The sequence below is a fragment of the Catenulispora pinisilvae genome, assembly GCF_015356865.1.
In the GTDB taxonomy this organism is placed as follows: domain Bacteria; phylum Actinomycetota; class Actinomycetes; order Streptomycetales; family Catenulisporaceae; genus Catenulispora; species Catenulispora pinisilvae.
On sequence record NZ_JAAFZA010000023.1, the window covers coordinates 1 to 57,184 of the forward strand.

The 57,184-nt window shown below is 70.4% G+C and carries 50 protein-coding genes and 1 pseudogene; 21 read left to right on the top strand and 30 right to left on the bottom strand.

Annotated features, from left to right (window positions below):
* Positions 1–479 precede the first annotated feature (479 nt).
* Positions 480–956: a MarR family winged helix-turn-helix transcriptional regulator gene (locus IZR01_RS08960; protein WP_194923571.1), complete on the bottom strand. Its 477-nt coding sequence runs from the start codon at positions 954–956 to the stop codon at positions 480–482.
* Positions 957–1,083: 127 nt separating this feature from the next.
* Between IZR01_RS08960 and IZR01_RS08965 the strand changes: the two genes are divergently transcribed.
* The 3 genes from IZR01_RS08965 (at position 1,084) to IZR01_RS08975 (ending at position 4,467) form a co-directional block, all read left to right on the top strand.
* Positions 1,084–1,980 (top strand): SDR family oxidoreductase, encoded by an 897-nt coding sequence (locus tag IZR01_RS08965; protein ID WP_194923572.1) that lies wholly within the window; start codon positions 1,084–1,086, stop codon positions 1,978–1,980.
* Between the two features lie 129 nt (positions 1,981–2,109).
* Complete coding sequence (locus IZR01_RS08970) at positions 2,110–3,396, top strand: MFS transporter (RefSeq protein ID WP_194894209.1); 1,287 nt, start codon at positions 2,110–2,112, stop codon at positions 3,394–3,396.
* Positions 3,397–3,465: 69 nt separating this feature from the next.
* Positions 3,466–4,467 carry a GlxA family transcriptional regulator gene (locus IZR01_RS08975; protein ID WP_194923573.1) on the top strand — a complete coding sequence of 334 codons (1,002 nt, stop codon included), beginning with the start codon at positions 3,466–3,468 and terminating at the stop codon, positions 4,465–4,467.
* 90 nt (positions 4,468–4,557) lie between these two features.
* On the opposite strand, the gene IZR01_RS08980 is transcribed toward IZR01_RS08975, so the two are convergent.
* Both IZR01_RS08980 and IZR01_RS08985 read right to left on the bottom strand, forming a co-directional pair.
* Complete coding sequence (locus tag IZR01_RS08980; protein WP_323746957.1) at positions 4,558–5,823, bottom strand: sensor histidine kinase; 1,266 nt, start codon at positions 5,821–5,823, stop codon at positions 4,558–4,560.
* Positions 5,814–6,476 (bottom strand): response regulator transcription factor, encoded by a 663-nt coding sequence (locus IZR01_RS08985; RefSeq protein ID WP_194894211.1) that lies wholly within the window; start codon positions 6,474–6,476, stop codon positions 5,814–5,816. Before IZR01_RS08985 ends, IZR01_RS08980 begins: the two co-directional genes overlap by 10 nt.
* 146 nt (positions 6,477–6,622) lie before the next feature.
* Between IZR01_RS08985 and IZR01_RS08990 the strand changes: the two genes are divergently transcribed.
* The 3 genes from IZR01_RS08990 to IZR01_RS09000 are packed head-to-tail and all read left to right on the top strand — an operon-like array spanning position 6,623 to position 10,185.
* Entirely contained in the window at positions 6,623–7,933 is a 1,311-nt protein-coding gene (locus tag IZR01_RS08990) for an ABC transporter permease (RefSeq protein ID WP_194923574.1), read from the top strand.
* A 23-nt stretch (positions 7,934–7,956) separates the two neighbouring features.
* Positions 7,957–9,348: an FtsX-like permease family protein gene (locus tag IZR01_RS08995; protein ID WP_194923575.1), complete on the top strand. Its 1,392-nt coding sequence runs from the start codon at positions 7,957–7,959 to the stop codon at positions 9,346–9,348.
* A 6-nt stretch (positions 9,349–9,354) separates the two neighbouring features.
* On the top strand, positions 9,355–10,185 hold the full coding sequence (locus IZR01_RS09000; RefSeq protein WP_194923576.1) for an ABC transporter ATP-binding protein: 831 nt from the start codon (positions 9,355–9,357) through the stop codon (positions 10,183–10,185).
* 74 nt (positions 10,186–10,259) lie between these two features.
* On the opposite strand, the gene IZR01_RS09005 is transcribed toward IZR01_RS09000, so the two are convergent.
* The 3 genes from IZR01_RS09005 to IZR01_RS09015 all read right to left on the bottom strand — a co-directional run bounded on the left by IZR01_RS09005 (position 10,260) and on the right by IZR01_RS09015 (position 11,917).
* Positions 10,260–10,631, bottom strand: a complete 372-nt coding sequence (locus IZR01_RS09005) for a VOC family protein (RefSeq protein ID WP_194923577.1) — start codon at positions 10,629–10,631, stop codon at positions 10,260–10,262.
* Between the two features lie 75 nt (positions 10,632–10,706).
* A complete protein-coding gene (locus tag IZR01_RS09010; protein WP_194894216.1) occupies positions 10,707–11,063 on the bottom strand; it encodes a VOC family protein in 357 nt (118 codons plus the stop codon).
* Positions 11,060–11,917, bottom strand: coding sequence for a MerR family transcriptional regulator (locus tag IZR01_RS09015; RefSeq protein ID WP_194923578.1), 858 nt, complete (start codon positions 11,915–11,917; stop codon positions 11,060–11,062). Before IZR01_RS09015 ends, IZR01_RS09010 begins: the two co-directional genes overlap by 4 nt.
* Positions 11,918–12,199: 282 nt before the next feature.
* On the opposite strand from IZR01_RS09015, the gene IZR01_RS09020 reads away from it, so the two are divergent.
* Positions 12,200–13,018, top strand: coding sequence for an NAD-dependent epimerase/dehydratase family protein (locus IZR01_RS09020; RefSeq protein ID WP_194923579.1), 819 nt, complete (start codon positions 12,200–12,202; stop codon positions 13,016–13,018).
* A gap of 10 nt (positions 13,019–13,028) precedes the next feature.
* Positions 13,029–13,901, top strand: a complete 873-nt coding sequence (locus IZR01_RS09025) for an alpha/beta fold hydrolase (RefSeq protein WP_194923580.1) — start codon at positions 13,029–13,031, stop codon at positions 13,899–13,901.
* Between the two features lie 224 nt (positions 13,902–14,125).
* Here IZR01_RS09025 and IZR01_RS09030 read toward each other — a convergent pair whose 3' ends face one another.
* Positions 14,126–15,397: a nucleotide disphospho-sugar-binding domain-containing protein gene (locus IZR01_RS09030; RefSeq protein WP_194923581.1), complete on the bottom strand. Its 1,272-nt coding sequence runs from the start codon at positions 15,395–15,397 to the stop codon at positions 14,126–14,128.
* 146 nt (positions 15,398–15,543) lie between these two features.
* Positions 15,544–16,290: an HU family DNA-binding protein gene (locus IZR01_RS52200; protein ID WP_267254784.1), complete on the bottom strand. Its 747-nt coding sequence runs from the start codon at positions 16,288–16,290 to the stop codon at positions 15,544–15,546.
* 337 nt (positions 16,291–16,627) lie between these two features.
* Between IZR01_RS52200 and IZR01_RS09040 the strand changes: the two genes are divergently transcribed.
* Complete coding sequence (locus IZR01_RS09040) at positions 16,628–18,556, top strand: S53 family peptidase (RefSeq protein ID WP_194923582.1); 1,929 nt, start codon at positions 16,628–16,630, stop codon at positions 18,554–18,556.
* Positions 18,557–18,668: 112 nt separating this feature from the next.
* Here the strand turns inward: IZR01_RS09040 and IZR01_RS09045 are convergent, their stop codons facing one another.
* From IZR01_RS09045 to IZR01_RS52210, 5 genes are all read right to left on the bottom strand, one after another.
* Positions 18,669–21,092 (bottom strand): Hint domain-containing protein, encoded by a 2,424-nt coding sequence (locus tag IZR01_RS09045; protein WP_194923583.1) that lies wholly within the window; start codon positions 21,090–21,092, stop codon positions 18,669–18,671.
* 11 nt (positions 21,093–21,103) lie between these two features.
* Positions 21,104–22,108 (bottom strand): sensor domain-containing protein, encoded by a 1,005-nt coding sequence (locus tag IZR01_RS52205; RefSeq protein ID WP_194923584.1) that lies wholly within the window; start codon positions 22,106–22,108, stop codon positions 21,104–21,106.
* 245 nt (positions 22,109–22,353) lie between these two features.
* Complete coding sequence (locus tag IZR01_RS09055) at positions 22,354–23,805, bottom strand: UDP-N-acetylmuramoyl-tripeptide--D-alanyl-D-alanine ligase (protein ID WP_194923585.1); 1,452 nt, start codon at positions 23,803–23,805, stop codon at positions 22,354–22,356.
* Positions 23,802–24,956 carry a D-alanine--D-alanine ligase family protein gene (locus IZR01_RS09060; protein WP_228559082.1) on the bottom strand — a complete coding sequence of 385 codons (1,155 nt, stop codon included), beginning with the start codon at positions 24,954–24,956 and terminating at the stop codon, positions 23,802–23,804. The genes IZR01_RS09055 and IZR01_RS09060 overlap by 4 nt, the downstream gene beginning before the upstream one ends.
* Positions 24,957–25,363: 407 nt before the next feature.
* Positions 25,364–25,492 carry a hypothetical protein gene (locus tag IZR01_RS52210; RefSeq protein ID WP_267254785.1) on the bottom strand — a complete coding sequence of 43 codons (129 nt, stop codon included), beginning with the start codon at positions 25,490–25,492 and terminating at the stop codon, positions 25,364–25,366.
* Positions 25,493–25,660: 168 nt separating this feature from the next.
* Here IZR01_RS52210 and IZR01_RS52215 point away from each other — a divergent pair, with 168 nt between their 5' ends.
* The 4 genes from IZR01_RS52215 to IZR01_RS09075 all read left to right on the top strand — a co-directional run bounded on the left by IZR01_RS52215 (position 25,661) and on the right by IZR01_RS09075 (position 28,798).
* Positions 25,661–25,786 carry a hypothetical protein gene (locus tag IZR01_RS52215; protein ID WP_267254786.1) on the top strand — a complete coding sequence of 42 codons (126 nt, stop codon included), beginning with the start codon at positions 25,661–25,663 and terminating at the stop codon, positions 25,784–25,786.
* Complete coding sequence (locus tag IZR01_RS09065; protein WP_194923587.1) at positions 25,783–25,947, top strand: hypothetical protein; 165 nt, start codon at positions 25,783–25,785, stop codon at positions 25,945–25,947. Before IZR01_RS52215 ends, IZR01_RS09065 begins: the two co-directional genes overlap by 4 nt.
* Positions 25,948–25,954: 7 nt before the next feature.
* The gene (locus IZR01_RS09070; protein ID WP_194923588.1) at positions 25,955–27,685 is read left to right on the top strand and encodes a protein kinase domain-containing protein; all 1,731 of its coding nucleotides are present in this window, start codon (positions 25,955–25,957) and stop codon (positions 27,683–27,685) included.
* Between the two features lie 165 nt (positions 27,686–27,850).
* Positions 27,851–28,798 carry a hypothetical protein gene (locus IZR01_RS09075; protein ID WP_228554549.1) on the top strand — a complete coding sequence of 316 codons (948 nt, stop codon included), beginning with the start codon at positions 27,851–27,853 and terminating at the stop codon, positions 28,796–28,798.
* Positions 28,799–28,875: 77 nt separating this feature from the next.
* On the opposite strand, the gene IZR01_RS09080 is transcribed toward IZR01_RS09075, so the two are convergent.
* The 8 genes and pseudogenes from IZR01_RS09080 to IZR01_RS09110 form a co-directional block, all read right to left on the bottom strand.
* Positions 28,876–30,654 carry a S53 family peptidase gene (locus IZR01_RS09080; RefSeq protein ID WP_194923589.1) on the bottom strand — a complete coding sequence of 593 codons (1,779 nt, stop codon included), beginning with the start codon at positions 30,652–30,654 and terminating at the stop codon, positions 28,876–28,878.
* Positions 30,655–30,777: 123 nt separating this feature from the next.
* Positions 30,778–31,147: pseudogene (locus IZR01_RS54115) on the bottom strand (hypothetical protein); the annotation flags it as partial.
* Between the two features lie 285 nt (positions 31,148–31,432).
* Positions 31,433–31,666 carry a ferredoxin gene (locus IZR01_RS09090; RefSeq protein ID WP_194923590.1) on the bottom strand — a complete coding sequence of 78 codons (234 nt, stop codon included), beginning with the start codon at positions 31,664–31,666 and terminating at the stop codon, positions 31,433–31,435.
* A 25-nt stretch (positions 31,667–31,691) separates the two neighbouring features.
* Entirely contained in the window at positions 31,692–33,089 is a 1,398-nt protein-coding gene (locus IZR01_RS09095; protein ID WP_194923591.1) for an NADH-ubiquinone oxidoreductase-F iron-sulfur binding region domain-containing protein, read from the bottom strand.
* Positions 33,086–33,727, bottom strand: a complete 642-nt coding sequence (locus IZR01_RS09100; protein ID WP_194923592.1) for a ferric reductase-like transmembrane domain-containing protein — start codon at positions 33,725–33,727, stop codon at positions 33,086–33,088. The genes IZR01_RS09095 and IZR01_RS09100 overlap by 4 nt, the downstream gene beginning before the upstream one ends.
* Positions 33,712–34,737 carry an FAD:protein FMN transferase gene (locus IZR01_RS09105; protein ID WP_194923593.1) on the bottom strand — a complete coding sequence of 342 codons (1,026 nt, stop codon included), beginning with the start codon at positions 34,735–34,737 and terminating at the stop codon, positions 33,712–33,714. The genes IZR01_RS09100 and IZR01_RS09105 overlap by 16 nt, the downstream gene beginning before the upstream one ends.
* Positions 34,734–35,102, bottom strand: coding sequence for a hypothetical protein (locus tag IZR01_RS50210; protein ID WP_228559084.1), 369 nt, complete (start codon positions 35,100–35,102; stop codon positions 34,734–34,736). The genes IZR01_RS09105 and IZR01_RS50210 overlap by 4 nt, the downstream gene beginning before the upstream one ends.
* 101 nt (positions 35,103–35,203) lie before the next feature.
* On the bottom strand, positions 35,204–35,635 hold the full coding sequence (locus IZR01_RS09110) for a winged helix-turn-helix transcriptional regulator (protein WP_194894236.1): 432 nt from the start codon (positions 35,633–35,635) through the stop codon (positions 35,204–35,206).
* A 127-nt stretch (positions 35,636–35,762) separates the two neighbouring features.
* On the opposite strand from IZR01_RS09110, the gene IZR01_RS09115 reads away from it, so the two are divergent.
* Together IZR01_RS09115 and IZR01_RS09120 are read left to right on the top strand one after the other, a co-directional pair.
* Complete coding sequence (locus IZR01_RS09115; protein WP_194894237.1) at positions 35,763–36,623, top strand: SDR family oxidoreductase; 861 nt, start codon at positions 35,763–35,765, stop codon at positions 36,621–36,623.
* Entirely contained in the window at positions 36,623–37,609 is a 987-nt protein-coding gene (locus IZR01_RS09120) for an SMP-30/gluconolactonase/LRE family protein (RefSeq protein WP_194923594.1), read from the top strand. Before IZR01_RS09115 ends, IZR01_RS09120 begins: the two co-directional genes overlap by 1 nt.
* Positions 37,610–37,678: 69 nt before the next feature.
* Here the strand turns inward: IZR01_RS09120 and IZR01_RS09125 are convergent, their stop codons facing one another.
* Together IZR01_RS09125 and IZR01_RS09130 are read right to left on the bottom strand one after the other, a co-directional pair.
* Entirely contained in the window at positions 37,679–38,383 is a 705-nt protein-coding gene (locus tag IZR01_RS09125; RefSeq protein ID WP_194897345.1) for an ABC transporter ATP-binding protein, read from the bottom strand.
* Positions 38,384–38,393: 10 nt separating this feature from the next.
* Positions 38,394–39,827, bottom strand: a complete 1,434-nt coding sequence (locus IZR01_RS09130; protein WP_194923595.1) for an ABC transporter permease — start codon at positions 39,825–39,827, stop codon at positions 38,394–38,396.
* A gap of 142 nt (positions 39,828–39,969) precedes the next feature.
* Here IZR01_RS09130 and IZR01_RS09135 point away from each other — a divergent pair, with 142 nt between their 5' ends.
* Entirely contained in the window at positions 39,970–40,632 is a 663-nt protein-coding gene (locus IZR01_RS09135) for a response regulator transcription factor (RefSeq protein WP_194923596.1), read from the top strand.
* A complete protein-coding gene (locus IZR01_RS09140; protein ID WP_194923597.1) occupies positions 40,629–41,915 on the top strand; it encodes a sensor histidine kinase in 1,287 nt (428 codons plus the stop codon). The genes IZR01_RS09135 and IZR01_RS09140 overlap by 4 nt, the downstream gene beginning before the upstream one ends.
* 6 nt (positions 41,916–41,921) lie before the next feature.
* Here IZR01_RS09140 and IZR01_RS09145 read toward each other — a convergent pair whose 3' ends face one another.
* The 4 genes from IZR01_RS09145 to IZR01_RS09160 all read right to left on the bottom strand — a co-directional run bounded on the left by IZR01_RS09145 (position 41,922) and on the right by IZR01_RS09160 (position 46,104).
* Complete coding sequence (locus IZR01_RS09145) at positions 41,922–42,830, bottom strand: hypothetical protein (RefSeq protein WP_194923598.1); 909 nt, start codon at positions 42,828–42,830, stop codon at positions 41,922–41,924.
* 177 nt (positions 42,831–43,007) lie between these two features.
* On the bottom strand, positions 43,008–43,655 hold the full coding sequence (locus IZR01_RS09150; protein WP_194923608.1) for a response regulator transcription factor: 648 nt from the start codon (positions 43,653–43,655) through the stop codon (positions 43,008–43,010).
* Positions 43,656–43,741: 86 nt separating this feature from the next.
* Positions 43,742–45,142 carry a sensor histidine kinase gene (locus tag IZR01_RS09155; RefSeq protein ID WP_194923599.1) on the bottom strand — a complete coding sequence of 467 codons (1,401 nt, stop codon included), beginning with the start codon at positions 45,140–45,142 and terminating at the stop codon, positions 43,742–43,744.
* A gap of 86 nt (positions 45,143–45,228) precedes the next feature.
* Positions 45,229–46,104: an RICIN domain-containing protein gene (locus IZR01_RS09160; RefSeq protein ID WP_194923600.1), complete on the bottom strand. Its 876-nt coding sequence runs from the start codon at positions 46,102–46,104 to the stop codon at positions 45,229–45,231.
* A 353-nt stretch (positions 46,105–46,457) separates the two neighbouring features.
* Here IZR01_RS09160 and IZR01_RS09165 point away from each other — a divergent pair, with 353 nt between their 5' ends.
* The 4 genes from IZR01_RS09165 to IZR01_RS09180 all read left to right on the top strand — a co-directional run bounded on the left by IZR01_RS09165 (position 46,458) and on the right by IZR01_RS09180 (position 53,697).
* Complete coding sequence (locus tag IZR01_RS09165; protein ID WP_323746958.1) at positions 46,458–47,009, top strand: sigma-70 family RNA polymerase sigma factor; 552 nt, start codon at positions 46,458–46,460, stop codon at positions 47,007–47,009.
* 35 nt (positions 47,010–47,044) lie between these two features.
* Positions 47,045–48,115, top strand: coding sequence for a hypothetical protein (locus IZR01_RS09170; RefSeq protein ID WP_194923602.1), 1,071 nt, complete (start codon positions 47,045–47,047; stop codon positions 48,113–48,115).
* Positions 48,116–48,123: 8 nt separating this feature from the next.
* Positions 48,124–52,731, top strand: a complete 4,608-nt coding sequence (locus IZR01_RS09175; RefSeq protein WP_194923603.1) for an FtsK/SpoIIIE domain-containing protein — start codon at positions 48,124–48,126, stop codon at positions 52,729–52,731.
* A gap of 81 nt (positions 52,732–52,812) precedes the next feature.
* Positions 52,813–53,697 (top strand): carbohydrate-binding protein, encoded by an 885-nt coding sequence (locus IZR01_RS09180; protein ID WP_228559085.1) that lies wholly within the window; start codon positions 52,813–52,815, stop codon positions 53,695–53,697.
* Positions 53,698–55,292: 1,595 nt separating this feature from the next.
* Here IZR01_RS09180 and IZR01_RS09185 read toward each other — a convergent pair.
* Genes IZR01_RS09185 through IZR01_RS09195 form a run of 3 tightly spaced genes read right to left on the bottom strand, consistent with a single transcriptional unit; the run spans position 55,293 to position 57,123 of the window.
* Positions 55,293–55,610, bottom strand: coding sequence for a hypothetical protein (locus IZR01_RS09185; protein WP_194895286.1), 318 nt, complete (start codon positions 55,608–55,610; stop codon positions 55,293–55,295).
* Positions 55,611–55,656: 46 nt separating this feature from the next.
* Positions 55,657–55,968: a WXG100 family type VII secretion target gene (locus IZR01_RS09190; RefSeq protein ID WP_194895287.1), complete on the bottom strand. Its 312-nt coding sequence runs from the start codon at positions 55,966–55,968 to the stop codon at positions 55,657–55,659.
* A gap of 57 nt (positions 55,969–56,025) precedes the next feature.
* Entirely contained in the window at positions 56,026–57,123 is a 1,098-nt protein-coding gene (locus IZR01_RS09195; RefSeq protein WP_194895288.1) for a WXG100 family type VII secretion target, read from the bottom strand.
* Positions 57,124–57,184 lie beyond the last annotated feature (61 nt).

Sequence of the window (57,184 nt, forward strand, 5' to 3'; positions counted from 1 at the left end):
CCCCGAGCCCGAGCCCCGCCCCCACCGTCAGCCCGGTGCCGGCCTTGAGAAGCGAGCGCCGGCTGAAGTCGCGGCCGCTCCGTGAAAGTTCAGACATTCTCAACCCTCTTGTTCCTCGGGGTCAGGATGCGACGGCTGTCACGGAGGGCAGTATTGAGATGTCGGTTCACAATCGGCGCATAGCGATTGCACAGTCCGCGGCGGGATGCGCGAGGACTGATTCGGGACGCGCGAGGGCTGATTCGGGACGTGCGGTGCGATGCGCTGGCGCCGCCGCGATCTACAGCGCGTTGTCGCCGAACACGGACAGGGCCTGGCCCGCGAGGTATAGGCGCGCGTTGCGAAGCCTCAGCAGCTCACGCATCGTCGGCGGCTACAGGGCGCCAATAGCGTCAGCCCTCGATCAATGCTTCGCGAGCAGGCGCGAGCAGCGCCATAGCAGCTCACGCATCGTCGGCGGCCACAGTGCGGTAAAAGCGTCAGCCCTCGATCAATGCTTCCCGAGCGCGGGCGAGCAGCGCCATCAGTTCGTCGAACCGCTCGGCGCCCAGCGCCTGCCGGGTCCGCTCCTCGGCCGCGAGTTCGCGGCGGACGCCGTCGGCGGAGGCGGTCCGGCCCGCTGCGGTGGCGTGCAGGCCGACCGTGCGGCCGGTGCCGACGTGGCGCTCGATGAACCCGAGCGCGGTCAGGCGCGCGGCGGCCTGGCTCATCGCCTGCTGGCTCTTGCCCAGCCGCTGCGCGATCTCGGTGACGGTCACCCCGGGCTCGGCCACGACCGCGTCGAGCATGTGGTTCAGCGGCAGGGACAGGGAGGTGCCGGACAGGGCGGCCTCGCCGCGTTGCTCGATGAGCGTGCTGACCTCGCGCAGGCGGCCCCGGAGCAGCCCCGAGAGCGCGGCTCCCTTCCCGGCGTCGGCCCCCGGCCCGGATGCGGCTCCGGTCGCTGTCGTGTCCATGCCTGCATGATACGCGGCGATCACTACTGGCTGTGAAAACAAGTGGCTGTGTACCTGTAAGCCTTGTGTACACAAGCACTTGTGATAGCCTGAGCTCAGTGGTTCGGCGGAAGGTAAGGAACTCACCATGAAGGTATTCGTGACCGGCGCCACCGGGTTCGTCGGATCGTTCATCGTCGCGGAGCTGATCAGCGGTGGTCATGAGGTGGCCGGGCTCAGCCGCTCGGAGGGCGGTGCCGAGGCGCTGATCCGGGCCGGGGCGAAGGTCGTGCGGGGCGACGTGAACGACCTGGACGGGCTGCGCGAAGCGGCCGGGGCGGCGGACGCCGTCATCCACACCGCCTTCGACCACAGTGCCGCCGACCAGAAGCTGCACAGCGAGAACGACCGGAAGGTCATCGCGGCGCTCGGCGCGGCGCTGGCCGGTACCGACCGGCCGCTGATCGTCACCTCCGGCACCGGCCTGGTCCGGTCCGCGGCCGGCGGCCCGGTGGGCGAGACCGATCCGCACGCCACCTCGGCGGTGGTCCCCCGCGCCGCGTCCGAGGAAGCGGCCGAGGCGCTGATCGCCGCGGGCGCGAACGTCATCGTGATGCGGCTGCCGCAGGCGCACGACACCCGCCGGCAAGGCCGCATCAGGTGGCACATCCAGGTCGCGAAGGAACAAGGCCGCGTCGCCTACGTCGGCGAGGGCCGGAACCGGGTGCCTGCCGTCCACGTCACCGACGCGGCCCGGCTGTACCGGCTGGCGCTGGAACGCGGCGAGGCGGGCGCTCGCTACCACGCCGTGGCCGAGGAAGGCGTGGCGCTGCGCGAGATCGCTGAGGCGATCGGGGCGGGACTGGACCTGCCGGTCGAGTCGATCACCGCCGAGCAGGCGCCGGAGTACTTCGGGTGGTTGGCGGAGCTTGCCCAGCTGGATCTGCCGGCTTCCGGCGCTTCCACCCGGCAGCGACTGGACTGGGTGCCCGGCGGCCCGGATCTGCTGACTGATCTGCGGGCGGCGGAGTTCGACGTGGCTTGAGGCGACGGCGCGTGGCGACGCGACTTGGTGCGACGCGACGTGGCTCGGGTCGGCCCGCCACGGCAGGTTGGCAGATATCGTCCCCCGTGTGTCATTGCTGCCAACGGCACCCGGCCCGACCATAGAACCATGACTACCATCGAGACGGCCGAGGCCGACCCCGGCCCGGACCTCGACCGTCGTTCCAGCTTCAGTCGTTCCAGCCTCATCCGCCGACCGCTCGCCCCGCGCTCGGCCTATCTGCTGGCGGCCGGGATCGTCGGGCTGGCGATGTTCGCCTCCGGGATCCCCTCGCCGCTCTACGACACCTACAGCAAGCTGTGGGGCTTCTCCGCCGTGGTGCTGACCATCGTCTACGCGACCTACGCCTTCGGGGTGCTCGTGGCACTGCTGCTGGCCGGACGGGTGTCGGACGAGATCGGCCGCCGCCCGGTGTTGCTCGTCGCGCTGTGCGGGATCCTGGTCTCCACGATCCTGTACATGCCGGCCCAGTCGGTCGCGTGGCTGTACGTCGCGCGCGGGTTGCAGGGCCTGGCGACCGGGCTGGCCCTGAGCGCGGCCAGCGCGTCGCTGCTGGACCTGCATCCCCGCCGCGATCCGATCTCGGTCGGGCTGGCCAACGGCGTGGCGTCGGCCGGCGGGATCGGGCTCGGCATCTTCGCCTCCTCGGTCCTCGTGCAGTACCTGCCGGCGCCCCGGGTGCTGCCCTATGTGCTGCTCGCGGTCCTGCTCCTCATCGCCACGATCGCCACGCTGCGCCTCCAGGACCCGGTGACGCCGCGCCCCGGCGCCGGGATCCGGCTCACGCCGCAACGCCCGAGCGTGCCGCCGTCGGGCCGGCGGGCGTTCCTGCTGGCCTCGCTCGCGGTGCTCTCGTCCTGGTCGCTCAACGGCCTGTACCTGTCCCTCGGCCCCGAGCTGAGCGCGAATCTGCTGCACAGCAACTCGGTAGTGTTGTCAGGGCTCGTCGTCTCCAGCCTGCCGGCCGCCGCCGCGCTGTCCCAACTGGTCTTCGGACGCGGCGCGCCGTGGGCCGGCGCCAGCTACGGCTCGCTCGCCCTGGCCGCGGGCATGGGGTTGCTCGTCGTCGCTGTGGCAACCGGCTCCGGTGCGTTGTTCGTCGTCGCCAGCGTGATCGCCGGGTTCGGGTTCGGCGCGGCGTTCCTCGGCGGACTGCGTTCGCTGTCCGCGGCCGTGCCGCCCGAGCACCGGGCCGCGGTGATGTCAGCGTTCTACATCGTCGCCTACGGCGCGCTCTCGCTGCCCGCGATCGCCGCCGGACTCCTGAGCACCCCGCTGGGCCTGAACCGGACCTTCGAGATCTTCGGGGCGGCGATCGCGGCGCTGGCGCTCGTCGTCGCCGGCGAGGCGTGGCGGACTCGGCCCGCCTCGGCTGTGATCGCCAGTCGGCAGTAATCGCTGATCGGCAGTAATCGTCTCCTGCAGGCGATTGCAGCCAGCGGCCTGCCGCTTCATCATGGAGGAATGAGCAGCAACGTGCGCGCCCCATCGCCCCATCGCGTGGTCATCGTGGCCTTCGACGGCGTCCAGGCGCTGGACGTCACCGGCCCGTCGGACGTCTTCGAGTTCGCCGGGCGCGGCCGGACCGGCTACGAGATCGAGGTGGTCGCGCCGGCCCCGGTCGTGACCACGTCCAGCGGTCTGCGGATCGTGCCGCACGCGACCGTCGACCGGTTCCGCGGCCGGATCGACACGCTGATCGTCGCCGGCGCCATCGGCGAGCGGCGGGACGCGGTGGACGAGGAGCTGATCGCCTGGCTGCGCCGGGCCAGCCGGCGCGCGCGGCGCACCGCGTCCGTGTGCACCGGCGCGTTCCTGTTGGCCCGCGCGGGCATTCTCGACGGCCGGAAGGCGACGACCCACTGGGCCGCGTGCGCCGATCTGGCCCGCGAGTACCCCGCCGTCACCGTGCTGCCCGATCCGATCTATGTGCGCGACGGCGACGTCTACACCTCGGCCGGGGTCTCCGCGGGTATCGACCTGGCGCTGGCGTTGGTCGAGGAGGACCTGGGACCGCAGGTCGCGCTCCAGGTCGCCCGGCAACTCGTCCTGTTCATCCGGCGCCCCGGCGGCCAGACCCAGTTCAGCCGCGGGCTCGCCGGGCAGGCCGCCTCCCGGCCGAGTATCAGGGAACTACAGGACTGGATCGCGGACCACCTGGACCACGACCTGTCCGTGACCGCCCTGGCCGACCGGGCGCTGATGAGCCCGCGCAACTTCGCCCGCGTCTTCGCGACCGAGACCGGCTCCACGCCGGCCGCCTACGTTGAGGCGGTCCGGTTGGAGCGGGCCCGGATGCTGCTGGAGAGCAGCCAGGAGCGGATCGAGGAGATCGCCCGGCAGTGCGGGTTCGGCACGGTCGAGACGCTGCGCCGGTCGTTCAGCAGGCACCTCCACGTGAGCCCGCACGGCTATCGGCAGCGGTTTGCGACCGCCGTGCCGTTCAGCACGGCGGCTGCCGGCTGACGCAAACCGCCGGAACCGCCGGAACCGCCGGAACCGCCAGAACCGCCAGAACCGCCAGAACTGCCGGAGCCACCGAAGCCGTTGAACCGCTCACGGTCTGAAGCACAACGTGAGCACGAGCCCGCCCTCGGCCCGCGGGTGCGCGGTCAGCTCCGCGCCGTGGGCCTCGGCGATCGAGCGGGCGATCGACAGGCCCAGGCCGTGCCCGCTCTGCGCGGTGCGGTCCGGACCGTGGCGGCGGAACGGTTCGAACAGGTCGAGGACCTTCTCCGGCGATACGTGCGGGCCGGTGTTGCTGACGGTCAGCGTCGCGGCGGCGGCGTCGAGGCGGACGTCCACAAAGCCCCCGCGCCGGTTGTATTGGACCGCGTTCCTCGTGAGGTTCGTCAGCAGGTGCCGTAACAGGATCGGGTCGCCGTGCACGACCATCGGCCCGGCCGCCTTGAAAACCTCCACGCCCACCTCGTTCGTCGCCGCCAACGGCGCCAGATCGGCGGCCGCCAGCCGGGCCACGCCGCCGAGCTCCACCGGCTCGGTGGCCTCCACCCCCCGATCGCTGCGCGCCAGCAGCAACAGGGCATTGATGAGCTGCTCGGCCTCGTGGTTGGCGGCGAGCATGTCCTCGCGCACCTCGGCGAGCCCGTCGGGTAGCGGATCGGCGAACCCGACCTGGAGACAGGTGCGCTGGACGGCCAGTGGCGTCTTCAACTCGTGGGAGGCGTTCGCGACGAACCGGCGCTGGCTCTCGAAGGACTTCTCCAGCCGGTCGAGCATGGTGTCGAAGGTGTCGGCGAGGCGGTGCAACTCGTCGTCGGGGCCGGTCAGGGACAGCCGCTGGTGCAGGCTCTCCTCGCTGATCTGGCGCGCCGCCCCGGTGATCGCGGCGACCGGGCGCAGCGCCCGTCCGGCCAGTCGCCAGCCCAGCACCCCGGCGACCAACGCCAGCACCACGAGACCGATCGCGGACCAGAGCACCATCTCGCGCAGGGCGGTGTCCTGGACCGCCCGCACCGTCTGGTCGATCTTCTGGACCAGCGCTATGTGCGCGGCCGTCGCCATGCCCTGGGCCGGCGCCGTGCCCGCTAGGCGGGGCGATCCGTCGGCCGCGGCGGTCCCGGAGGGAGCGGTGGCAGAGAACTGCGACGGATCGAAGTCCGGCGCGTTGACCAACCTGACATCCATCCCCTGGACGTGCTGCACCGTGCCGTGCCGGGCGAGCACCACCACGAAGGCCAGCAGCGCGGCGCCGACCACCAGGAAGAGCCCGGCGAAGGAGGTGGCCAGACGGGCCCGGAAGGGCAGGCGGCCAGTCAGGGTTCGAGGATCGAGGCGCGTGCCGAGGGGACTCAGTCGCACAGCCGGTAGCCGCCCTGTCGGTCGGCGACGATCACACCCGGATCGCCGAGCTTGCCCCGCAGCCGGCTGACCGTGGCGCGGACCGCGCCGGTGCGCCGGTCCTGGTATTCGTCCCAAACACTGCGGACGAGTTCGTCGTGCTGGACGGCGCCCCCGCGGGCGGCCAGCAGCAGGCGCAGGACGGCGAACTCCTTCGGCGTCAGCTCCAGCCGGCGGCCGTCCACCGACGCCTCGTGCCGCGTCTCGTCCAAGGCGATGCTCCCGGAGCGCAGCACCGTGGCCGGCGGCCGATGCGCGCGCCGGCTCAACGCCCGCACCCGAGCGACCAACTCGCCGAAATCGAAGGGCTTGGGCAGATAGTCATCGGCGCCGAGCGTGGTCAGACCGTAGACCCGGTCGGCGAGCGCGCCGGCCGCGGTCAGCATCAGGATCTGCGGCGGGTCGGTCAGCTCGCGCAGCCGCCGGCACACTTCGTCGCCGCTGAGCACCGGCAGGTCGCGGTCCAGGATCAGCACGTCGTAGGCGGTCAGCAGGCACATCCGCTCGGCCTCGGCGCCGGTGAACGCCAGATCCACGGCCATCGCCTCACGGCGCAGCCCGGTGGCGACGGTGCGCGCCAGCACGCGGTGGTCCTCGGCCACCAGGACTCTCATGGCTTTATCAAACCATGATCATGATTACAGCCGGATAAGAATCGCTACGCGCGTTTCGGCTGGTCGGGGTGTTGGCAGTGGCGGTCCTTATGCCGCTGTAACGGGTTTATCCAGCCGAGCGCGGCGCGCTGCTTCCATCAGGGCCCATGAACTTCGTCAAGCGCGCCGGCCTGAGCCTGGTCGTCAGAGCCTCCCGGACCGTCGCCCTGCTGGCGATCTTCGCCGTCATCTGCACGCTGCTGCTCGGCGGATTCCTGTTACGCAGCGCGGCGGCGCGCCAGGAGGCCGCCGCCCAAAGCGACATCGGAGTTGACGTGACGGTCGGGAAGCCGGCGGGCTTCACCCCGGAGCTGGCCGATCGGCTGGGCGCCGCCGACGTCGTGCACAGGTACAACCCGGAGGTCGCGATACAGGCCGGAGCACGCGATCTCACGCCGTTGGTCTCCCCGCTGCCGAAGCCCGGCGCCGGCGCAGGCTCCGGTGCAGGCGCCGGGAATCGAAGCCCGGATTCAGGTCCGGGGACAGGTTCAGGGGCAGGGCCGGGGGCAAGTCCTGATCTGGGCCCGTTGGAAGTGAACGGCGTCCGGGATTCGGGGCTGCTGCTGCCTTTCTCCTACGGATCGACGAAGATCGTCCAGGGCCGGGGCATCCTTCCCGAGGACGCTGGCCGCGACGTCGCAATGGTCGAACATCGGCTGGCGGACAAGAACCACCTCACGGTCGGCAGCGTCGTCCAAGCCCGGTCCACCGACGGCAAGCACACGGTTCCGGTCACCGTCGTCGGCGTCTTCCAGGACCCCACACCGGATCCGCCGATGTGGACGCCGCCGCACGAACTGCCCGGCAACGCGCTCTACGTGCCGCTGGCCACCGCACGCGCCCTGAGCACCGGACCGGTGAGCGTGACCGAGGCCGTCTACCGGGTCGGCTCACCGGACCAGGCCGAGCAGCTGACCGCCGACGCCGACCGGCTGCTCGGCGCGGGCACCTTCAGCGTGACGGTCAACGACAAGGCCTATCGGGACCAGGTCCTGCCGATCCAGCGGGTCGGCGCCTTCGCCGGGCTGATCGTCTGGGTGATCGCCGGGGCCGGGGCGTTGGTCCTCGGGCTCATCGTCGTGTTGCAGATCCGCGAGCGGCGCACCGAACTCGGGGTGCTGCTGTCGATGGGCGAGAAGAAGTGGAAGCTGATCGGCCAGCACGTCGTGGAGATGACCGCCGTGGCGCTGCCCGCCGTCGCGCTGGCCACGCTGGTCGGGGCGCTGGCCGGGCCGTCCGCGGGGCACGCGCTGCTCGGCCCGCACTCCGCGGTCAGCTCCTCCGCGATCCGGCTCGAACCGGCCGCCGTCGCTGAAGTCGCCGCCATCGGGCTCGGCATCTGCCTGGTCTCCACGGTCCTGCCGGGCATCGGGATCCTCCGCCTGCACCCCCGCTCCATCCTCACCGACACCGAATAACGAACCGGGAGAACCGACGTCCTATGAACTTCGTCAAACGGGCCGCGCTCAGCCTGTGGGCCCGCAAGAGCCGGACTCTGATCACGCTGGCCACCTTCCTCGCCATCTCGGTGATGGTGCTGGCCGGTGTGCTGATCGACCACGGGACGGCCCGGGCCGAGCAGAGCGTGAAACGGTCCGTGGGAGCCGAGGTCGACCTCAACCAGGACCTCAGCAAGATCGGCGCCGGCTCCGGCGGCGGCTTTCAGGCCCCCTCGATCGCCGCCGCGACCGTCGACAAGATCGGCGCGCTGCCCCAGGTGCAGAGCTACACCTACACGACGTTCGACCGCGCGTTCCTCAGCGGTGGCGCGACCCTGGTCGCCGGCGGACCCCCGAGCCCGGGCGGGGCGAACGACAACAGCACCATGGACCTGGCCGTCCGGGACAGCTCCGGGCTGCCGAACTTCCGCAGCGGTCAGCTCACCCTGGTCTCCGGCGCCCCGATCGGGCCCGCCGACCACGACAAGCACGAGGTCCTGATCGAGGAACGGCTGGCCGAGAAGAACCACCTGCGGGTCGGCGACAAGCTCACGCTGATCGGCAACGACGAGAAGACCACGGCCGTGTTCACCGTGAGCGGGATCTTCCGTGACTCGCGCGCGACCAGCGACTCCGACCCCGACTACGAGATCAGCCCGGCCAACATGCTCTACACGACGCTCGGCGGCCTGACCGCGCTCGGCTCCGAGAGCGACGGGCCGCTCTCGGTGAGCAACGCGACCTTCATCCTGCGGGACGCCGACGCGCAGAACGCGTTCAAGGCCGGGGCCAAGCAGGTCGCCGGTTCCGCGCTGGACCCCTTCTCGCTGGACGTCAACACGAAGGCCATCCAGCAGATGACCGGCCCGCTGGGCAGCATCCGCGGCACGGCCACCCTGGCCATGTGGCTGATGGGCCTGGCCGGCGCGGCCGTGCTGGCGCTGCTGGCCAACCTCGCGGTCAAGCAGCGCCGCAAGGAGTACGGCGTGCTGCTGGCGATGGGGGAGAAGAAGAGCAAGCTGATCGGCCAGCAGATCCTGGAGATCGCCGCGGTCGCGATCCTGGCCGTCGGTCTCAGTTCACTGATCGCCCCGGGCCTGACCCAGAGCGCCGGCCAGTGGCTGCTCGGACGGGACGCCACCGCGGCGAAGCAGAAGATCGCCGCGTGGAAGCCGCCGCCGCCCGGCAGCACCGGCCTGGGCCAGGGCATCGACCCCAACGACCAGCCGGTCCCGAACGCCGACCCGGTCGACAAGATCACCGTGGCTCTGGACCCGGCGAACCTGCTCGCGGTCGGCGGCGTCGGGCTGGGCATCGGCCTGCTCGCCACCGCGATCCCGGCGACCGCGCTGCTGCGCCTCAGTCCCCGCACGATTCTCACGAAGGGCAAGTGAAGCGTTATGGACGACGCGACAACCGACGCCACTACGAACGCCACTGCGGACGCGGCTACCGACGCGACTTCCGATGACGGTCGCGGCTCCGGTCCCACCGCAGCGGACGACAGCCGTGGCTCAGGCAGCACCGCAGCCGACGGCACCGCGACGCCCCTCCTGCGCCTCACGGGCGTCAGCCACACCTACTCGGGCCAGCGCCGCAAAAGCGCGGTCCTGAGCGGCATCAGCCACTCCTTCGAGCGCGGCACGTTCTACACGATCCTGGGCCCGTCCGGCAGCGGCAAGACGACGCTGCTCAGCCTGGCCAGCGGTCTGGACACCCCGACCAAGGGCACCATCAGCTTCGAGGGCCGCGATCTCAGGGAACTGGGACTGGGCCGCTACCGCAACCGGCACGCCGCCACGGTCTTCCAGTCGTACAACCTGCTCACCTATATGACGGCGCTGCAAAACGTCACCGCGGCCATGGAGATCACCGGCGTGAAACCCGCCTCCGGCAGCCGCCGGGCCCGCGCCCTGGAGTTGCTGGAACGGATCGGGCTGGACAAGGCGACGGCGACACGCAACGTCCTGCGATTGTCCGGTGGCCAGCAACAGCGCGTGGCCATCGCCCGGGCGCTGGCTTGCGACGTCGACATCCTCTTCGCCGACGAACCCACCGGGAACCTCGACGAGGACACGGCCCAGGGCATCATCGACACCTTCCGCGAGCTCGCGCACGAACAAGGCAAGTGCGTGGTGGTCGTCACGCACTCCCAGCAGCTCGCCGCGCAGTCCGACCGGATCCTCGTCCTGCGCAAGGGCAAACTTTCGCAGCAGGCGAAGACTCGCTGAGCGACGCCTGACCGCAGGGGTGAAGCCCTGACTCAGCAGACTGAGTCAGGGCTTCGCTACCGGTGATCCGGCGCCTACTCGCCCACGAAGGTCGCCAGCTGGAACCGGTTGCCCTCCGGGTCGGCGAACACGCTCAGGCGGATCGGCCCCAGGGTGAGCTGGTCGAGCACCTTGGCGTTCAGGCCGGTCAGCCGCTCGGTCTCCTCGTCGTGCTGCTCGGTGAGCAGGGTGGGGACGAATCCGCCGACGATCCGCTCGGCCTCCGGGGCCGGGTGGAAGACCATCTGGGGGCGGCCTCCGGGGTCGGTGGTGCCGACCGTCATGGTGCCGCCGGTAAGGCCGGCGGTGACCTCGCGGCCCAGGACCTTGCCCCAGAAGTGCGCCTGGGCTCCGGGATCCGCGCAGCCGATGTTCACGGATGCGAAGAAGAGATTGACGTCAGTCACGATCGGTTTCCTTACGAAGGGTCGGTAAATGGATCCGCGATAGCCGTGCTCGCGCGCCGTCACGCCAGCGCGCCGTCACGCCGCGATCACGTCGAATTCGTTGCCTTCCGGATCCTGCAGGGTGGTCCAGCGCATGGTGCCCAGCTCGACGTCCGCGTGGTGGCGCGCGCCGAGGCCGATCAGTCGCTCGACCTCGACCTCCAGGTCCTCGGTGAGCAGGTCCGGGTGCATCCGGTTCTTGCCCGCCTTGTCCTCGGGGACCTGGGCGAAGCACCAGCCCGGCGCGGTCGGGGCGGCCTCGTGCAGGCCGATGGACGCGAACTGCTTGCTCGCGCCCGGATCCAGCTCCCGGCCGAGCGCGCCGGCCCAGAACCGGCCGAGCTCGGCGGCGTCGGAGCAGTCGAAGGTGAGGGCGTGCAGTCGGTTCGTCATGATGATTCCTTTTCTCCTCGGGTGGAGAGCACCGGCCAGCACACTTCGGTGACCAGGCTGTGCTCGTCTTTGGTGTCGAACATGCCGACCAGGTAGTTCTCCCGGATCGCCGTGCGGGTGCGCGATCCCAGGCTCTGCTCGGCGACGAAGCTGCCCAACGCGGCGTAGGTGCGGTCGAGCTCGCGCAGCGGGCCGTTGTGCACCGCCACCGCCATCGGGCCCTCCGGCAGCGTTTCGCCGGTGGCGCCGGTAGTGCCGGAGCGGCCGGCGGGGCCGGTCAGACCGGCGTCCGCGGTGAGCGGGATGAAGGCGGTGACCTCGCCGATGTGTGATTCGAAGAGCTCGGCGCTGTAGAACGCGCCGTCCGGACCACCGCGCAGCCCGGCATCGGCACCGAGCCGCCGACGCAGGTCGGTCAACGTGTCGGGCAGCCACTGGAACACATCGCTCCAAGCCAGCCGGGCCGTGGCCGTCAGGGCCGTGGTGGCCGTCGGGTTGTGGAAGGCGATGTCCAACGCCGGCGGCCCACCGCCCTCCAGCAGCCGGCGCAGCGAGGCCACCGCGGTCTGCGTCTGCTCCAGTTGCCGTTCCATGCTGCGCAGGTGGTCGGCGATGAGCTCATCGCGAGCCGCCGGATCGGTCGCCGCCAGCACCGCCTTGACCTGGTCCAGCGGCATCCCCAGATCGCGGAAGCGCCGGATGAGCTGGGCCGTGGGGGCCTGGGCCGTGGCGTAGAAGCGGTATCCGCTGTCCGGGTCGATCCGGGCCGGGGGCAGCAGGTCCACATCGTGGTAGTGACGCAGTGCCTTGACACTGACGTGGGTGAGCCGGGAGAACTCCCCGATACTCAGCATCGCGGCCATCATCGGCCTCCCGCATCCGGGCCGACCGGGTTATTCCTCGTACTCACACGGATTCTCCTTTCAGGCTTCGTTCGCCGATGACTCGACTTTCGATGCTCCTGTTAGGGGAGGGTCAACACGGAGGGTCCGCGCTCTTTCGGCCACGTCCCAGAACGTCGGACGATCCGGGCGCCGGCCTGCGGCGATCGGCGTGTCGACGCAGGCCTAGCGCGCGACCCTCCGGGGAGCGGGGAAAACTGAGTTGAGGCGATCGCGATCAGAAAGGCTCCGGTGATGACTGAGGACTCGGGCGGGCCCGCCGGGCGGCGGATTCTGATCACCGGCGGCGCCGGGGGAGTGGGGACATTCCTGCGCACCGGCCTGGCCGGGCTCGGCTGGACCATCCGCTGTCTGGATCTGCGGATCCCGGACGATCCCGGCGACGCCGAATGGGTCGTCGGCGACATCACGGACCCCTCGACAGTCCTGGCGGCGATGGCCGACGTCGAGGTCGTGATCCATCTGGCCGGGATCCCGATGGAGGACCATTTCGCCGCGATCCTGCACGCCAACATCGACGGCACCCGACACGTCTTCGAGGCGGCGGTGCGGGCCGGGGTGCCGCGCGTGCTGTATGCCAGCACCAACCACGTCGTCGGGTACTACGAACGATCGGCTTTCGCCAACCGTCGCCTCGGAATCGACGAACGGACCCGGCCGGACACGCTCTATGGGGTGTCGAAGGTGCTCGGGGAAGCGCTCGGTTCCTACTTCCACGACCGGCACGGCCTTGCGGTGGCGTGCGTACGGATCGGCGCCTGCCTGCCCGAACCCCGTACCCGGCGGATGCTGGACACCTGGTTCAGCCCCGCCGACGCCGTCCGCCTGTTCCACGCGCTGGCCGGGGTGCCGGACCTCGGCTACGAGATCGTCTACGGTGTCTCGGCGAACCCGACTGCCTGGGCCGATCTGGAACCCGGGCGCCGGCTCGGGTACGAACCTCAAGACGATTCATCTGTGTTCGCCCAACGGTTCCTCGGCCAGCAGGGAGATCCTGACGATCCCGAGGTGCGCTATCTCGGCGGGGACTTCACGACCGCTGTTCCGGGGTAGTTTCCTCATCATGACCAGTCTTCGCCTTTCAGACGGCCGGGTTCTGGAATACCTGGCGGCCGGGCCCGCGGACGGAACGCCGCTCGTCTTCCACCACGGCACGCCGTGCGCCGCGGTCCTGTTCGATCCGATGATCGAGGCCGCCACGCGCCACGGCCTGCGCACGGTGGTCTACAGCCGGCCCGGATACGGCGAGTCGTCGCCGCAGCCGGGCCGGACCATCGCCTCGGCGGCCGCCGATGTCAGTGCCCTGCTGGCCGAGCTGGGCGCCGAGCGGTTCGTGACCGCCGGCTGGTCCGGCGGCGGCCCGCACGCGTTGGCCTGCGCCGCGTTGCTGGCGGGCCGGTGCGCCGCCGCCGCGACCATCGCCGGCGTCGCCCCGTACGGCGCCGAAGGTCTGGACTGGCTGGACGGCATGGGCGCGGAGAACGTCGAGGAGTTCGGCGCGGTCGCGGCCGGGGTGGAACAGCTGACCGCCTACCTGAGTCCGCAGGCGGAGATCTACGCGCAGGTGCAGGCCGAACAGGTCGCGGCGGCGTTGGGCGACTTGATCGCCGAGGCCGACCGCCGGGCCCTGAACGGTTCGTTCGCCGAGTACGGCGCGACGATGTTCCGCAAGGCGCTGTCCGTCGACATCGACGGCTGGCGCGACGACGACCTGGCCTTCATCGGCGACTGGGGCTTCGACCTGGACGACGTCAAGACGCCGGTCTCGATCTGGCAGGGCGACCAGGACCGGATGGTCCCGTTCGCCCACGGCCGCTGGCTGGCGGGCAACGTGTCCGGCGCGACGGTGCATCTCCAGCCGGGCGAGGGGCATCTGTCGCTGATGGTGGAGCGGTTCGGCGACATCGTGGCGGACCTCGCGGCGAAGCTGGGCTGACGGCGGCGCTGAGGTCCACGAGCGAGCCACGAGCCCTCACCCGGCGAGGGTGGGCTGAGGGCAGCGCCGAGATCCACGAGCCGAGGCGCCGAGGTCCAACAGCCATGAGCCCTCACCCGGCGAAGGCGAGGGCCCGCGTCACTGATCACCGATCCGGCGCGCCAGTCGCGGCATCGGCCGACCCGGCGTCGGCCCGCACCGGTCCCGCGCCGGCCGACCCGGCGTCAGCCGATGGTCAGCCGTTCGATCTCGGCCACGGTGTCGAGCCCTTCGTACACCCGCTTCAGGCGCTGGACGTTGTCGTGTATCTCAGTGTCCTTCAACACTTTCTCGGCGGTCTCGGCCAGCACCTCCGCGGTGGGCGTGGCGGTTTGTAGGCCGGCGCCGAGGCCGTGGTGGGCGATGCGGGCGGCGTTCGCGGGCTTGTCCTCGGTCAGGCCCGCGGCGATGACCGGGACGCCGGCCGACAGCGCCTGGTGGATGCCGCCGGCGCCGCCGTTCGTGATGAGCAGGTCGGCCTTCGGCAGCAGCGCCGCGAACGGGATGTACTCGGCGGCGCGGGCGTTGGCCGGCAGCGGGACCGACAGCGCCTCCAGCTCGCGGCCCAGCGCGGCCACCACGGTGACGTCCAGGTCGGCCAGAGCCGCCAGCGCGGGCTCGATCAGCTGGGACAGGTCCCGGTTGGCCATCGTGCCCTGGGTGACCACGACGACGGGCCGCGAGCCGTCCAGGTCCGACCACCAGCTCGGCGGCCGCCAGTCCGCGGCGTGCTGCGGCGTCAGGGTCCCGACCAGGTGTACTGAATCCGGCGCGTCGCCGCGGTCGAACTCGAATCCGGGCACGGTCAGCGCGGCGGTCCGGTCCGGCACCGTGATGATCCCGTCGACGAACGCCGGGAAGGTCTGCTGCGCACCGAGGGTGTGCAGCAGTTCATTGATACGGTCCTGGACCGGCCGCATGGCGGCGGCGAACTCCGCGTTCGCGGCGCGGTTGGCCGCCTTCGGGTCCTGCCCGGGTCCGACCGGCACCGGCCCGAAGAAGGTGGTGTCCTGGCTGCTCAGCGCCAGCGGCACCGCCGAGACCGCGACCCAGCGCAGCGGCTTGCGCCCCGGCGCGCCCAGCGCGGGCGGCAGCGCTCCGAGGAACAGGGCGTTGGATATCAGGTACTGGTCGGGGTCCCGTTCGAGCAGTTCCTGAAGCCGCGCGTGCTGATCCGGCATCGGGTCGGCGAAGGCGTGAATCCAGTCGAAGTTGAGCTGTTCGGGGCCGGGGGCGAGGTCCGCGCGCTCCGGGAGGTCGCCGTACAACCGGTCGTCGAAGTCCGCGGCCCCGGTCAGCGGCTCGAAGCCCAGGCCGCTCTCCTCGACCTCGGTACGGAAGCGGCTACCGGTGAGCACGGTGATCTGGTGTCCGCGGCCGGCGAGCCGACGGGCGAGTTCCAACAACGGGGCCAGCTCGCCGGATACCGGCGGCGCCGCGACGATGATTTTCGGCATGGGATTCCCTTCGGCCTGGAGCTACCGGCCGCCGGGACGTTGTGACCACCGGCCGGCCCTAACCCCGCGGACCAGAATCAGTCTCTGGTCAGCGGGCTGCTAGAGCGTAGCTTTCGGCGAGGGGCCCGATGACGTGGCGTTGAGCTTTACTTCTTGCCGGCCTTGGCGGGCTTCTTCACCGCTTTCACCGTCTTCAGCGACTTGAGCGGCTTGCCGTCGGCCGGCTTGGCGGCTTTCTTGTCCGTGGCCTTCGCGGCCTTCTTCTCGGACTTGGCCGGCTTCTCCGCCACCACCTTCGCTGGTTTCTCAGCCACCACCTTCGCTGGCTTCTCGGCTGCGGCCTTCGCGGCCTTCTTCTCCGTCTTGGCCGTCGTCTTCGCAGGCTTGTCGGCCGCTGTCTTGGCCGGCTTCTCCGCGACCGCCTTCACCGGCTTGTCGGCGGCTGCCTTGTCCGCCTTGTCGGCTGCCGCTTTCGCCGGCTTCTCCGCGACCGCCTTAATCGGCTTCTTGTCCGCGGCCTTGGCCTTCTTCGCCTTGGCGGGCTTCGCAGCATCCTGCTTGGCCTCAGCCTCAGTCTCAGCCGCGGCAGCCGGAGCCGCGGCCGCCGCCGAGGAGCCGTCCGTCACCTGGGTCCGAAACGTCTGCCCCGCGTGGAAGCGCGGCGAGACTCCGGCCGGGACCTGGATCGCCGCGCCGGTCTGCGGATTGCGGCCGGCGCGGGCGGCGCGCTCGGCGCGGTCGAAGGTGCCGAAGCCGATGATCTGTACTCGCTCCCCGGCCGCGACGTGCTGCATGATGACGTCGAACACCGCATCGACGTACTGCCGGGCATCGGGGTCGGCGCCGCTGAGGCGCTCCGCCACTTCGGCAGCCAGGTCCGCCTTGTTAACCATGGCTTCCCCTCCCATTTCCTTGAATTCCATCTGTGATTCGGCACCGTAGCACCCGAAAGTGGCCAGAAGGTGCTCGCTCATACCGAAGTACGACCTCCGTGGCGGGACGACCCCCGGCTCCGACCTCCCTAGCTTGAGACCTGTGCAGCCGTGAGAACGAGGGCTGACCAGGGCGATGGGCGAACGGAAGGGGAGCGTGATGTGGAGTCACAGGGCGAATAGGCGTTGGCTCGCAACGGTTTCGTGCGCGGCGGGATTGGTGCTGGTCGCGGTGTCGGCCGCTCAGGCCGCGGGGCGGGGGCCGGACATCGGGTCGGGCGGTCGACCGGCGGGCCGCGTGGCCGTCGCCGACTACGTGCCCCTGTGGTCGATCCCGACCACCGCCGACGGCGCGGCGGCTTCGGACCTGGGTGTGGCGGCCGGGCAGACGCCGATGGCCGCTCGTGTGTATCTGGCAGGCCGGGATCCGGTCGGTCTGGCCGCCTATGCGAAAGCGGTCTCGGCTCCCGGGAATCCGCTGTATCAGCGGTATCTGACGCCGAGCCAGGAGGAGCAGAGGTTCGGGCCGGCGGCGGATCAGACGGCTGCCGTGCGGTCGTGGCTCACTTCCGCGGGGCTGCGCGTCACCGCGGCCACCGCGCACTACGTTGAGGTGACCGGCACGGTAGCCCAGGGCACGCACGCGTTCGGCGTCAGCTGGCACAGCTACCGAGTGGGCAAGAACCCGGTGACGCAGTACGGCGAGCCGGTGGCGAGGGTGCCGCAGCAGGCCCCGATCCCGGGCGCGAGCGTCACGGTGCCGACAGCGCTGGCGGCCGCGGTGACCACCGTCGTGCCGATCGAGACGGGTATCCCGGGCTACCTGGACAGCGGTGAGACGACCTCGACCGGCGACGTGCGAGTCGGCTCCGTGCCCCCTGCCACTTCTCAGGACTCGAAGACACCGCCGTGTTCGGACTACTTCGGCCGGCGCGTGGCCGACACGCTGCCCACGGCCTACGGCCGGCACGCGCCCTACGCCACCTGCGGCTACACCCCGCAGCAACTGCGCAGCGCCTACGGCGTACCGACAAACTTGACCGGTGCCGGCGTCAGCGCGGCCGTGGTCGCCGGCGGCCACACGGCGAGCACGGCCCACGACCTGGCGACGTTCGCCGCCGGGCACGGCGAGCCGCTGTCCCCGGGTCAGTTCTCTGAGGTACTGCCGACGGGCGTAGAAGCATCCTGTGAAACTCAGGGACCCATGTATTCCGAGGACTTCGCGGACGTGGAGCAAGTGCACGCGATGGCACCGGCGGCCCGGCTGACCGACTTCGCCGTGAAATGCGACGACGACGGCCAGGCGCTGCCGGTCCTCGACGCCTACAGCCAGATCGCCGACACCAGGTCGGCCACCGTCGTGAGCAGTGCCTGGAACGCCCGCTACAACGAGGCGACGATGTCTTCGGGCCTGATCGCCGTCTACGAGCAGGTGTTCAAACGAGGCGCGGTCGAAGGCGTCGGCTACTACGTGGACTCCGACGACGAAGGCGACGACTCGTCAGTCTCGCCGACGCACACGCCGACCGTCAGCTACCCCGATTCCGACCCGTGGGCGACCGGCGTCGGCGGCACGACCCTGGCCATCGGACCCGACGGCGGCTACGAGTGGGAGGTGCCTTGGGGCGACGACATGGCGCGGCTCGACACGACCGCCACCGGGTGGATCAGTCCGCCCGGCGCCTTCCTGGGCGGCGGCGGTGGCGGGACCAGCCGGCTGTTCACCCAGCCCGGCTATCAGCACGGCGTGGTTCCCGAGGCGCTCAGCCACGCGGGCGGTGCGGGCGGTGCGGACGGTACGAGCGGTGTGGGCAGTGCGGGCGCGCCGATGCGCGTCGTACCGGACATCGCCGCGGACGCCAGCGCGGGCAGCGGCATCCGGGTCGGCGTCACGGTGCCGCCCACCGCCGGACAGCCGGCGGCGTACCGCGAATTCGCGGTCGCCGGCACCAGTTGCTCCGTGCAACTCATCGCCGGCATGCAAGCCGACGCCGAACAGGCCGCCGGCGTTCCGCTCGGCTTCGCGAACCCGGCCCTCTACGCCCGCTTCGGCAGCGGCGACTACCACGACGTCACCGCGACACCCCTGGGCCACACGACACCCCTGGACCACGCGACACCCCTCTCGGCAACGCCGCACCCCCGGACGCGGTCGGCCCGGCAAACCCGCCGCCCGGCGAGCCCACCACCCCGTTCCTCCTCACCCTCGGACGGGACCAGACCCTGACCGCCACCCCCGGCTACGACGACACCACCGGCGTGGGGACGCCCGACGCGCGGTACTTCGCCTCCTATCAGCGTGCTGACACCTCCGCGTCAAGGAACCACTGAGCCCGGCTCTACGGATCCAAAGCGCCCGACTGCAACGCCGCGATCCCGTTCTTGAGCACTTGATCCCACGGAAGGGCGTTGGGCACCGAGTTCTTCCATTTCTCGTAGTTCTCGGGACCACCGATTCGCTGTGTCATGTAGCGTTCCACCGCTGCGGCATCGCTCTGCGTGTCGAAGTTCCTCAGGATGTTCATCCGGTAGGCGCCACCGTATTGCCGGGCCCAATCGGTGTAGTCCGCGTAGGTGTAGCGGCCTGCGGGGTTGTTGGTGATTCCCCACTTCAGGATCTTGCCGGTGACCGGATCGTTTATCTCATAGAGCGATGTCTGACCGATGTCCGGGTACTGACCGTAGATCGGTTTGTTCGTCTTGGGCATCCTCCCGCTCTTCGCGCCACACGAATCGTTGTGGACGAGCACCGGGGTGCGGCCCGCGACCACGTAGTACGTGTGCAGCCCGTCGATGGTGAGGTCGTACGTGACTGTCGGACCCACGTGCGGACGCACCCCGCGCACGGTCACGTCCACGGCCGCCGGGCTTTGCAGGCGATCGCCGGGGGCGAGCCCGCCGGCGTCGACGAACGCGCCGGCGCCGGCGTCGTAGTAGGGGTGGTTCCGGGTGCCGGTGATCGTCGCGGGGCCGTCCGGTGTGCCGATCTCGACGTCCACGAAGTCCGAGTCGGTGGTCGTGACGTGCACCTGGTCCACCCGGTGGACCTCGGTGCCGCCGCCTCCCGGCTGGGCGTCGGCGACCAGGTCTCCGACTCGCACGTCGGTGATCGGCTCGGTGGTGCCGTCGGCCATCAGAACCCGCGTGCTGCCGATGAAACTGTGGCTCAGGCAGGAGGAGTCCTCGTCCTCATCCTCAAGGTATTCGCGTTCCTCGCTGCCGAACGTCTCGGTGGCCTGCTCCTCGTTCTGCAACCCGAGGTCGGAGAAGCGCAGGATCGGCTTCCCGTCCGCGCCCAGCTCGGGGTTGCCCTCGGCGTCCGTCGGCACGGAGCCGAACGCCGGCTCCCCCTCTTCATCGGTGATGGACGGCGAGTATTCGAGGTCGAACTCGGACGCGTCGCCGCTCAAGCCCTCGTCGTCCAGCAGGGATTGGAGCCGGCTGAGGCTGACCGCGGGCCCGGGCCCCTCCGCTTCCGGGGCGCCCGCGGCACGCGGGGCGGGCCGCGGTGTGTCCCCGCCGACATCCTCCGAGGGGGCTTCCTTCACCGGATCCACGCGGTCGATGGTGATCTGGTCACCATCGAGATCCGCGGTGGCTTTGCCGCCCTTGCCGATGGCGTCGTCGAACGCCTTCTGGCCCGGCGGCAGCGACTCGCCGGCGGGCGGTTCGGTCTCGGCCAGCGCGTAGTCCCCGTCGGCTTCCGGGATCAGCCCCTCGTAGGTCGTGGTCGGGTCCAGGTGCGCGGCCTCGTCGGCGGGCAGCGAGCGCACCGCGTCCGGGGACAGGGTGGCGCGGACCGGAGCCTCGGTCACCTCTTGCGACGGCGCCGCTTCCGAACCGCCGTCGCCGGCAGTCGGTTCGTACGCGGTGCCACCGGGCTCGGCGGAGTCGCCACCGCTGACGGCCGGCTCTGACTGCACGGTGTCCGGCGGCCCCTGGTCGGCGCCGGAGTCGGCGGCGGGGTCGGTCGCGTCACCGCCCGGCGTGTCGTCATAGGCGGGGGTCTGCGGCTCTAGCGCCTCCTGTTCCAGCGACGCGACATCGCCCAGGATCTTCTGCCGCTCGGCGTCCAGATCCGCGGCCTGCCCCTGCAACGCCTCGACCGCGTCGTTGTGCGTCTGCACATCGGTCTGTAGCTGCGTCTGCTTCGTCTGGATCGACGTCTCGGCGTTCTGCAGGTTCGTCACGTTGGACTGGATCGACGCCGCCTGGGACTGGAGCGCCGACCTGCGGCTGTTCAGCGCGTCGGCCTCGGCGTTGTAGGCGTCGTACGCGGCTTGTTCTTCCGGCAGCTGGAACTCGTGCGGTTCGGCGTTGTGCGCGCTGATCTGGTTGTTGAGATCAGTGATCTGACCCTCGATCGAGGTGACCTGGCCCTCCAGGCCGGACTCCTGGCTGGTGATCTGATTGGCCTGGTTCTCCAGATCGGTCTGGCGCTGCTGGAGCGAGTTCTCGTCGTTCGCCAGGTTCGCCGACTGCGTCTGGAGGGCCTGGGCCTTGGTGTTGTAGTCGTCGACCTCGGACTGGATCTGGGCGGACGCGTTGCCGATGGGATCGGGCACGTCTGGCGGCGCCGTGGGGTTGTCGTCCTGTGCCAGGTGCCAGTTGTAGACCGTGCCGGCCGCGGCGCCGACCGATGCCGCAGCGCCCGTCCGCGGCGCGGCGGCACGCGCGGCCGGCACGGAGACGCCCGCGGTCAGAGCGGCGGCGGCAAGAGCTGCGGCGAGGCGCCGTGTACGCAGACCCCGCCGTCTCGACATGCCGCCCACGGCTACCCGCTCACCTTCGCCTCGAAGGCATCGGCGACCTTCGCCACCGCGGCCTTGCCGTCACCACCCTCACAGATCGCGACCTGCAACACCGCCGCACCCTTCAACCGGGCCTGCCGGTAGCACGCCCACCCGCCCCCGGCGTCCTGTGCGGCGGTCCAGGCCAACTGGTTCGGCGTGTTGGCGCCGACGCTGTAGTTCCACTTCACAGTGTTCTTATTCTGATCGGTGCGCGTCGCCGACGGGCAGGCCGCGATCCCCTGACCCAGAGCCTGGAACACCGTCCCGGCCTGCCCGGGGTCGCCGTAGTCGCCGATCGTCTGGGTCACCGTGTAGTCGCCGGTGCCGCCAGAGTCCTGATACGTCGTGGAGTAGAAGACCGTCCACCCCTTGGTATAGCCGGAGACCGTGGCCGGTCCGACCGCCATCGCGCACGAGGCCGGATCCGCGGTCAGCGCCGCCGGCGGCTGATTCACCGCGGACCCGGAGATGACGGTCGTCCCGACGGCCTTGCTGATGTCATCCGGTGTCAGGATGCTGGCTTGCAACGTCCCGGGCACCACATGCTGGGGACTGGAGGCGACCGGCGCCTTGCTCTTGCTCGGCCACAAGGCCCACGTGAGTCCGCCGCCGCCCAACACCACCACGACCACCAGGCCGATGATCAGCAGCCGGCGCCGGTCCCGGGGCACCTTCGGCGCGAAGGACCTGGTCTGCGGCGGCTGCGGCAGTGGTTGAGACGGCGCTCCCTGCGGTGGTCCGTAAACAGGCTGCGGCGCCTGCGGCGATCCGTAGCCGGGCGGCGGTGCCTGCGGCGGCCCGTAGCCGGGCGGCGGCGCGAAGGGCCCCGGTTGCGCAGGCTGCGGCGCGTACCCGCTCTCCGGCGGCGGCGCGTACCCGCTCTCCGGCGGCTGCTGAACCGGGCCGCCAGGCGGCCCGCCGGGCCCCACGACGTTCAGCTGCTGCGTCGTGAACGCAGACGATTCCTGCGGCGGAACGGTGTTCAACTGCTGTGTCGTAAGCTCCGATGCGTCGTCACCCAACGGACTCCGCTGGTCATCGGAGTGAGCGTCGGCCATGAATCGGCTCCCCGTGTGAGTACTCGCAGGTGTCTGAACCGCGACTCAGAGTACTGTCCACGAACACAGACGTACATATGTCTCCGGGAAACACGAAGGACCGGCAACAGGCATCGCGATGCCCTGCGGCCGGTCCTTGCTCGTGTCGGGGCTTGTGTCGGGGCGGCCTCAGCTCAGCCTTCGGCGGCCAAAGCGTCCGCCAGAGCGTTCAACCCCAGATCGTGGGAACCCTTCACCAGCACGACGTCCGCGGGCCGGATCAGCTTACGGGCCGCCACCAGCGCCTCCTCGCGGTCGCGCACGTGGTGCACGGCCATCTCCGGGGCCCCGGCGCGGGCGGCCTCGACCAGGGCGACCGGGCCGGTGCCGTCGTAGAACTCCGAGTCGGGACCGTCCACCACGACCAGAGCCGCGAACCCCAACTCGGCGGCCAGATCCCCGATCCTCCCATGCCGGGCGGCGGAATCAGTCCCCTGCGCCACCATCTCACCCAGGACCCCGACGATCCGCCGGGAACCGTCCGCGGCCAGCGCCGTGGTCGCGTTCAGGGCGGCTTCCATCGACTCCGGGAAGGCGTTGTAGGCGTCGTCGACAATCGTGACGCCGTCGCTGTCGCGAGTCCGCACCGCCAGCCGCGAGTTGGAACGCGGCCCGCCCGTCGCGCTCAGCGCCGCGGCGATCTTCTCCACGCCGATGCCCAGCGCCCACGCGGTCGCGGCGGCGGCCAGGGCGTTGCTCACCTGGTGCGCGCCGAGCAGCGACAGCTGGACCGGGGCGCTGCCGTCGGGGGTCTTCAGCGTGAAGGCCGACATCCCGTGCACCAGATGCTCGTCGACGGCGGTGATCACCGCGTCCGGACCGCGGCCGAACCAGACCACGTCGGCCTCGGTGCGCGGGGCCATCGCGGCGACCCGGGGATCGTCGGTGTTGAGCACCGCGATGCCGCCGGCGGCCGCCGACGGGAGCGCCGCGACCAGCTCGGACTTGGCCGCCGCGACGATGCTCAACGGATCCCGGCCCGCCGCCTCCGGACCCGCGCCGGCCACGAACGTCTCGACGTGGGCGTTCCCGACCGCGAGCACCACGCCCACGCGGGCCGGCGCGATCGACGTCAGATACGTGAGATCCCCGGCCTGCGCCGCGCCCATCTCCAGCACCAGGTACCGGGTCGACTCGTCGGCGCGCAGCACCGTCAGCGGCAGCCCGAGTTCGTTGTTGAAGGAGCCGGCGGTGGCGATCGTCGGCGCCTGCGCCTCCAGGATCGTGGCCAGCAGGTCCTTGGTCGTGGTCTTGCCGAACGAGCCGGTGAGGCCGATCACCAGCGGGTCGATACCGGCCAGGTTGTGCTTGGCCAGCTGGGCCAGCGCGGTCCGGACGTCGGCCACCAGCACGGCCGGCACCGGGACCGGGCGGGAGGCCAGCACCGCGGTCGCGCCCGCGGCCACCGCCGCCTGCGCGAACTTGTGCCCGTCGACCTGCGCGCCGTCGAAGGCGGCGAACAGCCCGCCGGGGACGACGGCGCGGGAGTCCAGGGCCACCGGTCCGTTCACGACACCCGCCGGATCGGCCTGGTGCAGCGTGCCGCCGACGACTTCGGCGATCTCGGCCAGACTGAGCGTTCTCACTTCGCCTCCACCGCCTGCACCGCAGCCGCCTCCATCGCCGCACGGACGCCGTTCCGGGCCGGGCGCACCAGCGCCTGGTCGATGAGCCAGGTCAGGAGCTTCGGCAACGGGACGCCGCTGGCGTTCCAGGCCCGGGCGAACGAGGACCGGGTCGTGAAGCCGGGCATGGTGTTGATCTCGCACACGTACAGCTCGTCCGCCTGCTCGTTCCACAGGAAGTCCACCCGGGCCAGTCCGAAGGCGCCGATCGCGGTGAACGCCTCCAGTGCCAGGGTCCTGATCCGGTCGGCGACCTTGTCCGGCAGGTCGGCCGGGACCGTGAGCCGGGAATCGACGGCCTGGTACTTCTGCCGGAAGTCCAGCAGGCCGTTGTCGACGTCGATCTCGGCCGGCAGCGAGGCCCACAGGTCGCCGTCCGGGCTGATCAGCACGCCGCAGTCGATCTCGCGGGCGTCGTCCACGCCCTGCTCCACGATCACCGTGTGGTCCAGGGTGAACGCCTCATTCACCGCGCTCTTCAACTCACCGGCATCGCACACCCGGGTCACGCCGATCGAGGACCCGCCGGCCGCGGGCTTGACGAACAGCGGCCACTCCAACCCGTTGAGCAGCGGCAGGACGTCGCGGGTCGCGGCCCAGCGCTCGGCCGTGAGCACGATGTGGGGGGTGACCGGTATCCCCTCGGCCAGGAAGGCGCGCTTCATCGCGACCTTGTCCATACCGACCGCCGAGGCACCGACCCCGCAGCCGACGTAGCGGACCCCGTACGCCTCGAACAGCCCCTGGATGACGCCGTCCTCGCCGAAGGCGCCGTGCAGCACCGGGAACGCGACGTCGACCCGGGCCAGCACCGTGCCCGGGTCACCGGCGCGCACCACGCTCAGCGCCCCGTCCGCCCGGTTCGGCAACAGTTCCACCGGCGTCCCGGCGATCGGCAGCAGGTCGTCTATCGCGACGTCCGTGGTCGACTCGGTGCGGGCGTACTCCAGCGCCTCACGCGGCAGCAGCATGAACCGCCCGGTCTTGGTGACGCCGATCGCGTGCAGGGCGTAGCGGTCGCCGGGCAGGTTGCGGACGAGCGCCTTCGCCGACGCGCGGGACACGTCGTGCTCGTCGGACGGACCACCGTAGAAGACGCCGACTTGAAGCAAGCCGTTGTCACCCTCGGGTGAAGCGTGTACTGGCGCGGAATGCAATTGGGACCCCTCCTGGTCATGTCAACCACTGCCAATTATGAGGGAACTCTGGAGGGTCGACGTCCGCGGGCCGTTCTCGGCTGACGCCGGGCCGGTGATGGCGGGTTTCCGGGGTGCGGTGGTGTTGAGGGATGGCGGGGGCGCGGATGCTTGATGACCAGAGGGTCCCGAATAGGGCATATCAGGCGTTATCGCAACTAGTCGCCCCAACCAGTCGAGGGGCCCGTGCGCCAACACGGACCCCTCCTCCCGATCGCCTGGACCAACAGAGCTCGGGTTCATCTCCAGTGAACACACGTGGTGCATGGCTCCACAAGGCCGCCGAAACAAGAGTGAACAACTCTCCCTTGGGTATCCGCAGGTCACAGTGCCGAGCCGGGCGGCGGCACCGGACAGGTCCGGATGGCGGCGGACGGCTCCGGATACCGCCGGATGCCGCCGGACAGCACCGGACGGCTCCGGATTCCGCTGGCCAGAGCGTCATCAAGCATTTTCCCGGTCTGCTGGACGGCCCAGGACGCGCTGACGCACGATGGGTGGAGCGAACTCAGGGCTCTGTTCACGAGCCGACGCCAATCGGCCTGCCCGGTCGGGTTCGCGATGTTCCAGCCTGGACCACCAAGAGTTTCGAGGAGCGATGTTGAACGTGGGGAAAACATTTGAGCGCCGGGACCATGCGGCGCAAGCAGGCCGAGCAGCGCAAGCAGCCCGAGCAGGCCGAGCAGCGCAAGCAGCCCAAGCAGCCCAAGCAGCGCCGACTGTCCGCTGCCTCGCCGCCGGTGTGACCCGCCGGCCACCGACGATCGTCATCGTCATCGTCTTCGCGGCCGTCTGCCTGATGGTCGGTCGAGGCTACGACGCCGTGGCCGTGACCACCGTGCTGGCCGGCGCCTGCCGGGCGGTCACGAGGCTGGCGCGGCAAGCACCGTCGCGCCCGGCGCTCTAGCGGGTCCATGGGCCGTCCCGAAGAAGCCGTCGCGTCCGAGGGTCCGCTGGCGGAATTCGCCCGCGACCTCCGGGCGCTGCGCCATGCCACCGGGCAGATTCCGTACCGGGACCTCGGGCGGCTGGCGCGCTATTCGCCCAGCGCCCTGTCCACCGCGGTCAGCGGACGCAAGCTGCCCACCATCGAACTGACCCTCGCGTTCGTCCGGGCCTGCGGCGGCACCGCGGACGACGTGCGGACCTGGGAGCAACGCTGGCATGAGGTCAACGAGTCGCTGGGCCGCCCCGGCAGAGCCCCGCGCCGTCCACCGCCGACCAGCCTGACCCGCCGCTTCGCCGATGCCGACCCCACGAACGCGCGCAACGTCGTGCAGTTCGTCGGCCAGATGCACAAGCTCAAGATCGGATCCGGCCAGCTGACGCTCCGGGATATCGAGCGGCGTGCGCGGGACGCCGGCCAGAGCCTGCCGACGAGCACGCTCTGCGACGCGCTGAAAGGCGACCGGCTTCCGCAGTGGCGGGTCGTCGAGGCGTTCGTCATCGCCTGCGGCGACGAGGAGGCGCTCGATCGCTGGCACGAGGCCTGGACGCGACTGGCCATGGCCACTGTCACGCCACACCCGGAGACGGGGCTGTATACCGTGCCGCGGCGGATCGCCCCGCCGGATCAGCCTGCGGGTTACGGGCCGACACCCGGCACAGGAATGTCTGCGTATGGTTCGCTCTCGGCGTCGCCCGAGGGATCGGCGACCGATCGGAGAGGGGAACCGCTTGAGGATGGCGATCCTCGCAGGATCGGCCCTTACCGATTGCTCGGCCAACTTGGCTCCGGTGGCATGAGCCGTGTTTATCTCGGAGTGGACGAGTCCGGAGCGCAGGCCGCCGTCAAGGTCGTGCATCACGACTTGGCTCGCGACAAGGAGTTCCGCCAGCGATTCCAGCGAGAGGTTGCAATATTGCTCCGTGTTCCCGGCGGACCATCCTTCGCTCTAATGCTGGCTGCCGACCCGGAAGCCGAGCGACCGTGGCTTGCCACGGAGTACGTTCCGGGCCCGCCGCTGCATGTTTTGGTGGCAGGGGATGGACCGCTCTCGCCGACGGCGGTCCGGCGGCTCGGGGCTGATTTGGCCTGGGCATTGGCGACGGTGCATGAGTTGGGCCTGGTCCACCGGGATGTGAAGCCGGCGAACATCCTGATGGCGGAACAGGGCCCGAAGCTCATCGACTTCGGCATCGCCCGCGACGACAGCGCGTCGATCCTTACCCGGACGGGCATTGCCATTGGGACGCCGGGATACATTGCGCCGGAACAGATACTCGGTAGGCGTGAGATCGGACCGCCCGCAGACGTCTTCGCCCTCGGCGCGGTACTGGCCTTCGCGGCCATCGGACAGCATCCGTTCGGCGAGGGTGATGCGTCGGCCATGATGTATCGGATCGTGCACGAGAAGCCTGATCTGGATGCTATTCCGGCCGAGTTGCGGGAAGTGATCGCACGCTGCATGGCCAAGGAGCCACACGAGCGGCCGTCGGCGCACGAGGTCGCAGAGCTACTGGCAGTGGAGCTCGCCCCACCAGAGGACATGTCAGTTCACAGCGGAGGGGAAGCAACACCGACCATTGCGATCCCACCCGCGTCGGAACAGCCCGCGTCGGAACAGCCCACCAGGCGGAATTGGGCCGCGCCGATCAAGGCCGCCCAGACGTTGCTCCACATAAAGCTTCCGCCCCGGCGGTAGCTGTCACACGCGTCGCGGCCAGGACCGCGATGCCGATCCGGACCCGCCAATCCTCGGCAGCAGTCTCCACCCCTATACACCACCCTTGACCTCGGGGCCATACTGCTATCCATGGAGCCCGCTCGATTAGGAGCGTTACACCGTGACCTCGCCCACGCGGTTCGCATGGGCCCCTTCTCCGCGACCTTGCACCTGGCGATCGAGGCCAGCGGCCTGACCCTGGAGCAGGTGCGCGCGGAGCTCGCCGCCCGCGGTGCCTTGGTGTCGATGGCGACCTTGAGTTATTGGCGGCGCGGCCTGAGCCGGCCGGAGCGGCCGGAGTCGTTGGTCGCGGTGCGGTCGCTGGAGGAGGTGCTGGGGCTTTCGGCGGGGGCGTTGAGCGGGCAGTTGGGGCCGCGGCGGCCGCGTGGGCGGTCGGCCGTGCGGCGGGAATCAGGGCTCGATGTCGTCGACGCGTGGGGTGCTCATCGGGAGTACGACGACCTGCTGCGCGGCCTGGATCCCGCCGGGCGGCTGGAGCTCACCCGGCTGTCCACCCTCGACCGCTACAGCCTCGGGCCCGACCGGCGCGAGGTGTCGCTGTCCACGTGCCAGGTCGTGCGGGCCGAGGCGGACGACCTGAGCCGGATGACCGTGCTCTACCGCACCTACGACCCGCCGTCGCCGGCCCCGGTCATGACCGCGCTGCACGGCTGCCGCGTGGGGCGGGTCCGGATCGCCGCCGACAGCGGGTTCGTCGCCGCGGAGCTGCTGTTCGACCGGGTGCTGCGCCGCGGGGACACCACGGTCGTGGACTACGAGCTGACCGGCCTGTCCCCGATCCCGCCCACCGAGACCGACTTCTATCAGCGCTTCTTCCCCTACGCCACCGCGATGTACGTGCTGATGGTGCAGTTCGACCCCGCGACGGTCCCGGCGCGGTGCGTGCGGTACGAACGACGCACGGAAGCCGCGCCGGACCAAGGGGTTCGCGAGGTCTGGGTCGGCGCGACCGGGCAGGCGCACGTGATGGCGACCGACGTCCCACCCGGTGTGGTCGGCCTGCGCTGGGATTGGGGGGCGGGCCTGAACGACGCACCGTCGATACGTCGTGCAGACCCGCCCGCTCCGTGATCTCGTTGCTATCGCGATTCCACAGTTATCGCGTTTCCGCAGCTATTACCGGTCAGGGCAAAGCCCTGAGATCAGAATCAGAATCCGTACACAGTGTCTCCGAAAGCCGTCTTGCCCGAGCCGCCGCCGGAGTCGGTGGCGGTGACGGTCACCTGGTAGGTGCCCGCGGTGGTGGGGGTGCCGGAGATGGCCCCGGACGAGCTGATGCTCAGGCCCGGGGGCAGCCCGGTGGCGCTGAACGTCAGCGGCAGGTTCTTGCTGTCCGAGGCCTGGATCTGCAGGCCGTTGGACTGGAAGCCGACGAACCCGAACTGGTCGCCGGGATCGGTGACCGTGACGGTCCCGCCGCCGCCGCTCCCGTTGACGGTGAGCGAGTACGTCGCCGAGTGGGTCGTGCTGCCCGCGGTCCCGGTCACGGTCACCGGATACGTCCCGGCAGGTGTCGAGCCCGAGGTGCTGATCGTCAGCGTCGAGCTGCCGCCCGCGCTGACCGAGGTCGGGCTGAAGCCCGCCGAGGCGCCGGAGGGCAGGCCCGAGGCGGACAGCTGCACCGTGACCGCCGAACCGGCCGTGACCTTGGTGCCGACCGTGGCGGTGGCCGACGAACCCGGATTCACCGAGCCCGACGCCGGGCTCAGCGACACCGAGAAGTCGTTGCTGGGCGGCGGCGGGGTGGTGCCGGAGGCGAAGCCGCTGACGCCGTTCGGCGTGCCCACCCCGGTCGGACCGTCCCAGCCGGTGCCCGCGTTGCAGATCACCGTGCCGCACGAGCCGTTGCTGCCGGAGGTGACGTCGTTGAACTTGGCCTCGTTGGCGTAGACGTAGGAGACGCCGTTGTCTCCGGAGGCCGGAGAGCCGGCCTGCGCCCACATCGCCGAGATCAGCGGCGTGGCCAGCGAGGTGCCGCCGTACTCCAGCCAGCCGGACTGGCTGTAGGTGTCGTAGACCGCCAGTCCGGTGTTCGGGTCGGCGTCGGCCGAGACGTCGGCACTGGCCCGGTTGTCGCAGCCGGTGCTGATGTTCTGCTGGTAGGCGGGCTTGGCGAACAGCGAGGAGCAGCCGGAGCCGCCGCTGCTCCACACCGACTCCGACCAGCCGCGCGAACCCGAGCTCTTACTCAGTGAGGTCCCGCCGACCGCCACCACGCTCGGGAACGTCGCCGGGAACTGGGCGTTCGACCCGGACTGCGTCCCGCTGTCGCCGGTGGCCGCCGCGATCATCACGCCGGGGTGGTTGTAGTGCGCGTCCAGACCGGTGCTGAAGTTGCTCTCGGCGTCGGAGTAGCTGTTGGACACGAACTTCGCGCCGAGCTTCACCGCCTCGTCGACGGCGGCCCCCAAGTCGGTGTCGTTGTTGGAGTTCGCCTCGACCAGCAGGATGTGGCAGCCGGGGCACGCCGCGCTGACCGCGTCCAGGTCCAGCGTGATCTCCACTCCCCACCCGGAGTCCCCGGTCGGGTAGTTGCTGCCGCCGCTCTGGTCCACCTTCGTGAAGCACCCGTTCGCCGTCGTGCACGCGGACAGGCCCCACTGCGAGCGGTAGGTCCCCAGGTCGCTCTCGGCGTTCGGGTCGTCATAGGCGTCGACGATGGCGACCGTCTGCCCGCTGCTCGGATTGCTGCCCAGGTTGTACGCGGACTGGATGTCGCTGGGGCCGAACCCGGCCGGTGCCGCCGGTCTCGCGCCGCCGCGCACCAGCTGGAGCGCGTTGCAGTGCGCGTGCCCGGCGGTGGCGCTGGCACAGGCGGCCGGAACCACTTGCGGAGCCGGTGCGGCCTCAGCGGGCCCCACACAGGCCAGGGCTGCCGCGGTGGATACGGCCGACATCATGGCGCCGGCCAGGAGTATCCGCCTCATGTGTTCTCCTCTCGTGCCCCGCCGGCCGCGTTGTTCGCAGCCTGATTTCGGGGGTTGAGTTGGAGTGTGGAGAACGGTGGGGGAGGGTGATAGAGCGCTTCACAGTGCCGGTGGCGGACGGTTTCAATTCCTTGAATTGAGATTGAAACGGGCGCTGAGATGGGCGCTGAAATGGGCGATGAGCGCGGCGGCGGGAATCGAGCCGGTCAGCGCCGCCGCGACCCACACCGGCCCCAGGCCGCTGGGGCCGGACAGCGCGGCGGCTCCCATGGCCGGGCCCGCCGCGGCGCCGATGTTGAGGGCCGCTCGCGTAGGAGCCACCCATGGTCGGGGCGTCGGATGCCGCGTAGAGCACGCGGGTAATCAGGGTGCTGCCGACTGCGAAGGCCAAGGCGCCCTGGACGAGCACGAGGCCCAGCAACGGCACGGGATGTGGTGCGAACAGCGCGACACCGATCCAGCCCACTGGCAGGAGCGGCGTACCGACCAGGAGCGCCCATGGCGAAAGCGGCCAGGGCGAGCAGGTAGAGAGCCAGAGGCATCGAGAACTCCGAGGCGGGAGAACGGACGGAAGACGTCTCGTCACCACGGTCAGCCCCGCGGGCGTACCCGAACAGCCGCCCTCGCGGCAGCGCGGCGGGCGGGGAAGGCTGGAACGCTTAGCGGTTCCGGTTCCGGTTCCGGTTCCGGTTCCGGTTCCCGTTCGGGTTCAGGCTCAAGACCTGCGCACACTACCCAAGATCACCCCGGCGGTGCATATGGAATTCCTCCAGACCTGCTATCGCTTGAGCAGGAAGGCGAGTGCGGGGCATTCGGAGACGGCTCTGCGGGCCCGGCGCCGGGCTTCGGCGGGGACCGGACGTTCCTGGAGGATCGGGTAGCCCCACTCGTCCAGCGAGACGACTTCCGGAAGGAGGTCGGCACAGGCGCCGTGGCCTTGGCAGGCGGTCCAGTCGACGGCTGCGCGGAGGGTGGAAGTGGTGGAAGTGGTGGCAGTGGTGGGCTCAGGCATGGGTCAGGGTCCTTAGTCCGTGTCCTTAGTCGGTCACAGTGCTCTGGCTTGTCGCGGGCGTCGCTGTCGGGAGCATCGGCGGGCGGGCGCAGGCCCGGCATCGACCGCGGGAGTGGGCGTCGGCTTCGGCGGCGAAGGTGATCAGGGCACTGCGAGCGAGCCGGGCGGTGCCGTCCGGGTGGCGGCAGGCGCCGCGTCCGGTGACCAGGCCGGCCCAGCGGGACAGGTCGTCGCGGATCTGCTGAAGGTCGCTGCGCGGGGTGGGGCGCGCCAGTTCGCCGAAGGCCGCTGCCATGCGGGGCAGGCCGTTCAGACACGGGCCGCACTGGCCGGCTGATTCCAGGGCCAGGTAGCGCAGGATCGACGCGGTTTCGACCAGGCCGCAGCGGTCGTGGGGGAGGACGGCCAGGAGGCCGGCTCCCAGCGGGACGCCCAGTGCTTCGGCGCTGACGCTTGTGTCTCCGGTGATTGCTCTGATGCCGGCCCCGGCTTCGCGGCCCGATCGTGCCGCCGGCTCCAGTGGCAGCCAGGTTCCGTGGTAGCCGCCGACCAGGATCGCTTGCCCGGACACGGCCCCCGTCAGGTGCTGAAGCGGTGTGCCCGGCGCGGCTTCCACCACGGTCGGCGTGCTGTCCGCGTATCGCACGGTGAACAGCGAGGTGGCCGCGCCGGACCGGTACCACGCCGGGCCGTGGCGGGCGATCAGGGCCAGGTGCGCCAGTGTCTCAACGTTCTGCACTAGCGTCGGGTCGCCACCAACGCCTTGCTCGAATACCGGCCGGCTCTGGAACCGGGGCAGCGCGGGGCCGCCGTCGAGGAACGACACCAGCGCCGACTCTTGTCCGGACAGGAAGCGGGACGGCACTTCGACGATCGTCACGGGCACGGCTGACGAGGGCCGCTGCCGGTTCGTCTCGACCAGATACCGACGCAGGCCGTGACCCCCCTCGACGGCCAGGAACGCCCGGTCCGCACCTATGGCGGCAGCCGCGAGCGCGACGCCGTCCAGGACCAGGTGCGGCGCGTGCCATAACAGGGCCTTGTCTTTGGCGCTGGCCGGCTCACCCTCGGAGCCGTTGGCCACCACGACCGGACGACGGCGGGCTCGCCGAGCGGCCTCGCGCACCGCGGCCATCTTCCGGTACGCCGGAAACGCCGCGCCGCCCTGCCCGCTCAGGCCGGAGCGCTCGGCGGCGGCCATGATGTGTCCGGGGTCGAGGCGTGGCAGGTCGCCGTAGATGGCGCGATGTGCCTGGTGGTCCAACGGTTCCGACGGGAGCAGGCGCATCGCGGCGGCGGTGGCCGTGGCGTTGGCGTTGGCGTGGGTGTTCGCGTGGGTGTTGGTGTTGGTGTTGGTGTTGGTGTTGGCGTTGGCGTTGGCGAGTGAGCGGATACGCACCGGCGGCAGGACGGACGCGTTCATCGTCGGACTCCTTCGTGGGTGCCGACGCTGGCGCTGGTGGCGTATTCGCGGGCAGCCGCCGACCGTGCGGGAGCCGCCGCGAGGATGTCGGCGGGTGTCAGGGCCCGTCGTCCCGTGGCCACGCGCTGCGCGACGGCGGCCAGCACCACGGCGACGCAGGCGATCGTCAGCCACAGGGGCCAGCCGGTCATGGGATGCCCGGTGCCGCTGCCGAGCGTGATGCCGTGCACGATGGCGACCGGCCAGCAGGCGTAGGCCAGCCAGTGCACGGCGCGCCAGGTGCGCCGCCCGATCCGGGCCCGCAGCAGGCTGGTGATCACAACGGCCAGGATCAGGTCGAGCGCCACCGCGCCCAGGCCGATCCACAGCGGTTCGTAGGACGACGAGAACGGAACGACGACTGCCAGGAGGCTGATATCGACGTAGGAGTCGATGACCGCCGTGAGGATGTGGACGGCCAGGAATGCCACCGCCAGCAACGAGATGCTGCGATGCAGCGCTACCGCCGCCAGGCGCGGCAGCCCGGGGAGTCGGACCTGGCGCCGTACGCTGATGCCCAGCACCATCACGAGACTGAACAGGACCAGGGTCACGATGCCGGTGGCCTGCCCGGTGTACCAGATCACCGTAGAGTCCACGACGATTCCTCCCTCGGGCCGATGGTGTAGGAGAAGCCGGTGCTACCCGGCGCGGCCGGCCAGCGCCCGACGGTGCACACGGTGCCGTCTTCAGCCAGCAGGCGCGCGTCCAGGCCGCACTCGGCCAGCCAGGCCGGAGCCCGGGTGCCGCGAACAATGGCCGCGGTGCTGGCGATGTTGGCGTCCAGGCAGGTGGCGGCGGTCACGCTCACGGTGCGCCAGGGGGTGCGGGCCGACAGGCCGGTGTGCGGGTTGATGATGTGGTGCAGGGTTCTGGCGCCACGGGTCCAGCGGCGGGCGGCGGTGCCCGAGGTGGCCAGGCCGCCGTCGCGGATCAGGATGCTGATGAACTCTGGGTCTGCGTCCGTGTCCGCGTCCGGGTCCGGGTCCGCGCCCGGATCATCGGTTATGTCCTGAACGCGGATCGTCCAGCCATCCGCAGGCGCCGCCCCTGCCACCGCGAGGTCGCCGCCGAGGCCGACCAGCACCCCGCAGCCGAAGCGCGCGGCCAGGTCTGCTGCGGCCCGGTCAGCGGCCCACGCCTTCGCGGTCGCGCCCAAGTCCAGCCGAATCCCCGGCGGGACGGCGAGCGTCTGCCGTTCCGCGTCGAAGGCGATGCGCCGCCACCCCGGCACCGGCCGGACCACCAGCTTCACGGGACTGCCGTCGTGCTGCACGAGGTCGAAGTCGCGATCGTACCCAAGCCCGGCCAGCGCCGATCCCACGGTCGGATCCACGTCCCCGCCACTGAGCTCCGCGCCACGAAGGGCAGCCGCCACGGCTTCCGCAAGAACGGGGCTGATCGGCGTCTCGCGTCCGGCGGAGTGATCGAGCGCTGCGATCTCGGAGTCGTCGCGAAAGCGGCTACAGGCGGCGTCCACGAGGGCCAGCCATTCGGCCAGGAACTGACGGGCCTCGCCGAGCGCCGCCGGGTCGGTGACGGCGAGGCGCACCGCGCAGCCCAGGGCGCGCCAGTCGGTCGCGGCATAGGGCGGGGTGATGGTGCTCATGAGGCACCTGAGGTCGCGGCGTGGCCGGAGGACGTGGTGCTGCTTGATGAAGACGACGAAGACGACGAAGACGAGGAGGACGACGAGGGCGAGCTGGTAGCAGTGCTGCCTGATCCGCTCGTGGTCCCCGTGGTCCCCGTGGTGCCTGTGGTGCTCGGCGCCGACGTCGACGGTTGCAGCCCAGAGCCGGACGACGAGCCGGTACCCGTGCCCGATGTGGCACCCGAGGCCGGTGTGGCGCCCGAGCCCGAGTGCGCCCGAGGCACGGTCGCGGCGATCGCCACCCCGCCGGCCACGCTCGCGGCGGTCACGGTCCAGGTCACGGCGGATATTCGGACAAGCCTGCGACGCGCTTCACGCTCCATGTCGACACCTCCACAATGGCTGAATGGATCGCCATCCACCGTGGTCCGGCTCGGTGAGAGAGTGATGAGGCGCGGATCAATATCGACTTTGAGAGTCGCGCTCAAGCGCCGGTTGCACTCTCGGGGGTCGACATCGTCCCACCGCCCCGACCGTCAAACCGCTCCTGAGCGGCAAGCACATCCGTCGTGTGCTGCATCGACCACTCCGTGAGCCCCTTCAACGGCTCCCGCAGCGTCTGCCCCAGCGCCGTCAGCTCGTACTCCACCCGTACCGGCACCTCAGCGTGAACCGTGCGCAGCACCAAGCCGTCGCGTTCCAGGGCGCGGAGGGTCTGGGTCAGCATCTTCTCGCTGACGCCCTCAAGGCGCTTGCGGAGCTGCGTGAAGCGGGCGGTGCCATGTTGGGCGAGTTCGCCGAGAACGAGGATGGACCACTTGTCGCCGATGCGGTCCAAAAGGTTGCGGGAGGGGCAGCCGCGTTCGTAGGGGTCCCAGGATCGTGTTGCCTCGGTCACGGCCGTTATGGGTGCCATCGGGCTCACCTCTTCTCTTTCCGGCGGGTGGCTACCTTACCAAAAAGTGGCTACTTCCCAGCGGTTAGCTGCCAGGTCAGCATGGGGGCGTGCCGCGGGAGGCCGCGGCGGAAACGAGGATTCGTTCATGTCCATCGTCGTTACCGGGGCCACCGGGCAGTTGGGCCGGCTCGTCGTCGAGGCGTTGCTCAGGCGTGGGGTGCCGGCCGCGCGGATCGTCGCCACCGGACGCGATACGGCCGGGATCAAGGATCTGGCCGATCGTGGGGTGGTGGTGCGGCGGGCCGATTTCGGTGACGCGGCCAGTCTCGCGTCGGCGTTCGCCGGGGCCGAGAAGCTGCTGCTGATCTCGGCCTCCATCCCGGTGGAGGAACGCCTGGCCAACCATCGGCGGGCCATCGATGCCGCGCAGACCGCGGGTGTGTCGCTGGTGGCGTACACGAGCATGACCCGCGCCGACACCACCGCCACGATCATCGGCGCCACCCATCGCGCGACCGAGGAGTACCTGCGCGAGCGCGCGGTTCCCAGTGTGCTGCTGCGCAACGGCTGGTACCTGGAGAACTACACCTCCCAGCTGCCCGTGGTGCTCCAGCACGGCGCGTTCATCGGGGCCACGGGCGCCGGCCGGATCAGCGCGGCGTCCCGTGCCGACTACGCCGAGGCCGCCGCTCTGGTCCTGAGCACGGAAGGGCACGTCGGCAAGGTGTACGAGCTCGCCGGCGACGAGGCGTTCACCCTGGCCGAACTCGCCGCGGCCGTCGCCGACCGCACCGGCCGGCCGATCGCCTACACCGATCTGCCGGCCGAGCAGCTCGCGGCGGCGTTGGCCGGCGCGGGCGTGCCCGCCGACGTGGCGCACGCCCTCGCCGACGCCGACCTCGGGCTGGGCCGCGGCGAGCTGTTCAGCGACTCCGGCGAGCTGAGCCGACTGATCGGACGGCCCACGACCACCCTGGCGGCCGCTCTCGACGAGGCGCTGCGGTGATGATGCGACGCACCCTGGTGACCCTTGCCACGACGACGGTCGCCCTAGCCGCCGTCACGATCCCGGCCACAGCCGCCACAACTCCCACAGCTCCCACAACGGCGGCAGGCCAAAAGCATAAACAGGGTCCTTATACGATCACCATCGACGGCGCCAACGCCTTCCCCGAAAGCGTCGCGACCGACAACGCCTACACATACACCGGCAGCATCGATGACGGCACCGTCTACCGCGGCCGTCTTGGCGCGCAGACGCTCGAACCCTTCCTCCCGGCTGGCACAGACGGCCGCACCCAAGTCACCGGCATCAAAGTCGCCGGTGACCGACTCCTGGTCGCCGGGGCCTTCACCGGCCGCTTCTTCATCTACACCAAGACCGGCAAGCTCGTAGCCTCCTACACCGTCCCCGACACCGGCGAGAAGACCCTCGTCAACGACGAAGCAGTGACGCCCGACGGAGACGTCTACATCACCGACTCCTTCCGCGCCGTGGTCTACCGCATCCCGGCGGCCGAGGTCCACGCCCCGGCCACCGGACGCCACCGCACCCTGCAGGTCGCCTACCACCTGCCGGACTACGTGGCCGGCACGTCCAACGGCAACGGCATCGTCGCCACTCCGGACGGCAGGTCCCTGATCATCGGCTACTGGTCCACCGGCGCCCTCTATCGTCTGACCCTGGCCACCGGCGCGGTCCGCAAGATCGACGCGCCGCCGCTGACGAGCGACGACGGAATCGCGCTGCGCGGCGACACCCTCTACATCGCACGTTCCGTGAACAACGAGATCGCCACCGTGCGGCTGTCCCACCACGACACCCGCGCCGCGATCGTCTCCGAACGCACCTACCCGGGCGCCGATACCACCACGGGTGTCGCGGTCAGCGGGGATCGGTTGCTGGTGACCAACTCCCAGATGGACACCTACCTCTACGGCGCTCCGCTGACCAGCCCGGTCTTCACCGTGGAGAACCTGCCGCTGGAGTGATGGAACAAGTTGGTCGGTCCGGGTCGGCCCAGGTCGGCCCGGGCCGGGGTGGGCCCGCGCGCCCCGGCCTCAGCCCTTGACCAACGCCCCAGCGCGAAGCCGCAGCACCTCATCGGCGGCTGCGGCCACCTCCCGCGAGTGCGTCACGACGATGACGCACTTCCCCTCCTCATGAGCCAGCGCCCGGAACACCGTGACGATCTCCGTCGCGGTGTCCTGATCCAGGCTCCCGGTCGGCTCGTCGGCGAACAGCACATCGACCTCGCAGGCCAGCGCCCGGGCGATGGCCACCCGCTGCTGCTGGCCGCCGGACAGTTGCAGGGTCCTGCGATGCTGGTCCACCGGCTCGACCCCCAGCCGGGTCAGGATCTGCTCCGCCCGCTGCTTCTTCCGGCCTCCGCGTGCTCCGGTGATCTCCATCGCGGACACCACGTTCTGGACCGCCGTCATGTAATTCAGCAGGTTGAGATTCTGGAACACGGTCGCGACGTGCCGGTTGCGGTACCGCCCCAGCCCGAGTTCGGCGACGTCGTCGCCCCGGAACCGGACCTTCCCGGAGACCGGCGTGTCCAGCCCGCTGGCCAGCGCCAGCAACGTGGTCTTGCCGCTGCCGGACGGTCCGACGACGGCATACATCCGTCCGGACTGGAACGAGTGGCTCACGTTCTTCAGGATGATGCGCTTCCGGCCGCCGGAAGCGTAGGAGTGGGAGACGCCGGCGAGTTGCAGCACCGGGGTCTTCGTCGCCTTCTCGTCAGTGGCCGCGGCGGTCATGTCAGTCACGTCAGTCGCCCTTCGTCAGGATCTCGCGGGGGTTCAGGCGCAGCACGGCGATGCCCGGGATGAGCGTGGCCGCGGCGGCGATGCCCAGGCCGGCGGCGCCGATCCGGGCGATGTCGGAGGAGCTGACGCGGACGTCGAGCTTGCTGATCGGCGTGACGGTCGGGGTGTCGGAGCCGGAGCCGGACGAGGAGGCGCCGAGGACGTTGGAGTGGTCCGGGGTGTTGTCCTTGGGCGCGTTCTCCGCCGAGGACACCTCGCCGGCCAGCATGTGGTTCCCCACGCTCCGGGACAGGACGGTGCTGATCGCGGTCGCGCCGGCGATGGCGAGCACCGCGCAGGCGAAGACCTCGACCAGGTGCTGACCCAGCAACCGCGGCTTCTTCTCGCCCATCGACAGCAGGACGCCCATCTCCTTGCGCCGCTCGCGCAGCGAGAAGGCGACGATCAGACCGAGGATCACCGTGCCGCCGATGGACACCAGCCACACCGTGACCGTGGCGAAGCCGGCGGTCTTGGTGATCGGCCCGACCAGCGTCTGGTACTCCTTGTCGTTGATCGACAACGGGAAGATCGACAGGTCCGCGCCGGCCGCGGTGGCGTCCGCCTTGAGCCGCCCGAGGTCGGCCGGGTCGGCCAGGGTGAACGTGGCCTGATTCACCACGCCGTCGCCGGTCTTGCCCAGGAGTGTGGAGGCCCCGGCGGCGGTGAAGTAGAGCTGGTTGCCCGGGTCGAGCATGGCCGGGACGTTCTGGCCGGTGGCGGAGGCCTTGTCGCTGCTGTAGATGCCGACGACGGTGTAGGGGAACTCCTTGGTGTGGTCCAGGGCCGGGTCGAGCTCACCGATCTTGAAGTGGACCTTGGCGCCGACCTTGAGATGGTTCGCGTCGGCCAGCCGCTTCTCGATGACCACCCCGTCGGCCGGCGAGTCCGGACCGATGCCGGTGCCGGCGATGAGCTTGGAGTCGCCGTTGCGGAAGTCCTGCACGGCGTTCAGGTCGCGCACCCCGTCGCCCTGGAAGAAGTCGACGCCGACGCCGCCGCTGCTCTGGGCGCCGGGCGGCTGGTAGAGCTTGATGTCCGAGGACGGCGCGGCGCCGCCCTGGGTGGTGTAGTTGCACTGGACCACGACCGGGGACTTGCAGATCTTGTCGACCAGATCGATGTGCAGATCGCCGTTCGGCCCGATCAGACCGGGACTCTGGCCATTGGCGGGCGTGCCGCCTTTTCCGGAGTTCATGAGCGCGTTCAGATCCAGCTGCATCGTCACCACCGCGCCCACGGACTTCTTCGCCCCGTCGGCGGCCCTTGCCGCCGCCGACTGGATCAGGAACCCGGACAGCACCAGCGTGCAGACGACGAAGAACAGCCCGGTGAGCATCAGGGTTTTGATCACATGCGCTCGGAGTCGCCACCAGGCGCGTTTGAGGAAGTTCACAGGTGCAGCCCTTCAGTCGGTATCGGTGGCAAGCCGTGAACTACGCTAGGCAGCTCGGGATGTGAGCCGTATTTGCCGGCTGAACATATGTCGCCGGAGTTCCACATACGCCTCACATACGCAAAGCTGTAAAGGTAATCAGGTGCGAGTTCTGGTCGTTGAAGACGAGGAATATCTGGCGCGGGTCCTGGAGATCGGACTGCGCCGCGAAGCGATGACGGTCGACGTGGAACACGACGGCGCGCGGGCCCTGGCCCGGCTGGCGGTCCGGGACTACGACGCCGTGGTCCTGGACCGCGACCTGCCGGGTCTGCACGGCGACGAGGTCTGCCGACGGCTGGTCGGCATGGACCCCGGCTGCCGGATCCTCATGCTCACCGCCGCCGGCCGGCTCGGGGACAAGGTCGAGGGCCTGGGCCTGGGCGCCGACGACTACCTGACCAAGCCGTTCGACTTCCCGGAGCTCGTGGCCCGGCTGCGGGCCCTCTACCGCCGCGGCCCGGTCCTGCACGCGCCGGTCCTGGCCTTCGAGGACCTGGCCTTCGACACCCACCGGCGGCACGTCACCCGGGCCGGTGCCGAGATCCGGCTGGCGCCGAAGGAGCTGGCGGTGCTGGAGTTGCTGCTGCGGGCCGACCGGGGCGTCGTCACCACCGAGCAGCTGCTCGACAACGCGTGGGACGAGCTCACCGACCCCGGCCCGAACGCCGTCCGGCTGGTCGTGCACACCTTGCGCAAGAAGCTCGGCGAGCCGCAGCTGGTCCAGACGGTCGTGAACGCCGGCTACCGGATGGGGCTGTCATGAGAGCCGCCATCCGAACTCCGGGCCGCGCTCCCGGCCGAGCCCCGGGCCGAACGCCACGCCAAGCTTCGGGCCAAGCGCCGCGCCGAACCCCGGGCCGAGCTCCCGGCCGAGCCCCGGGCCGGGTCCCGCGTCACCGGACGCTGAGCATCCACGCCCGCCTGTTCGCCGGCTTCGGCGGCACGCTGGGCGTCTCGGCCGCGCTGATGGTCGCGATCATCTATCTCGGAATCCGGTACGTGCCCTCTTACGACCTGAAGCCCGGCCTGCCGGTGTCGGACGTGCAGCGAAGCACCACGATCGTGATGCCCCAGAACACGATCCTGCTCCCGCACGCGGCCGCGATCAGCACCAAGCAGGACGTCTGGTCGGCGGTGCTCGTCACCTCGATCGCCGCCCTGCTCGTGGTGACCACCGTCGGCCTCGGGGCCGGGTGGGTCCTGTCCCGGCGGCTGCTGGCCCCGATCCACGCCATAGGCGAGGCCGCGAGCCGGGCGGCCGACGGCCACCTGCACGACCGGATCAACGCCTCCGGCCCGCCGGACGAGTTGAAGCGGCTGGCCGACACCTTCGACACGATGCTGGCCCGGCTGGAGGAGTCGTTCGCGGCGCATCAGCGGTTCGCGGCGACCGCGTCACATGAACTGCTCACCCCGCTGGCGACGACGCGGGCGATCCTTCAGGTCGCCGAGACCGACGTCAGCGGCGAGGAGCTGGCCGAACTGGCCCCGATGCTGCGGGCCACCAACGAGCGCAGCATCGCCGTCGTCACCGCGCTGCTCCAGCTCGCGGCCACCGACCGGATGGTCCCGGACCCCATCCCCGTCGACCTCAACGCCCTCGTCGCCGAGACCGTCGCCGAACGCCGGGATACCGCTTCCGCGCGGCGGATCAGCGTCGGTGTCGACCTGGAGCCGGAATGCCCGGTGCCGGGGAACGCGGCGCTGTTGCGGCAACTGATCGCGAACCTGCTGAACAACGCGCTGGCCTACAACGTCGAGGGCGGCCGGGTCAGTGTGAAGGTGGATCTGCGGGGCGGCGATGCCGTGCTCACGGTCGCGAACACCGGGCCGCAGATCGCGCCCGACTCCGTTGAGCGCCTGTTCGAGCCGTTTCAGCGGGCCCAGCCGCGGGTCGGCAGCGATCGCTCCGGGCACGGTCTCGGGTTGGCCATCGTGCGGTCGGTCGCGAAGGCGCACGGTGGTGGTGCGACGGCGACGGCCAACCCGGATGGCGGGCTCGCGGTACACGTCACGGTTCCGGTGCGTCGAGTGGCAGGGCACTGAGTAGCCTCACCAGCTGCCTTGGAAGAAGGCGAGGAGCGCGGGCGCCGGATCGGCCGTCGTGGCGATGTTCGCCGCGGCGATGACGAGCACGGCGAGGGACGACAGTGTGAAGACGATCCCGAACCACACCATGCCGCGTTGCGCTCGGTGCTTCCAGGACAGCACGCTCAGCGCGATGAGGATGACCGCGATGAGCGACGCCGCCACGGCCACCACCGCGTGATAGGCGCCGAAGTCGTCGACCATCACCTTCACGGCGGGAGCGGGCTGGCCGCCCTGGTTCGGGTAGTGCGCCAGGTGCTCTCTGATCTGGACGACCGCGGTGGCGAGGTCTCCGTGCGGTGCGCCGGTCGGCAGCATCGACAGCAGCGAGGAGAACGGCGCCAGCGCGCCTTGGATGTTGGCCATCGCCAAAGCCGCGGCGACCAGCGCGAGTACCGCCACGAGGGCTCCGGCCGGTCGTCGCAGCAGAACACTGATGACGACGAGGACGACCAGCAGCGCCGACGCGGCCGCGGCCTTGACGACGTGGTAGCGGGACCAGTAGTCGACGATGCTTTGCATGCCGGCGGGGAAGCGCGGGTCGCCGGAGTTCCAGTACCCGACGAACGCCTTGCCGAAGGCGTTGCTGAGCGCCTGCTCACTGCCGAAGTCGCCGTGCGGCCCGGTCGCCGCCGCGAGCGGGGCGGGAGCCAGGACGAAGGCGGCGATGAGGGCGAGGGCGGTGGCGGCGAGCGCGGCCAGGGCCCAGGCCGGGGCGCTCGCCGGTGGGCGGGATCCGGCCGGCTGGCGTCGCCTTCGGGACTGGGACTGGGACTGGGATTGGGATTGGGACTGGTGGCGTTGGGTCTGATCGCCTGACTGACTGCGGGCCGGAATGTATGCGGGATTGGAGGCTTCGGACGCTGAGGTCATGCAGTCAACGGTTCCGTAGCCGCGCGGTGGGGTCAGCGGGGTACGCCGGACACTTGAAGGTGTGGCTGGCCATACCCTTCGGCGCCTTTCGGCGTTCAGGAACACTCAGGCGTTCAGGAACGCTCAGGCGTTCAGGAACGCTCAGGCGTTCAGAAACGCTCAGGCATTCAGAAACGCTCAGGCATTCAGATAGGCCAGGACGGCGCGCACCCGCCGGTGCACGTCATCGTCGTCCGGCGGCAGCCCCAGCTTGATGAACACGTTCCCGATGTGCTTCTCGACCGTGCTGGCCGACACCACGAGGCGCTGGGCGATGGCCGTGTTGGAATGGCCCTCGGCCATCAGTGCGAGCAGTTCCCGCTCGCGTGCGGTCAGCACCGACAGCGGGTCGCCCCGGCGCTGCCCGCTCAGCAACTGCGCGACGACCTGCGGATCGAAGACCGTCGCGCCGCCGGCGACCCGGTCCAGGGCGTCCAGGAACTCCGCGACCTTGGCGACCCGGTCCTTCAGCAGATAGCCGACCGCGCCGAAGCCGTCGGCGAGGAGTTCGGCGGCGTAGCGGGGCTCCACGTACTGGCTGAGGACGAGTACCGGCGCGCCGGGCAGCTCCGACCGGACGGTGATGGCCGCGCGCAGGCCCTCGTCGGTGTGGGTCGGCGGCATGCGCACGTCGACTACCGACACGTCCGGGCGGTGCTCGAGGACGGCCTCGATCAGCGTCGGCCCGTCCCCGACCGTGGCCACGATCTGGTGCCCCTCCTCGGCCAGCAGCCGGACCAGCCCTTCGCGCAGCAGGACGGCGTCGTCGGCGACGACGATGCGCAACGCGCGGCGAGCCTGGGGCTCGGGGGAAGGCGAGGACGAGAGCGAGGACGAGGACGAGGACGAGGGCAGCAAGGTGCCGGGATCCGTCATAGTGGTTGCTCCGCTGGTGACTCGGCTGATAGCTCGGCTGGTAGCTCCGCGGTGATCGTCGTCGGGCCGCCTTCGGGGCTGTGGATCAGCAGCCGGCCGCCGACCGCCCGCACGCGTTCGTCGAGGCCGCGCAAGCCGTGTCCCTTGGCCGACGCCGCGCCTCCGACGCCGTCGTCTGTCACCCAGACTCGCACTGTTTCGCTGTTGTGCCGGTCTCGATCGTGCCGCAGCCCGATCTCGCACCGGCGCGCGCCGCTGTGTTTGGCCGCGTTGGTCAAGGCCTCGGCGATCGCGAAGTAGGCCGCGATCTCCACGGCCGGGTCCGGCCGCCGGCTCAGCGCCGCGACGTCCAGCCCTGGGCCCAGATCCAGCTCGACGGGGATGATCGAGCGCGCCGCCAACGCGGTGATCGCCGCCGGCAGTCCGCGGTCGACGAGGATCGGCGGGGCGATGCCGCGGGACAGCGTCCGCAGCTCTTCCAGCGCTTCCTGCGCCTGCACGATCGCGTCGGCCAGCGCCTCCCGCACGGTCTCGGGCCGACTGTCGAAGTGGTGCTGCGCGCGGCCGAGTTCCAGCGCCAGCCGGACCAGGCGCTGCTGCGGGCCGTCGTGGATGTCCCGTTCGAGGCGGTGCAGCGCGGAGGTCTGGACTGGCACGACTGGCACGACTGGCACGACTGGCACCGTCGCCACCGCCGCGACCCGGCGTGCGCGGGTTGCGTAGCGCCACACCCCGACGTGGACGGCGACGCAAGCGCGCGTCATCAACGGCAGCGTGACCAGCAACAGCAGGCCGAGCAAGGTGCCCACGGTGAGCCGCTCCGCTGGCGACGTCAGCCCGAGGCTCACGTCGACGTGCGACTGCGTGCTCGCTCCCGCACTCAGCGTGATCGGCGGCAACGGTCCGCTGACCGCGTAGCCGCCACGCGGTATCGAGGTGGACGCGCCGAGGGCCATGAACCACCACACCCCGGTTACCACCGATGTCGTCAGCGCGACCGGCGCCACCAGGACCGCATGCACCAGGCTGGAGCCGGGCGAACTCGGCCGCAGCTGCCACTCGCCATCCCGCACCCTGCCATCCCGTGTCCTGTCACCCCGCAGCCCGCCGACCGCGCCGCCACGCACCTTCCCGATCCGCCACTGCTCCAGCTCAGCAGGCCACCGCACCAGAACCGACGACGCCGCCGTCAACGGCGTGGACTCGGACCCCGGCACCACCAAGCCGAGCAACCCGACGCCCAAGCCGACGACAGCCATCAGCACCCCGAGCAGCGCCGCTACCGGAGCTGTGAGCAGGTACAGCGACTCCACAACAGCGCGCCGCCCGACCCGCCCGACGTCGCCGACGCCCGGCCACGTGCGTCCCTGGACGGCGGGAGGCGACGGAACGGTCATGGGACAAGGGTAATGAGGGCGAAGCGGCTGAGGGTCCCGTCTGCGCTACGTGAAGGTCCCGCCCGCGCTACGTGAGCGTCCAAACGCTACGTGAGCGTCCAAAGCTGGGCGGTGTTCCCCGTGCCGCAAGGCCCCACGGTCAGCAGGTTCCCGAGCCCGTTGTCCGTCAGGCAGTCGCCGGTCATCTGGTTGTGGATGTAGAACTCGTCCTTCGCGGGCCCGTCGGCGAACCACCACAGCTGGTTGGTGCCGGTCAGGCTGTGCCAGAGGTCGACCTGGTTGTTCGCCGTGTTCAGATCCATGACCGAGGCGTGGGTGAGGTTGCTCTCGAAGTCGATGCCGCCGGTGCTCCCGACCGTGGCCCAGTTCAGCAGCCAGTGCTGGTCCACCAGGCTCGGGTCGGGGTGCCAGACGACCATTTGCGAGCCGTCGGCGGTGTTGCCGCCCGCCACGCCGATCGCCAGCTTGTCGCCGATGTTGATCACCATGCCGGGATTGGTGCCCGGAATGGTGGACGACGTGGGGTCCGGTGAGGGGGACGGCGCCGGCGAGGAGGAGTGCACCGGCGGCGGCGAGGGCTTGGACGTGGTCGTCGGGCGCGGGACGGGGGGCTTGGTCGGCGCGAGGTGGGACGACGACGCGGTGGTGCTCGGGCCGCCGAAGATCCCGGGGCCGCTGGAGTACGTGGGGCCGGGGGAATCGGCGCCGGTGGGGGAGGGCGTCGGCGTGGTCGGTCCCGGCTTGGCCGGGGCCGAGGACGCCGCCGCGGCCGACGAGCTCGCCACCGCGACCGGGGGTGCGACCGAAGAGGTGGTGGTGCTGGTGTTCTCGGCCACGTTCGCCGCAGCGTTCGCGACAGTCGCGTTCGCGGAGTTGCCGCCCGGCACGAGGACCAGCCCGACTCCGACCGCGACGAGACCGAACCCGCTGGCCGCCGCGTTACGTTGGGTCAGGAACTTCACGTTTCCCCCTACGAAGACCCTTGGGCACGCACCTGGGCCACCGTGCCCGACGAAGGCGGCCGACACTACGTTCGGGGTTCGCGGGAGGCTCGGTCAAGCCGTTACCTCAGCGTTCTGGGCTGTTTACCGCGCAGTAGGCGAACGACAGGTTATGCCGAGGGAATATCACGTGAAATCTGATCGGCAACGCTCGAAGTGAGCCGCGTGTCAGCGCAAGATGATCAGGGAAGGCTGCCGCGGCCGACAATGTCGGCGAAGCTCAACGTCCCGTGTCACACATCGTCTGGATGATCGCGATATCAGCTACTGTGTGCCGCAATAAAGCCTTCTCGGGTATGTCAGGAGGATGGACCGTGCCTGACTCGGGCGTCGCGGAGAACGAAGCGGAGGTGCGGGCCGGTGCCGAAGCCGCCATCGGGGCCCTTTACCACCAACACAGGACGCCGCTCTTGCAGTATGTACGGCAACTGATTCCCTATGACCCGCACCGGGCCGAGGACGTGGTCCAGGAGACCTTCCTGCGGGCCTGGTTCCTGGTGCGGACCGGTGCCGACCGGCCCGGGTCGCTGCGGCCGTGGCTGTTCACGGTCGCCCGGAACCTGGTCATCGACATGAGCCGGCGCGACCGCGCCCGGCCGCTGGAAGTCAACGACGAGGCCAGCGTCGCGAACCTGCCGGACCTGCGGGACCTGGCCGACTCGGTCTCCCAGACCCGGCTGGTCGTCGACGCCCTGGCCGCCCTGCATCCGTACCAACGCGAGGTGCTGATCCACGTACACTGCCTCGGTCGCACGCGTACCGAGACGGCACGGGTGCTCGGTATACCGGCGGGCACCGTGAAGTCCCGGAACCACCACGCGGTACGGGCGCTCAGACGGGTGCTCACCGACTGCGGCGCGGCATAGTGCGCACGATCGCCTACTCGCGAGTGGATCGACACATGGACCAGTACACACATCCCTTCCTCGCCGCCGGTTCGCACACCGAACCCTGGAACATCGCGGGGTACGTCTTCGTCGCGGCCGGCGTGGGCCTGCTGGCGTACGTCGGGGTCACCAAGGCGGCCGGCCGGTACCGCGACTGGCGGGACAAGGAGCCGGACGACCAACTCCTGGCCAGGGAGTTCGGTGTGGCCCTCGCCGATCCGGAGAACACCCGCCTGTTGCGGATAGCCGCGACACTGGATCCGTACGTCGTCGAGATCGAGACCGACACGGTCCTGATCCGTCTGGCCGGGATCGACGCCCCGGCGCCGGCCGGGCCGTGGACCGCCGACGAGGACGACGACCGGGTCCGGTCCGCGGCCCGGGAACGGCTGGCCGACGCCGACGCCGCGAGCCGGCACCCGTTCATCGCCGTCGGCACCCGGGGCCAGACCCTGGTGTTCATCGACCCCACCCAGTCCCCGGGCGCGATCTCCGTCGAGGGGGATCAGGGTGCTGTGACGCGGCTGGTGGAGGTGTTGCAGCGGCAGAGCGACGCGCTGGGGCACGCCGTCCGGTTCGCCGCCGGTTCGGCGGAGGGGGCCCAGTGGCGGTGGACCCTGTCCGCGGACGGCGAGCTGGACACCGGAGTCCTCGGCGTGCGGGTGCAGACGGCCCAGCTGCCGATGGCGCTCGCATCCCGCGACGCACCGGCCGCGCCGCCCGCTACGGCCAGGCCGGATTCCTCCGACGCCACCGAGACGCCGGACGCCACCGAAACGACAGCCGGGACGGCCGCACAGCCCGGCTCGTCGGCCGCTGCCTCGTCGACCACGGCCTCGTCGACCACCGCCACCGCACCGACCGCCGGATCGCAGGTCCCTGCTTCCCAGCGACCCACGGTCAACCTCCTGGACCGCCTCGAAACAGCGCGCCCCAACCAGACGCGCCCCGACGCGACCCGAGCGGCCGCCCTGCCGTCCCCCTCATCGAAAGCCCTGCTCGTCGCGCAGGCCGAACCGCAGCACGACCGCGACGCCGTCAGCGCCGCGGACCCCGCCGCCGGCCCGAACACAGACCTGGACTAAACCCCCCGATGCGCATAGCCCTCACCGTCCACGGCCTCCGTGACGACTCCGACGCCGGCACCCACGCCGTCCTCGACGCCGCCCCCGGCTCCGAACTCGCCGACGCCGCGGCCCGCCTCGCCGCGCTGTCGCTCGACGAGGACATGGACGGCGCCGACGCGTATGTCCCCACCGCTGTCGAGATCGACGGCGTCCGCGCCGACCGGCGCGCCTTGGTCGGCGACACCGGTCTGCGCGACGGGTCCCGCGTGGTTCTGGACAGCGTCGCCGGGACGCGTCCCGAGGACTACGGCCTGACCCCGGAACCGGCGCTGCTGGAGATCCGCGCGGTCGGCGGCGCCGCGGTCGGCCGCACCTGGCGCCTCGGACTGGGCAGCCACTTCGCGGGGTCGGGTCCGGACTGCACCGTGCGCTGGGCGGGCTTCCCGGCCGAGCACATCGCCCGGCTCACGGTCCGCCCCGACGGCTCGGTCCAGGTGTGCGTGCTCGACGGTGCCGACACCGAGAACCACCACGCCGGTCCGATCCGGGTGCTCCGGCCGGTCCGCAGCGCGCAGGAGACCGAGCAGCTGGAACAGATCGCGAAGCAGGAGAAGCCCAAGGAGCGCAAGCTTCGCGAGCAGCTGGAGAAGGAAGAAGCGCGGGATCTCGCCGAGGCGTCGGAGACCGGGGAGTTCACCGTCCGGGTCCACGACGACTTCGAGATCGCCGGCAGTGTCCTGCGTCTGTCGCCGCCGGCCGAAGCCGACGCCGACGTCCGCCGTTCCGAGCGCGGTCTGGGCCTGGACTACAACCGTCCGCCGCGCATCGTGCCGCCGCTGCCGGTCGAGCGGTTCCGGATGCCGCTCATCCCGTCCCCGCCGAGCCGCCGGCCGTTCCCGCTGATCACCCTGCTGGCCCCGATGGTCATGGGCTTCGCCATGGTGCTGGTGTTCCACTCCTACTTCTACCTCATCTTCACCCTGTTCAGCCCGGTCTTCGCGATCACGAACGTGATCAGCGACCGCCGCACCGGCCGCAAGACCCACAAGTCCGCGATGGCCGACTACCGCCGGGCGAAGGCCCAGCGGGAGAAGGAGATCACCGCCGCCGTCGAGGCCGAACGGACCGCCCGCAACCAGGCCGGCCCCGACCCGGCCACGCTCGGCCTGATCGCCGTCGGCCCCGGCACCCGGCTGTGGGAGCGGCGCCGCGTCGACGGCGACCATCTGACCGCCCGCGTCGGCACCGCCGCCGTGCCGGCCCTGGTGGTGGTCGACCAGCCCAACAGCTACCAGCAGACCGTTCCGGCCTGGCGGGTTCCGGCCGCGCCGGTGTCCCTGGACCTGGCCGCACTCGGTGTCACGGGACTGGCCGGGCCGATCCCGGCCGTGCGGGACCTGGCCCGCTGGCTGCTGGTGCAGACCGGGGTCCTGCAGAGCCCGCGCGACGTGCAGATCCACCTGCTGGCCGACGTCGAGACCCAACCAGACTGGGACTGGCTGCGCTGGCTCCCGCACGCCCGCTTCCCGGAGCACCACGGCTCGCTGGTCCGGGTCGGCAACGATCCGGAGACCGTCGCCAACCGGGTCGCCGAACTCGGCGCCGTGGTCGCCGCCCGGATGCAGGCCCGCGGCTCGGCCATCACCTCCGTCATGTTCGCCGACCCGGACGTCCTGGTGATCGTGGACGGCGCGCGCCGGCTGCGCGACGTGCCGGGCATGGTGCAGATCCTCAAGGACGGCCCCGGGGTCCGGGTCTTCTTCCTGTGTCTGGACCGGCGCGAGGGGCTGCTGCCGGAAGAGTGTAAGGGTGTTGTGACGCTGGAGGACGTGGCGCGCGCCGACGGGTACTACGCGACCGTGCGCCAGGCCGGCGCGCCGGCGCTGCCGGACGTCCGGGCCGACGGCGTCGGCGCCGTGTGGTGCGACACCGTCGCCCGGGCCGTCGCGCCGATCCGGGACGTCACCTCCGAGGACACCGGCGCCCTGCCGGACTCGGTGGCGTTGCTGGACCTGCTCGGCCTGGAACCGCCGGAGGCGGAGCGGATCGCCGCGGCCTGGGAGCGCCGGCCGGCCTCCACGGCGTTCGTCCTGGGCGCCGGGTACGACGGCCCGGCGGTCTTCGACCTGGTGACCGACGGGCCGCACTCGCTGATCGCCGGCACCACCGGATCCGGCAAATCCGAGCTGCTGCAAGCCATGGTGGCCGCGCTGGCCACCGCGAACCGCCCGGACGAGCTGGTCTTCGTGCTCGTCGACTACAAGGGCGGCAGCGCCTTCCGGGACTGCGTGCGGCTGCCGCACGCCCTGGGCATGGTCACCGACCTCGACGACCATCTCGTGGACCGGGCCCTGACCTCGCTGGGCGCGGAGCTGCGCCGCCGCGAACAGGTGCTGGCCGCGGCCGGGGCCAAGGACCTCCCGGAGTACGCGGCGATGCGGGCCCGGAATCCGGAGCTGGCGCCGTTGCCCCGCCTGGTCATCATGGTCGACGAGTTCGCCACCCTGGCCCGCGAGGTCCCGCAGTTCGTCACCGGCGTGGTCAGCATCTCCCAGCGCGGCCGGTCGCTGGGCCTGCACCTGGTGCTCGCCACGCAGCGGCCGGCCGGCGCGGTCACCGCGGACATCCGGGCCAACACGAACCTGCGCATCTCCCTGCGGATGACCGACGGCGCGGAGAGCCGCGACGTCATCGACTCCTCCGACGCCGCCGGTATCTCCGCCGCCACCCCGGGGCGCGCCCTGGCCCGGCTCGGGCAGGCGATGGTCGTGCCGTTCCAGACCGGCTACGCCGGCGCCGCGCGGCCGGTCGAGGACCAGGAGGAAGCCGACGCCCCGCCGCCGCCCACCGCCGCGGCCGCGATGCCCTGGCAGCGCCTGGGCCGGCGGCTCCCGCCGACCGCGCTGGCCGGGGCCGGCGCCGGGGCCGGCGGGTCGCTCGCCGACATCGGCCCGACGGACTTGTCAGAGCTCGTCGACGCCATCCGCGAAGCGGCCACGCTGGTCGACTTCGAGCCGGGGCCGAGCCCGTGGCTGGCGCCGCTGCCGACGAAGCTGCTGCTCGACGAACTGCCGCAGATCCGTCCGCTCGGCCAGGCCCGCCACGGCACCCGGCTGATCCCGGTCAGCTACGCGCTGGACGACCGCCCGGAGCGGCAGGCGCAGGCGCCGGTGGTGTTCAACCCGGACAACGACGGCCACCTGTACTTCATCGGTTCGGCGCGCTCCGGCCGCTCGCAGGCGCTGCGGACGCTGGCCGGCGCGCTGGCCCGCACGGTCTCCACGGCCGACCTGCACATGTACGGGATCGACGCCGGCGGCGGCGCGCTGTCCGTCCTGGAGTCCCTTCCGCACTGCGGGGCGGTGGTGCAGCGGACCGACCGGGAACGGATCGAGCGGCTGCTGACCCGGCTGAACGCCGAGCTGGCCCGGCGTCAGGACCTGTTGACCAAGCACAACGCCGCGAACCTGGCCGAACTGCGCGAGGCGCTGCCGCCCGGGGAGCTGCGTCCGGCGCACATCGCCGTGTTCGTGGACTCCTGGGAGTCGCTGAACACGGCGATCGGCGAGTTCGACAACGGCCGGCTGGTCGACATGATCACCCAGCTGATCCGGGAGGGCGCGGCGGCCGGGCTGCACATGATCCTGTCCGGGGACCGCGCTCTGCTCAACGGCAAGCTCGCCAGCCTGAACGAGGACAAGTTCCTGCTGCGGATGAACGACCGCTCGGACTACATGCTGATCGGGATGGGCCATGCCGAGCTGCCCACGGTCGTGCCGGCCGGCCGGGGGTGGCGCTCGCAGGACTGCATCGAGGCACAGGTGGCCGTGCTGGCCCCCGACCTGTCCGGCCAGGCGCAGGCCGAGGCGCTACGGCGGATCGGCGCCGCGGCCCGCGACCGGGACGAGGGCGTGCCGGCAGCGGCGCGTCCCTACCCGATCGCGCCGCTGCCGTCCTCGCTGACCTTCGCCGAGGCCTGGGAACGGATGCCGGCCGAGCCGCCGCGTCCGCTGTGGGCGCTGCTGGGCCTGAGCGGAGACGACGTGGCACCGCGCGGCGTGGACCTGGCCGCGCGCGGGGCCGTCGTACTCGGCCCGGCCGGCTCCGGGCGCAGCACCGCACTGGCCACGATGGCGGTGTCACTGCTGGCCTCCGGTACCGGTCTGGTGGTCCTCACCCCGCGCGACTCCCCGCTGCGCCGGCTGGCCGGCCAGCCACGGGTCCAGGTGGTGACCGCCCCGCAGCTGCTGGGCCCGGAGATCACCGAGGCGCTGGCCGAGGTCGGCGCCCCGGCGGCGATCCTGATCGACGACGCCGACCTGCTGCTGCACACCGCCGCCGACAACACCCTGCGGGACCTGGTCGCCACCGGCCGGGACCAGGGCGTCGGCATGGTGGCCGCGGGCTCGGCCGAGGCGTTCGTCCAGGCGGTCATCGGCTGGGCCTCGGAGCTGCGCCGCGCGCGCACCGGGGTGCTGCTGGCGCCGACCAGCCTGGCCGAGGGCGACTGCATCGGCGTGCGGCTGCCGCAGGACCTGGTGCGCCGGCCGGTGCGGTACGGCCGGGCGCTCACCGGGGACGCGGAGTCCGGCCGGGTGATGTCGCTGTTGATCCCGCACACGGAACTGAAGTAGCCACCGGTCGAACCAGGCACCGGTCGAACCAGCCGCCGGTCGCCGCCTTCGGCGCGGCGGACCTCGGAGGAGAGCAGGAACATGAACGGTCTGACTCGCAAGCACGCGGCGCTCGGCGGCGCCGCGGCCCTCGTGGTGGGCGTGACGCTCATCCTGATCCCCGGTGGCTCCGCCGCGTCCCGACAGGCACCATCGGCGAACGCGGCCGCGGCGGTGGCCGACGGCACGGCCTCGGCGCCATCGACATCGACCGGATCGCCGTCCCCAGCGCTGGTCCCGTCGGTACCGCAGGCCACTGTCTCACCCGTGCCCCTGTCGAGCGGGAAGACCGCAGCGCCCCCGGCAGCGCCGATCACCACCCTGCCCCCACAGGTCCCGGCCTCCAGCGCCGTACCGCCCCAGCCGGGCACGTCGCGCCCGGCCGTCCCGGCCTCGACGCCATCCCCGAAACAGTCGGCCCACCCGCCGGTCCACACCACGACACCGCCACCGGTGAAGCCCCCAACCTCCGCCCCGCCAGCAGGCTGCGCGTCGGGCACCGGATGGACCGGCGGCGCCACCCTCCCGATCCCCGGCGCCGAACACACCTCGTGCTGGGCCGTCACCACCGAGGCCAGCACGGACGACCCCGCGCGCGGCGGCAGCCAGGACATCGGCCACTTGGCCGACGGCTCCTGGGCGGAGTACCCGATGGTGGACTTCGGCACCGGGCAGAGCCAGTTCCTCGCGCGAGTCGCCTCCGGGGCGGTGGCCGGAATCAGCGGCAAGGTACAGATCCACCTGGACAGCCTGACCAACGCGCCGGTCTCGGTCTTCGAGATCGCGAACACCGGCGGCTGGCAGACCTGGCAGACGGTGCAGATGAACATGAACCGCACGACCGGCGTGCACAACGTCTACCTGAGCTTCGACAGCGGGCAGCCGCAGCCGTTCGTCAGCCTGCACTGGTTCAGCTTTGGGAACTGATACAGCTTCAACTTCGGGAACTGGTTCAACTTCGGGCACTGGTTCAACTTCGGGCACTGGTTCAACTTCGGGAACTGGCTGGAGTTTGCAGGCCGAGTTGCTTTAGTTTGTTGGCTTTAGAAGCTTTTTACGGCCTTCGGTAGAAGTTGTGCCGGTTCGGGGTTCGGGTCGGCGGGTGTGTTTGTCGGCTGCCGGTTCCGGTGTTCACAACCCCGGCGCATCTCAGGCCTCTTCAACTCCGGCAAGTTGGAACAAGAACCAGATCAAGAATCAGATCAACAGCCAGATCAAGGTCAACGGCAAGGTCAAGAACTGTGATGAAGAGCCCGGCGCCTCCGGCGGGGGCTCTTGGCTCCCTCGGGGAACTGGCGCAATTCCATAGGGTGGTCGAGCCAGTCTCAGCGGCGGCGGTCCCTGAGGTGGTGCGGTTCGTTCCCCACGGTCGCGTCGTCAGCCCCAAGGGGTACAGCACCGGTGTCCGGGAGTAAAGTCCGCGCCGTTGCGGTCGGGCGTGGAAGTGGCGGTTTGTCAGAGCGCGAACTTGACTCCCGGCCACCGGCACTGTAGGCAAAGCCCTGCCGACGCGACCGAGGGGAACGAACCGAAAACCGACCGGAGAAGTACAAAACGGGAGTGCGGTACCGGCGACTTCGCGAGTTCGGCTGCCGGTATAGCTGCTGGCCAACGCACCGGCGCATGGGGTGCGCACTCCGGGCTGGCGGGCGCCGGATCGGCCCGGTGGCCAGAATCGATACCGTCGGTATAGCGGGTATGCCATGACGAGCAGACAGAAGGCGGGCATGTCGCCGACCAGCTGCCCACCGGCCCGTCGCCACAACCTCACCGGCGGCCGCATCGCTGAGCTGCGTCTTCGGGCCCTGCGGTTGCTTTTCTTCCGGTCGGTTTTCGGTTCGTTCCCCTCGGTCGCGTCGGCAGGGCTTTGCCTACAGTGCCGGTTCTCGGGAGTCAAGTTCGCGCTGTACGCGGCCGCCACCTCCACGCCTGACCGCAGCGCGCGGACTTTACTCCCGGGGTTCGGCGCTGTACCCCTTGGGGCTGACGACGCGACCGTGGGGAACGGACCGCAACCACCTCACAAACCGCCGCCGCAGGGCCCTGACCCGGCCACCCTATGGAATTGCGCCAGTTCCCCGAGGGAGCCGAGAGCCCCCGCCGGAGGCGCCTGCCGTTGACTTCAGGCGCCCACCACGCACGACCGCCGCCCGCCAACACAACGTATGCGCAGTGACTCGGACCCGCGCGCACCACCCGCACAACCGGCGGCCGCCTACGCGCATCGAGTGGCACAGCGAACTGCGTCTCGATCCGTGATTAGTCAATACCAGGTAGTTCCGTAAAAAAATGCCTTTAACCAACCCACCAACCGCAAGCCACAAGCCACAAGCCTTGCCACTCGTACCGGTCATCATCGGCAGCCGTCACCTGTCACTGGCACCCGTTACCGGCTACACCCGACACCCGCCCCGGCCGGCTGAGCTCGTCAGCCGGCCGGACACCAGGGCCGGACACCAAGGCCGGGACACCAGAGCCAGAACACCAGAGCCAGAACACCAGAGCCGAAGCCCCGCCAGCCCCTAGCTCTTCTGCCCAGCCGTAACAACCGCGTGCTGCGTGTTCCCGTCGAACTCCTGCAACTTCTGCTTGATCGTGTCGAACTGCGTGGCGAAGCTGCCGATGTTGTTCATCGCGGTCGTCAGCTGCGCGTTGAAGTGGATGTAGGCGTCGTGCAGTGCCGGGCTGGACTGCTCCATGTACAGGCCGCCGCCGCTGGACAGCATGGTGGTCACCTGGGTCTGGAGCGCCGCCAGCTTGCCGACCAGCTCGTTGTTGGCGTCGTGCAGCTGCTTGGCGACCGTCTCGACCTTGGTGTAGTCGAATACTGCCTCGGGCATCAGGGTGCTCCTTCGTTCGGGTGGGACGGGGTGGTTCGGGGGTGGGTCACTTCTTGTTGAGGCTGTCGGCGATCGCCTGGTCCATGCCGATGATGCTGTTGGCGATGCTGGTGAACTGCTGGGAGAACGAGCTGATGGTGTGCACGGCGTTCACCAGCGAGGTGTTGAAGCTCTGGTAGGCGGTCTTGAACGCCGGGCTGGACTGCGTCAGGAACAGGCCGCCGTCCCGCGAGCCCAGCAGGCCGTTGACGGAAGCCATGAGGTTGTTCAGCTCGGGGACGATGATCGCGACCTGCGCGTCCAGCTGCGAGGTCGCGGTCTTGATGTCGTCGCTGTTGACGTTGACGTTGCTGACCATGGGGTTCGCCTTTCGTGGGGGATTTGTTGTCAGTGCCGGTGAATCAGAGCCGCTGGATCAGATAAGTGCGTGGCCTCCGCCGCCGGTGCCGCGAGGCACTCCGCCAGCGCCCTGCCCGTCGCCCTTGTCCTTCGGGTCCGGCACGTTGACGCGGTGCCGGTCGCCGGGCTTGCTGGCGTCCCCGGTCCACTTGTAGGTGCTGGTCGAGCCGTCGGTGTTCTTGGTGTCGGAGGTCCACAGCGCGTTGCTGCCATCGGGGTTGGCGGCGCAGGAGGAGGTCTCGGTGGTGCCGTCGGCGTGCGTGATGTGGCTCGTGTAGTTGAACGGGTGGTCCGGGTAGAGCGTGGTGCTCTCGGTGTAGGTGCCGCCGTCGTAGGTCACCGTGGTGTCCTCCTGGGTGACCGGGTTCTGCGCGTTCTCCGGCGGGTTGGGGCCGGAGTTGGCGTCCAGGACGCCGTGGTCCATGGTCTTGGTGGTCGTGGTCATGGACACCGCGCTGGCGTCGAAGGACTTGGCATCGCTCAGCAGGTTCGGGAACGGGGGCTTGTCGCCGTCGGTGAGGACGTTCAGGCCGAACAGCGAGTTGTTGAAGTCCGCGGTGTTCGTGTACGTCATCGGCACGGCGCCGGGGTCCTGCGGGACCGGGCTGCCCGGACCCCACATCGGGATGTGGTTCGTGACCGGGTTGCCGTTCTCGTCGTACGTGATGAACGTGGTCTCGTCGTCCTTGGTCCGCTGGTAGTGCTGGAAGGCGGCCTCTTTCCCGATCCAGGCGTTCAGCAGGTACTGGTAGTTCTGGTAGTTGACGCTCGCGGCCACGCCGAGGTCGTTGTCCAGGAACTGTAGGGCCACGGTCCGGAAGGTCTGGGACAGGTTCCCGAGCTTGGTCTTCGCATCGCCCGCGATGTCGGTGAACTGGTTGTAGAAGTCGTACAGCTTCTCGTTCAGATGCGCGTTGCCGCTGCCGCTGAAGTCACCGCCGTAGATGGTGGTGCCCTCCATGTGGCTGTCGGTGATGTTGGTCTTGAACGCCGACAGCGTCGCGTCGAGGTGGTCCTTGAGCTGGTCCATGTTGTCGGCAGCCGTTTTGAGCTGCGTGTAGTCGATCTGGATCTTTATGCCGGAAGCCAGCTGCGTCGGGTCGTCGTCCGCCAAGGCCCCTCCCCTTCCCCTCGCTTCCCCTCGCCTCAACCGGTGGTACGCACCGGCCGTCGGA

Coding starts and splice junctions, on each gene's coding strand:
- IZR01_RS08960 (WP_194923571.1), bottom strand. CDS start 956: ATGGACACGACAGCGACCGGAGCCGCATCCGGGCCGGGGGCCGACGCC.
- IZR01_RS09030 (WP_194923581.1), bottom strand. CDS start 15,397: ATGCCGAAAATCATCGTCGCGGCGCCGCCGGTATCCGGCGAGCTGGCC.
- IZR01_RS08990 (WP_194923574.1), top strand. CDS start 6,623: ATGAACTTCGTCAAGCGCGCCGGCCTGAGCCTGGTCGTCAGAGCCTCC.
- IZR01_RS09120 (WP_194923594.1), top strand. CDS start 36,623: ATGATGCGACGCACCCTGGTGACCCTTGCCACGACGACGGTCGCCCTA.
- IZR01_RS09080 (WP_194923589.1), bottom strand. CDS start 30,654: ATGAGGCGGATACTCCTGGCCGGCGCCATGATGTCGGCCGTATCCACC.
- IZR01_RS09145 (WP_194923598.1), bottom strand. CDS start 42,830: ATGACCTCAGCGTCCGAAGCCTCCAATCCCGCATACATTCCGGCCCGC.
- IZR01_RS08970 (WP_194894209.1), top strand. CDS start 2,110: ATGACTACCATCGAGACGGCCGAGGCCGACCCCGGCCCGGACCTCGAC.
- IZR01_RS09185 (WP_194895286.1), bottom strand. CDS start 55,610: ATGCCCGAGGCAGTATTCGACTACACCAAGGTCGAGACGGTCGCCAAG.
- IZR01_RS09155 (WP_194923599.1), bottom strand. CDS start 45,142: ATGACCGTTCCGTCGCCTCCCGCCGTCCAGGGACGCACGTGGCCGGGC.
- IZR01_RS08965 (WP_194923572.1), top strand. CDS start 1,084: ATGAAGGTATTCGTGACCGGCGCCACCGGGTTCGTCGGATCGTTCATC.
- IZR01_RS50210 (WP_228559084.1), bottom strand. CDS start 35,102: ATGGAGCGTGAAGCGCGTCGCAGGCTTGTCCGAATATCCGCCGTGACC.
- IZR01_RS09180 (WP_228559085.1), top strand. CDS start 52,813: ATGAACGGTCTGACTCGCAAGCACGCGGCGCTCGGCGGCGCCGCGGCC.
- IZR01_RS09125 (WP_194897345.1), bottom strand. CDS start 38,383: ATGACCGCCGCGGCCACTGACGAGAAGGCGACGAAGACCCCGGTGCTG.
- IZR01_RS08975 (WP_194923573.1), top strand. CDS start 3,466: ATGAGCAGCAACGTGCGCGCCCCATCGCCCCATCGCGTGGTCATCGTG.
- IZR01_RS09110 (WP_194894236.1), bottom strand. CDS start 35,635: ATGGCACCCATAACGGCCGTGACCGAGGCAACACGATCCTGGGACCCC.
- IZR01_RS09175 (WP_194923603.1), top strand. CDS start 48,124: ATGCGCATAGCCCTCACCGTCCACGGCCTCCGTGACGACTCCGACGCC.
- IZR01_RS09020 (WP_194923579.1), top strand. CDS start 12,200: ATGACTGAGGACTCGGGCGGGCCCGCCGGGCGGCGGATTCTGATCACC.
- IZR01_RS09190 (WP_194895287.1), bottom strand. CDS start 55,968: ATGGTCAGCAACGTCAACGTCAACAGCGACGACATCAAGACCGCGACC.
- IZR01_RS09115 (WP_194894237.1), top strand. CDS start 35,763: ATGTCCATCGTCGTTACCGGGGCCACCGGGCAGTTGGGCCGGCTCGTC.
- IZR01_RS09090 (WP_194923590.1), bottom strand. CDS start 31,666: ATGCCTGAGCCCACCACTGCCACCACTTCCACCACTTCCACCCTCCGC.
- IZR01_RS09075 (WP_228554549.1), top strand. CDS start 27,851: ATGGGCCCCTTCTCCGCGACCTTGCACCTGGCGATCGAGGCCAGCGGC.
- IZR01_RS08985 (WP_194894211.1), bottom strand. CDS start 6,476: ATGAGAGTCCTGGTGGCCGAGGACCACCGCGTGCTGGCGCGCACCGTC.
- IZR01_RS09070 (WP_194923588.1), top strand. CDS start 25,955: ATGGGCCGTCCCGAAGAAGCCGTCGCGTCCGAGGGTCCGCTGGCGGAA.
- IZR01_RS09015 (WP_194923578.1), bottom strand. CDS start 11,917: ATGCTGAGTATCGGGGAGTTCTCCCGGCTCACCCACGTCAGTGTCAAG.
- IZR01_RS09000 (WP_194923576.1), top strand. CDS start 9,355: ATGGACGACGCGACAACCGACGCCACTACGAACGCCACTGCGGACGCG.
- IZR01_RS08995 (WP_194923575.1), top strand. CDS start 7,957: ATGAACTTCGTCAAACGGGCCGCGCTCAGCCTGTGGGCCCGCAAGAGC.
- IZR01_RS09105 (WP_194923593.1), bottom strand. CDS start 34,737: ATGAGCACCATCACCCCGCCCTATGCCGCGACCGACTGGCGCGCCCTG.
- IZR01_RS09025 (WP_194923580.1), top strand. CDS start 13,029: ATGACCAGTCTTCGCCTTTCAGACGGCCGGGTTCTGGAATACCTGGCG.
- IZR01_RS09095 (WP_194923591.1), bottom strand. CDS start 33,089: ATGAACGCGTCCGTCCTGCCGCCGGTGCGTATCCGCTCACTCGCCAAC.
- IZR01_RS52200 (WP_267254784.1), bottom strand. CDS start 16,290: ATGGTTAACAAGGCGGACCTGGCTGCCGAAGTGGCGGAGCGCCTCAGC.
- IZR01_RS09045 (WP_194923583.1), bottom strand. CDS start 21,092: ATGTCGAGACGGCGGGGTCTGCGTACACGGCGCCTCGCCGCAGCTCTT.
- IZR01_RS09170 (WP_194923602.1), top strand. CDS start 47,045: ATGGACCAGTACACACATCCCTTCCTCGCCGCCGGTTCGCACACCGAA.
- IZR01_RS09140 (WP_194923597.1), top strand. CDS start 40,629: ATGAGAGCCGCCATCCGAACTCCGGGCCGCGCTCCCGGCCGAGCCCCG.
- IZR01_RS52210 (WP_267254785.1), bottom strand. CDS start 25,492: ATGCTTGATGACGCTCTGGCCAGCGGAATCCGGAGCCGTCCGGTGCTG.
- IZR01_RS09010 (WP_194894216.1), bottom strand. CDS start 11,063: ATGACGAACCGACTGCACGCCCTCACCTTCGACTGCTCCGACGCCGCC.